The sequence below is a fragment of the Variovorax sp. CAN15 genome (genome assembly GCF_030462475.1).
Classification (GTDB): Bacteria; Pseudomonadota; Gammaproteobacteria; order Burkholderiales; family Burkholderiaceae_C; genus Variovorax.
In genome coordinates this window covers 1-56,650 of the sequence record NZ_JASMRZ010000017.1, presented here as the reverse complement: position 1 = coordinate 56,650, position 56,650 = coordinate 1, and the positions used below count along the sequence as shown (strand labels likewise).

Sequence of the window (56,650 nt, the reverse complement as noted above, 5' to 3'; positions counted from 1 at the left end):
TCGCGCTGGCCGCGAGCGGGCTCAACGGCCAGAACTTCGCCTTCGTCGGCTACCTGCCGCAGGACGCCGGCGAGCGCCAGGCCCGCATCCGCGAGCTCGAGGCGCTGGCGCTCAAGTCGGGCCAGACGCAGCTCTTCATCGAGACACCCTACCGCAACGCCGCGCTGCTGCAGGCGCTGATCCAGACGCTGCAGCACAACACCCGCCTCGCCGTCGCGCGCGGCCTGACGCTCGCCACCGCCAATGTGCGCAGCGAGACGGTCAAGTCCTGGCGCGCCGCGAAGCCCCAGCCCACGACAGACGAACGCCTGCCCGCCGTGTTCGCGATCGGCCGCTGACCATGGTGCTGGCCATTACCGCAGCCACGCGCTGGGCTTCGCGCGCGCAATTCTTCGCCGCCGGCTTCATCTTCGCGACCTGGGGCGTGCACGTGCCCACGGTCAAGGCGCACTACGGCATCGACGAGGCCCAGCTCGGCCTGGCCATGCTCGCGGCCGGGGCCGGCGCCATGTTCGGCCTGACCAGCGCGGGCCGCTGGATCGGCCGCCACGGTCCGCGCCGCGTGGCCGGCATCTGCGGCGTGGTCTACGCGCTGCTGCTGGCCGGCCTCATCGCCATGCCGGGCTACGCCGCGCTGCTGGTGCTGCTGGCCGCCTTCGGCCTCGTGACCAGTGTGTTCGACGTATCCATCAACACCGAAGCCGCACAACTCGAGCTGCATGGCGGCACGCCGCTGATGAGCGGCATGCACGGCATGTTCAGCCTGGGCGGCATGGCCGGCGCAGCGAGCGGCAGCGCCGCGCTGGCGGCCGGGCTCGGCGCCCAGGCGCACCTGCTGGTGGTCGCGGCCGCGATGACGGTGCTCGTCGCACTGGCCTCCACGCGCATGCTGCCCCGCCCCGCCACCAGCGGCGCGACCGAAGTCGACCACGGATTCCTGCTGCCCCGCGGCACGCTCGCCGTGCTGGGCGTGCTCGCCGCGCTGGGCCTGATCGCCGAAGGCGCGATCTACGACTGGAGCGTGCTCTACATGCAGCAGGAAATCGGCAGCCCGCAGCAACAGGCCGCACTGGCCTATGCGAGCTTCTCGGCCGCGATGGCGGCGGCGCGCTTCGGCGGCGATGCCCTGCGCGCCCGCTTCTCGCCGCGCGCATTGCTGCTCGGCAGCGGCCTGCTCGCCGCGGGCGCCATGGCGCTGGTGCTCATCACCGACCTGCCCTGGCTGGCGCTGGTCGGCTTCGCGGGGGTGGGCGTAGGTTTTGCGAACGTGGTGCCGATCCTGTTCTCGGCCTCCGCGAAGGTGCCGGGTATCGAGCCGGCGCGCGGCATCGCGTCGGTCTCGGCCGTGGCCTATCTGGGATTCATGGCAGGCCCCGCGGTGATCGGGCTGCTGGCGCGCGCGACCTCGCTGACGGCGGCGCTCTACGTGGTAGTGGTCTTCGCCGCGGCGCTGGCGGCATCGGCGCGCTACACGGCCAGCGGTAACCACGGCAGCCAAGAGAGACACTGAATCGTTCGTTCGCGAAACACCGCGAAACCGGCTTCGCCGGGCTGCAGGTGTTGCCCCCTCGCAAGGGGGTTGGCGCGCGCGACACGAAGTGCGCGAAGCCTGGGGGTCTACCTCAATACAGGCGTGGTCTGCATCAGGCGCACCGTGGTCTCGGCCATCGCCGCGCCGAACTTCTTGGCCAGCTTCTCGGCCACGTTGTCGCGCCGGGTGTAGTCGATCACCTCCTCGGCCTTGATCACTTCGCGCGCCACGTAGTCGACGTTGCCGAGCTGGTCGGCCAGGCCATACTCGACGGCTTGCTCGCCGCTCCAGAAGAGGCCGCTGAACAGGCCTGGAGTGTCGAGCTTGAGCCGGTCACCACGCCCGGCCTTCACTACATTGATGAATTGCGTGTGGATCTGGTCGAGCATGGTCTGCGCGTGCGCGCGCTGCGCATCGCTCATCGGGCTGAACGGATCGAGGAAGCCCTTGTTCTCGCCGGCCGTCAGCAGTCGGCGCTCGACGCCCACCTTCTCCATCACGCCGGTGAAGCCGAAGCCGTCCATCAGCACGCCGATGCTGCCGACGATGCTGGCCTTGTCGACGTAGATCTTGTCGGCCGCGGCGGCGATGTAATAAGCCGCCGAGGCGCAGGTTTCCTCGACCACGGCATAGACCGGCTTCTTGTACTTGGCCTTCAGGCGCTTGATCTCGTCGTTGATGATGCCGGCCTGCACCGGACTGCCGCCGGGCGAGTTGATCAGCAGGACCACGCCCTTGGCACCCTCGTCCTCGAAGGCGGTCTTCATCGCGGCAACCACGAACTCGGCGCTCGCGTCGCTGCCGTTGGCGATTTCGCCCTTGATCTCGACGACTGCCGTGTGGGCTGAGGTCTTGGCCGTGCTGGGCGTGCTTCGCGAGAACGCGGCCCAGGCCAGGAAGACGAAGAATGCCAGCCAGGCCAGGCGCGTGAAGGTCTTCCAGCGGCGCGTGGCCTTCTGCTCGTTCAGCGAGGCGAAGGCGAGCTTTTCGAGAGTGGCGCGCTCCCAACCGGGGCGCTGCGTGGGATCTTTGGCCATGTTCGTGGAAGGAGCCGGCTCAAATGGCTCGAACCCCGCGGGTTCGGTTCGGTTCGGGTCGGTCATGTCAGAAAGTCAGGGGGTGAAGGTTCCAGTCAGTATGCCAGTGCACCACGCCGTCATGCTCGCTCAGCGCGATCTTCACGAGGCCGCCGCGGCACGGGCCGCCCGCGCATTCGCCGGTGTCGGGCCTGTAGACCGCGCCATGCGTCGCGCACAGCAGCCACTGGCCGGTGTCGTCGAAGAAGCGGTCGGGCTGGAAGTCGAGTTCCATCGCGACGTGGCTGCAGCGGTTGAGAAACGCATGCGGCCGGCCCTCGAACCGTATCGCGAAGGCGCGGCAGGTCTCGCCGCCATAGATCACATCGAAGGGCACCGCCAGGCCGCCTTCGGCCAGGTCGGAGGCATTGCACAGCGGAATGCGTTCTTGATCGCTCATGGCGGCATCTTGATTGATTCGGTTCAGGCGTTTTCGAGAAGCCAGGCTTCGAGGTCGGCCACCGAGTGGGCGACGTGCAGCGGCTTGAATTCGTCGAAGCTCGCGGACTCGTGCGCGCCGTAGCTCACGCCCACGCTGGCGCAACCTGCGTTCTGCGCGAGCTGCAGGTCGTGCGTGGTGTCGCCGATCATCAGGATGCGCTCGGGCGGCACGTCGAGTTCTTCCATCAGCTCCAACAGCATGCGCGGATGCGGCTTGCCGAAGGTTTCGTCGGCGGTGCGCGAGGCGTCGAAGCGATCGCGCAGCGCAACCGACTTGAGCGCCTCGTTGAGGCCGCGGCGCGACTTGCCCGTGGCCACGGCCAGCTTGTGGCCGCGCTCACGCAGCGCGTCGAGCATCTGCAGCACGCCGTCGAAGAGCACGATGTCGTCCTGGTGCTGCAGGTAGTGGTAGCGGTAGCGCGCGCCGAGTTCGGGATATTTTTCCTTCGGCACGTCGGGCGCCGCGCGCGCGAGCGCCTCGGCCAGGCCGAGGCCGATCACCCAGGCGGCGTCGTTCTCGCTCGGCTTGGCGCCGCCGACGTCGATCACCGCGGCCTGGATGCAGCGCACGATCAGGCGGGTGGAGTCATAGAGCGTGCCGTCCCAGTCGAAGGTGATCAGGTCGAAGCGAAGAGGTCTGGTGGATTCAGTCATGAGCCGTGGGAGTGGGGTGTTGGGCCATCGCCTCGAGGGCGGCTGGCGGCATCAGCGAGAGCAGTTCGGGCGGCAGGCCGGCCTGCAGCGCCACGCGCTCACCGCTGGCCGGGTCATTGAACTGCAGCCGCCATGCATGGAGAAACATGCGCTGAAGGCCAAGCTTCTGCAGCGCGCGCTGGCGGTCTGATTCGCCGTACTTGTCGTCGCCCGCGATCGGATGGCCGGCCGAGGCCAGGTGAACGCGGATCTGGTGCGTGCGGCCGGTCTTGATCGTCACCGCCAACAGCGACATCGGCGCCGCGTCGCCCGGCAGCGAGAACTTTGCCAGCACGCGCACCAGCGTGACGGCGCGCATGGCGTCCGGATGGTCCTTGGCGACCACGCGCACGCGGCGCTCGCCCGCACCGGCCGAGCCGTCCGGCAGCAGGAATCTGGCGAGCGGTGCGTCGAGCACCTTCTTGTTGGCCGGCCAGGCGCCTTCGACCAGCGCCAGATAGGTCTTGCCGGTCTCGCGCTCGCGGAACTGGTCCTGCAATGCGACCAGCGCGCTGCGCTTCTTGGCGACCAGCAGGATGCCGGAGGTTTCACGATCGAGCCGGTGCACCAGCTCCAGGAACTTCGCCCCGGGCCGCGCGGTGCGCAGCTGCTCGATCACGCCGAAGCTCACGCCGCTGCCGCCATGGACGGCCGTGCCGGCCGGCTTGTCGACGGCCAGGACAGACTCGTCTTCCAGCAGGACCGGAAATTCGCGCGCCGGCGCGGGCGCGGTGGCGCCCTCTTCCGCGCGCTGCGAAATGCGGATCGGCGGCAGCCGCAGCACGTCGCCGGCCTCGATGCGGGTTTCGGCCTGCACCCGGCCCTTGTTGATGCGCACCTCGCCCGACCGGATGATCCGGTAGACGTGCGTCTTCGGAACGCCTTTCAGATGGCGGAAAAGGAAGTTGTCCAGCCGCTGCCCGGCGGATTCGGCATCGACCGTGAGGAACCTGATGGCCGAATGCGGCGCCCCGGCTTCGCCCGGGGTCTCGGGGCCTGCGGGATTTCGAGCAGCCGCGGGGCCTTGCTTCGCACCTATAATGTTTTTCACCAGCGCGGTCGTGTAAGTGCTTGATTAGACAGAAGTTTAGTCCACTGCCATCAAATACCCAGGGCGGCGCTGGGAGGTCGATGCCGCTTTGGCGCTCAGCTGCAAACCCCGCGCAACCGCGCAAAGTGGCAGAGCAGGCGCCCAAGTCAAGCCGACACCCACGAAACACCGATACGGAATACCCAGCCTGCAGCTATCAAGCTGCCGGCGGATCGAAGCGAGTCCCTTGTTGTGTTGATGCTGCTGATTCGAATGTGCCTGCACTGGCTTGCGCCGGTGGCTTCGGCCATTCAATCGTCCGCAGCGCGCGCCACCCTTGCGCAACCGGCTATCAAAAAGATAGCCACCCAACACCGAATCTGGCTCGCGCCCATCCACGCGCCCCCACCCCGGCTGTCTTCTTGAGCTAACGCTCGAGAAGCCTGCTCGCGCCCTGCGCGGCAGTGGCAGCATCCGGGGCCCAAGCGGCAATTCCCTGGTTTCGCGGGCGTCGTCCGTGCATCGTTGGCTCGTCAAGGGCCTGTAGAACGATACATATAAGGACAACGCATCATGAAGCGGATGCTGATCAATGCCACGCAGGCCGAAGAACGCCGCCTGGCCATCGTCGACGGGCAGAAACTGCTCGACTACGAAATCGAAATCGAAGGGCGCGAACAGCGCAAGGGCAACATCTACAAGGCGGTCGTGACCCGCGTCGAGCCCTCGCTCGAAGCCTGTTTCGTCGACTACGGCGAAGACCGCCACGGCTTCCTGCCGTTCAAGGAAATCTCCAAGCAGTATTTCGCCGAAGGCGTGTCGGCCAGCCAGGCCCGCATCCAGGACGCGATCCGCGAAGGCCAGGAACTCACGGTACAGGTCGAGAAGGAAGAGCGCGGCAACAAGGGCGCGGCCCTCACCACCTTCATCTCGCTGGCCGGCCGCTATGTCGTGCTGATGCCGAACAACCCCCGCGGCGGTGGTGTCTCGCGCCGCATCGAGGGCGACGACCGCGCCGAACTCAAGGAGGCGATGGACCAGCTCGAGTACCCGAAGGGCATGAGCATCATCGCGCGCACCGCCGGCATCGGCCGCTCGGCGCCCGAACTCCAGTGGGACCTGAACTACCTGCTCAAGCTCTGGAGCGCCATCGACGGCGCGACCAAGGGCGGCAAGGGCGCCTTCCTGATCTACCAGGAATCCTCACTCGTCATCCGCGCCATCCGTGACTACTTCAATCACGACATCGGCGACATCCTCATCGACACCGACGACATCTACGACCAGGCGCAGCAGTTCATGGCGCACGTCATGCCCGAGCATGCCTCGCGCGTGAAACGCTACCGCGACGACGCGGCGCTGTTCAGCCGCTTCCAGATCGAACACCAGATCGAATCGGCCTACGCCCGCACCGTGCAGCTGCCCTCGGGCGGCGCCATCGTGATCGACCACACCGAAGCACTGGTCTCGGTCGACGTGAACTCGGCCCGCGCCATCAAGGGTGGCGACATCGAAGAGACCGCCACCCGCACCAACCTCGAAGCCGCCGACGAAGTGGCCCGCCAGATGCGCCTGCGCGACCTGGGCGGCCTGATCGTCATCGACTTCATCGACATGGACGAGTCGAAGAACCGCCGCGAAGTCGAAAGCCGCCTGCGCGACGCGCTCCGGCAAGACCGTGCCCGCGTGCAGTTCGGCTCGATCAGCAAGTTCGGCCTGATGGAAATGAGCCGCCAGCGCCTGAAGCCGGCACTGAGCGAAGGCTCGTCGATCCCCTGCCCCCGCTGCGGCGGCTCGGGCCACATCCGCGACACCGAATCGAGCGCGCTGCAGATCCTGCGCATCATTCAGGAAGAGTCCATGAAGGACAACACCGCCGCCGTGCACGTGCAGGTACCGGTGGAAGTGGCCTCCTTCCTGCTGAACGAGAAGCGCACCGAGATCGCCAAGATCGAACTCAAGCAGCGCGTGAGCGTGCTGATGGTGCCCAACAAGACGCTCGAAACGCCCAACTACAAGCTCGAGCGCCTGAAGCACGACGACCCGCGCCTCGACCACATCGAAGCCAGCTACAAGATGGCCGACGAGATCGAGGACCCGACCTCGGTCACCCGCCGCTCGCAGGAGCCCACCAACAAGCAGACGCCGGTCATCAAGGGCGTGCTGCCCGACGCGCCCGCGCCCGTGGTGCAGCCCAAACCCGAAGCGGTGCGCGCACCTGCCGCTGCGGCACCGGTCGCTCCGCCCGTGGTGAGCGCACCCGTCCCGGCGCAAACCGGTTTCTTCGCCTGGATCAAGAACCTGTTCGGCGGCTCGCCGGCTCCGGCTGCGGCACCCGCGCCGGCCGCCATTCCGGTCGAGGCACCGAAGCCCCGCCGCGATGGCCGACCCGGTCGTGACGGCGAAGCACGCGGCGGCGCGCGTGACGGCGAACAGCGCCGTGGTGGTCGTGGCGGCGAAGGCCGTGGCGAAGGCCGCGGCGAGAACGGCGGACGCCAGGGCGGTCGCGACGGCGAACAACGCCGCGGCGGCCGTGGCGGCGAGCGCCGCGAAGGTCGCAATGAAGGCCGCAACGGCGAACAGCGCAACGAGCAACGCAGCGAAGGTGCCGGCAGCCAGCCGCGCGAACAACGCGAGCCCCGTGAGGCACGCGCACCGCGCGACGGCGAACAGCGCCGCAACGGACGTGGCGAGCGCCGTGAAGGCGAAGGCCGCGAAGGCCGCAGCAGCGTGCTGCCAGCCGACGCACTGGAAGGCACCAACCTCGAAACCCAGCAACCGGCAGGTGCGGTCGCGGGCGACGAAGGCAACGCAGCGGAGCGCGCACCGCGCGCCCGCGGCGAGCGTCGTGAACGCGGCGAACGCAATGAGCGCGGTGAACGTGGCGAACGCAATGGCGACCGCGAACGCAACGCAGTCGAAGCCGGCGAAGGCGAGCAGCGCCAGCCCCGCACCGGCCGCGACGAGCAGCGCGCCCCCCGTGGCGAGCGCAATGACCGCAACGACGGCCGTCGCGAACGCCGCAACGGCGATGCGACGCAAGCCGAAGCGGATGCACGCGGCGCCGAAGCCGCTGCAGCCAACGTCGAGCAAGGCAGCGAAGCCGCCATCAACGGCAGCGACGAGCAAGCACCGCGCCGCGACGGCGAAGAGCGCCGTGGCCGCTCGCGTGACCGCTATGGCCGCGACCGCCGCGAACGTGGTCCGCGCGAAGAAGCCGAAGCCGGCGCCGCAGTGGCTTCCGCTGACGACTTCTCGCAACAGGAGCCCCAGCAGCAACTGCCGCTGGCGTCCGAGCGCATCGAAGCCGTGGAAGCCGTTGCCGTGACGACGGAAGTCCGCGAGGCACCGCAGCAACAGCAGCCCCGCGCCGAGCGCCCCGCGCCGGTCGTCGCCGTTGCTGCCGCGGCAGCCGAGCAGATCGTGATCGAAAGCGCCTCCGCCAAGGCACCCGCAGGCGCCAACGGCCGTGCGCTGCCCAAGGTCCAGCCCTTCGAGCTGCCGCTGGCCGAACTCTCGCAGATCGCCGAAAGCTCGGGCCTGCAGTGGGTCAACTCGGACGCGGAGCGCATCGCGCAGGCACGCGCAGCGATCGAGGCCGAGCCGAAGCCGGTGCACGTGCCGCGCGAGCGCCCGCCACTGGTCGTGCTCGACGAAGGCCCGCTGGTGCTGGTGGAAACCCGCCGCGACCTCGGTTCGATGTCGCTGCCGTTCGAACAAGAGCAGCAACGCAGCCTCTGAGCCGGTAGACCACCGGCTCGAAAACAGGAACGGCGCCTCTGGCGCCGTTTTTTTATGCCTGCCTGCATCAGGATGGTTCGGGCATCTCCAGGACCAACTGACCGAACCGGCAAGCGCATTCGATTTTGCCCGCCTCGCTCCAGATCAGCGAGAAATCACGCTCGGCAAAGCCGGCAAGCCATGGCGCCCGTCGACGATCTTCATGCCCGGCTCAACGTCGGCTTCGGGCTGGTGATGCTCTACGGAGGCGTCGGCGTGTGGCTACTGGCCTGCCTCAGCTGGCTGGTCTTCGGCAGCGGCAGCGGCAAGAAGAGGCCGTCGGTGCTGCCCGCGTGCCCTCAAGCCGACTTCAGGAGTTCTCGACCTGTGCCGCGCGCTTCCAGGCCTCGGCGGCCTGCTCGGCGTCGTCGCGGTCTTCGGCCAGCTGGGCAAGTGCGAGCCAGGCGCGGCGATAGAGCTCGGTGTCCTGCAGGCCCATGCCGGCCTGCATCAGCAGCTGCTGTGCCTTGCCCCAGAGCTGGCGCTTCATGCAGGCCATGCCCGCGAGGTACTGCAGGTTCGCGTCGCGCGGGTTGTTGCGCTGCGCGCTCTCGATGCGCGCGAGCCATTCGGCGTCCACCGAATCGAGCCCCGCTTCGAGCGCACGCGCCAGCTTGACGCGCAGCGCGTCGCCCAGCGCGCGCGGATTGGCCACCATGCGCTCCCAGGCCGGCAGCAGCCAGCCGCGTGCCAGCGCCAGGTCGCCACGCAGCGCGACCATGCGCTGCGCCGCATGGATCGCCACCTCGGGCATCTCGCGCTCGTTGGCATCGAGTTCCGTCCATGCGCGCAGCAGCTGGGCCGGATCATGCGCGCCCGACAGCAGTTCGGTGGCGAGGCCGCGCACGATGCTCTGCGCGGCCGCTTCCGAGAAGGCCCGGTGCTTGGCCAGCAGGCGCGCGGTTTCGAGCGCTTCGAGCGTGCGGCGATCCTGGCGTGCCGCCTTGAGGCGCAGGCGCAGTGCGAGCGTGCGGCGTTGCGCACCCTGCGGGAGTTCTTCGAGCCTTGCAAGCGCGACGGCTGCGTCGCGGTCTTCGAGCGCCCAGCGCGCCGCGCGCAGCTGCACGCCTTCGCGCGTCTCCGGGCTGGCGAGCAGAGTGCGGTCGGAGCTTTCGTTGAGAGCCTGCTGCAGGTGCGCATCGCGCGCGGCCTTGTCCTGCAGCGCCTGTGCGCTCTCGGCCGCGAGCAGGTGCGAGAGCACGCGAACCTGCTGCGCCTGCGGCAGGCTGGCGCCGAGCGCGGCCAGCGTTTTTTCCTGCGTGAGTGCGGCCTGCGCGGCCTTGCGTGCGCGCGAGAAGCGGCCGGAGATGAGCTGCACCATCGCGTCGAGCAGGGCTGCGTGCAGGGTGCGCTCCTTCTGCTGCAGCCGCCACTGGCGCGCCTGCTTCGGCAGCGAGAACAGCGCTGCGAGAGCGCGCAGCGCGGCATGCAGCAGCACGAAGACCACCAGCAGGATCACGAGCACGAGGTTCAGCGAAAGATCGACGCGCCATGGCGGCCAGAACACGGTGATCGTGCCCTGGTTGTTGCCTGCGAAGAGAGCGACTGCCGCCGCGACGGCGAAGAGGGCAAGAAGCCAGATTGCTGCGCGCATGGATGTCCGATCAGCGCCCTGCTGCGGCAGTCGCCAGGGCCGCCAGCGTGTCGTCGATGCGGACCGGCTCGGTCGACTTCACCAGCGACTGCAGCTGCTGCAGCAGCGTGGCGGCGGCCTGGGTGCGGCGCGATGCGGGGTCGAAGTAGCGGTTGAGCGATGCGGTCACCTGCGACAGCTCGCTGCGCGTGGCTTCCATCTGCCGCGACAGCAGCGACAGGCGCGCGTTGAGCAGCTTGAGCTTGAGGTTCTCGCGCAGGAAGTATGACTGCTCGGGCGCCAGCAGGATCGCCTCCGGGCTCTGGATGCGGCCCACGCGCACCAGCGAGCGGGCCTCGCCACGCACAGTGAGCAGCACGCGGCGCCACCAGGGCGCGTCGGCGGGAATGGGCTCCTGCTGCCATGCATTGGTGCCGGTGCCGCGCACGGCCACCGCGTTGAGCGTGGGCAGGTCGTCGACGTTGCGCATCAGCTCGTCGAGCTTCTGCAGCGCCTCGGCGCCGTCGTTGCTGGCGCCGCTGCGCAGGCGGTCGGCGTCGCGCTGCATGGCGCGCTGAAGGGGCGTGAGCCGTGGCTGCGCGGCGCGGGCGATGCGCGTGTCGCCGGCCTTGAGCGCGGCCAGCAGCGGCTCGACGCTGCCAGTGACCTGCGCCTGCTGCAGGGCCAGCCGAACGGCCGACTCGATGTCGACGACGAGATTCTCGTCGCGCGAACGCGAGAGGCTCTGGATGAGTTCCTCGAGCTGCGAGCGCTGCAGCGCGACTTCGGCCACGCGGGTCTCGACCAGCGCCACGCGGGCCGAGGCATCGCGCACGGTGTCGCTGGCCTGGCGGGCCAGCGTGCGCGCCTCCATCGACTGCGCGATGGCGTCGGCGCTCTGGCGCGCCAGCTGCTCCTTCATGCCGCCGACCTTCTGCCACAGCGCGATGGACATCAGCAGCGCGACGAGCGCCACCAGGGCCACGAGGGCGAATCCGATGCGGGAAAGGAGCAGTGCTCCGGCGGCCTGCGCGGCCGGCGTCTGGTGGGGTGCCAGCGGGGCGGGCACCGGCGCCGTGGCAGCGGATGGGGAAGAAGGAAGATCGTCTGTGGGGGACGCGGCGCTCATGCCAAGGATTCTATCGACGCGACCAGCGCCTCCAGCAGCGGCGTGCATACACGCAACGCCCCGAAACCCGCGCCACGCGCGGCTTCGCCGATGCGGGCATGCGTGGCCACCGCGCTCGCGGCATGCCATTGCACGCCCGGCATCGCGCGCTGCAGATTGCCAATGGCCTCCGAGCTGCTGAAGAGCCAGATCGCGCGGCCTTCGGCACCGTCCATCGCGAGCCGGTGTTGTACGACGTCCAGCGATGGCGGCAGCCTGCGATAGGCCACCACGGTGTCGCGGTGGCCCCCTGCCGCATCGATCTCCCTGGCCAGCCAGTCGCGGCCGGCCGGTTGCCCGGCTTCGTCGCCGCCGCGCACGATCAGCACGCGCACGCCCTTCGAGACCTGTGCGTGGACGCGCTCCCACAGCGCCTCGGAATCGAAGCGCGTGGCCCCGGGAGGCGGCGCGTCGACGGATTCGGGCGGCACGCCTGCGCGCAGCAGGGCGCGCGCGGTGCCGGGGCCGGTCGCCCAGAAGCGGCACCCTGCCAGCGAACCGGCGGTGCCCCTGTGCTGGAAGAAATGCTCGACGGCCGTGGCGCTCACGAACATCAGCGCAGCGTAGTCCGCGAGTTGCCGCCACGCGGTGCGCAGCGGCTCGATGTCCGTCGCAGGCTCGATCACGATGAGCGGCAGCGCCACCGCGTCGATCCCCGCGGCGCGCAGATCGCTCACCCATTGCGCCGCTTCGCGCGCCGGCCGCGTGACGATGACGGGGCGGCCGGTCATGCGATGACCACCGGTATCAGTGGGCTCCGCCGGCGCGCAGCAGCGCCGCGGCATGCACGCCGAGCGCGTCGGCCTGGGCGAAGTCGCCGGCGGGTGCCAGCGCATGCACCTTCACCAGCGGCGCGTTGCCCTCGGGGTCGCCCCAGGCGGCATCGATGCGCAGCGCGCCGTCGGCCTGCCAGCGTGCGTGGGCCGCGAGAGGCATGGAGCAGCTGCCGCCCATCGCGCGGCTCACGGCGCGCTCGGCGGCGGTGGAGAGCCAGTCGCCCCTGTGGGTCAGTGAGCCAAGCACTTCGATGAGCTCCTTGCGGTCGGCGCGCACCTCGATGCCGAGTGCGCCCTGCCCCGCGGCGGGCAGCATGGTGTCGGCGTCGAAGGCCACGCGGATGCGGCTTTCCAGCCCGAGCCGCTTGAGCCCGGCCGCGGCCAGCACGATGGCGTCGTACTGCCCCTCGTCGAGCTTGCGCAGGCGGGTGTCGAGGTTGCCCCGCAGCGGTTCGATGCGCAGGTCGGGCCGCAGGGCGCGCAGCAGCGCCATGCGGCGCAGGCTGGAAGTGCCGACGACGGCGCCCCGCGGCAGTGCGTCCAGTGATTCGTAACGGGGGGAGACGAGCGCGTCGCGCGGGTCCTCGCGCTCCAGCACGCAGGCCAGCACGAAGCCTTCGGGCAGGTCCATCGGCACGTCCTTCAGCGAATGGACGGCGATGTCGGCACGACCTTCTTCGAGCGCGAGTTCGAGCTCCTTCACGAAGAGCCCCTTGCCGCCCACCTTGCTGAGCGTGCGGTCGAGGATCTGGTCGCCGGTGGTGGTCAGGCCCAGCAGGCTGACCGTGTGGCCTCTTTCTTGCAGAAGCGCCTGCACGTGTTCGGCTTGCCACAGTGCCAGGCGGCTTTCGCGCGTGGCGATGACGATATTGCTCAAGAGCGGCCTTAAAAGTACGTGTTCAAAACCGCGGGAATGCTAGCATGTTGCGCCGCAACAACGAAGACGGCACTCCATTCAAGAAGTCCAGGACAAACATCGAATGAAAGCCAGCAAGACACCTGCTCCGCCCAAGCGCCGCCAGGCCGAAGACCAGCCTCTGATCGACGACATCCGGCTGTTGGGCCGGATCCTCGGCGACGTGATCCGGGAGCAGGAGGGAGAAGAGACATATGCGTTGGTCGAGAAGATCCGCACCCTCTCCGTGGCTTTCCGCCGCGATGCGGACCATGCGGCCGACCGGGCGCTGAAGAACCTGCTCAAGGGGCTGAGCGCCGCCGAGACGGTGCGCGTGATCCGCGCCTTCACCTACTTCAGCCACCTGGCCAATCTTGCGGAAGACCGCCACCAGATCCGCCGCCGCACCGAGACCGAGCGCGCCGGCGAGAGCGTCGAGGGCGACCTGCAGACCGCCCTCGCGCGCATCCGCAAGGCGGGAGTGAAGCCCGACGACATCGTCGCCTCGCTGGCCCACAGCTACGTCTCGCCGGTGCTCACCGCGCACCCCACCGAAGTGCAGCGCAAGAGCATCCTCGATGCCGAGCGCGCCATCGCGCAACTGCTGACGGCACGCGACGAGATCAGGCTGCGCCAGGACGCCTACGCGGGTGGAAAGGACGCGCTCACGCCCATCGAGTTTGCCGAGAACGAAACGCAGATGCGCATCCGCGTCACGCAGATCTGGCAGACGCGCCTGCTGCGGTTTTCCAAGCTCACCGTGGCCGACGAGATCGAGAACGCGCTGAGCTACTACGAAGCCACCTTCCTGCGCGAGATACCGCGCGTGTACGCCGATCTGGAGAAAGCACTGGCACAAGGCGGCAAGGCGGCTTCCGTTGCGCCCTTCCTGCGCATGGGCCAGTGGATCGGCGGCGACCGCGACGGCAACCCCAACGTCACGGCCGAGACGCTCGAATACGCGCTGAGCCGCCAGAGCGAGCTGGCGCTGCGCCATTACCTCACCGAGGTGCACTACCTCGGCGGCGAGCTGTCGCTGTCGGCCACGCTGGTTGACGTGTCGGTGGAAATGCAGGCGCTGGCCGAGCGTTCGCCCGACACCAGCGAGCACCGCAAGGACGAGCCCTACCGCCGGGCGCTGACCGGCGTGTATGCGCGCCTGGCGGCTACGCTGCGCGAGCTGACCGGCGGCGAGGCCGCGCGCCATGCCGTCGCGCCACAGAACCCGTACGCGAGCGCCGAAGAGTTCCTGGCCGACCTGCGCACGATTGCCGAGTCGCTGGAAGAAAAGCACGGCAGCGTGCTCGCCGCGCCGCGCCTGCTGCCGCTGATCCGCGCGGTGGAGGTGTTCGGCTTCCACCTGGCCACGGTCGACCTGCGCCAGAGTTCCGACAAGCACGAGGCCGTGATCGCCGAGCTGCTGGCCACCGCGCGCATCGAGCCCTCGTATGCCTCGCTGGCCGAAGAAGCCAAGCAGACGCTGCTGCTCAAGCTGCTAGACGACGCCCGCCCGCTGCGCGTGCCCGACGCCGACTACTCGCCGCTCGCCAAAAGCGAGCTGGCCATCTTCTCGGCAGCGCGCACCGCGCGTGCGCGCTACGGCGCCGCCGCCATCCGCCACTACATCATCAGCCACACCGAGACGGTGAGCGACCTGCTCGAGGCCCTGCTGCTGCAGAAGGAAGCGGGCCTGCTGCGCGGCGCGATGGACGGCAAGGCCACCTGCGACCTGATCGTGGTGCCGCTGTTCGAAACCATCGAAGACCTGCGCAACGCCGCGCCCATCGTGCGCGCCTTCTATGCGCTGCCGAACATCCAGGCGCTCATCGAGCGCTCGGGCGCCGAGCAGGACGTGATGCTGGGCTACTCCGACAGCAACAAGGACGGCGGCATCTTCACCAGCAACTGGGAGCTGTACCGCGCAGGCATCGCGCTGGTGTCGCTGTTCGACGAGCTGAACAGGAAGAAGGCCAACCCTATCCGCCTGCGCATGTTCCATGGCCGAGGCGGCACGGTGGGACGCGGCGGCGGCCCAAGCTACCAGGCCATCCTCGCGCAGCCGCCAGGCACGGTGCGCGGCCAGATCCGGCTGACCGAGCAGGGCGAGGTCATCGGCTCGAAGTACGCCAACCGCGAGATCGGCCGGCGCAACCTCGAGACGCTGGTGGCCGCCACGCTGGAGGCCACGCTGCTGCCGCAGGGCAAGTCGGCACCCGCCAACTTCCTCTCGGCCGCGGGCGAGCTTTCGGCGGCGAGCATGGCGGCCTACCGCAAGCTGGTCTACGAGACGCCGGGCTTCGGCGACTACTTCTTCGGCTCCACGCCGATCCGCGAGATCGCCGAACTCAACATCGGCTCGCGCCCCGCGTCGCGCAACCCCAGCCACAAGATCGACGACCTGCGCGCGGTGCCGTGGAGCTTCAGCTGGGGACAGTGCCGCCTCACCATTCCGGGCTGGTTCGGCTTCGGCTCGGGCGTGGAGCAGTTCCTGGCCGCAGCGGGCAACGCGGCCGGCCGCAAGGAGCGCCAGGCGCTGCTGCAGCGCATGTACGCGCAGTGGCCGTTCTTCCGCACGCTGCTGTCGAACATGGACATGGTGCTCGCCAAGAGCGACCTCGCGCTGGCCTCGCGCTATGCCGAGCTGGTCACCGACCGCAAGCTGCGCCAGAAGGTGTTCTCGATGATCGAGGCCGAGTGGCACCGCACCTCCGACGCGCTCTCACTCATCACCGGCGCGAAGCAGCGGCTCGAAGGCAACGCCGAGATGCAGCGCTCGGTGCGCCACCGCTTCCCGTACATCGACCCGCTGCACCACCTGCAGGTCGAGCTGATGCGGCGATACCGCGCGGGCGACGGCGGCGAGCGGCTGCAGCGCGGCATCCACATCTCGATCAACGGGGTGGCAGCGGGCCTGCGCAACACGGGCTGATGCGCTTCGCCGCGCCATGAACGAAGACGGGCCCGGCGGGCCCGTCTTTCTTCTTGCGGCGGGGGCATAGACTCGCAGCCCCACTCACCCATCGCGACCAAAAGGAAAAGCCATGAAGGGCTCCTGCCTGTGCGGCACCGTCCGATACGAGGCCGCGCGCCTCGCCGGCCCCATCGTCCATTGCCACTGCGCGACGTGCCGCAAGGCGCACAGCGCCGCTTTCACCACCACCGCGCGCATCGACCGCGCCGATTTCCGCTGGACCGCCGGCGAAGAGGCCATCGGCTCCTTCGAATCGACGCCCGGCAAGCTGCGCCACTTCTGCACCCGCTGCGGCACGCACCTCGTGGCCGAGTGGGTGGAAAAGCCGCAGGTCATCCTGCGCCTGGGCTCGCTAGACGACGACCCGGGACAGCGCCCCGCATCGCACATCTGGACGTCGCACGAGGTGCCGTGGCTCGACCACGAGACGCAGATTCCGTCATTCCCCGAAGCGCCTCCGGCGAAGGCGTGAACGCATGAGCACGAAGATCGGCTTTCGCCGCAGGCTCATCGTCGCCATCCTGCTGTGCGTGGCGGTGGGCGGCGCGGTGGTGCGGCACTACGCGGCGCCGGGCTCGACCACGCGCGACATCGCGACGCTGCTGATGGTGCTGTGGGTGCCGATCATCGGCAACGTGATCGCATGGCTGATCGGCAAGTGGCCGCGCCGTGCGCCGCCTGCCGCGCCGCCGGGCTTCGATGCGCTGGGCGCCTTCACGCCTGGCGCGCTGGCGGAGATCACATTCCGCAAGCCCGCCCTGCCCTCGCAGGACACGCCCATCGCGCCGGGCGAATACCGCTGCGCACTGGTGCTCGACAAGGAAGGCTTCTCGGCGCGCTGGATGGTGCCGGCGGGTGATGCGCTGGAGCGCGGCAAGCCGGCCGCGCTCGAAGTCGAGTTCCTCTCGCCCGCCGTCGCGCTGCCTCGCTTTCAGCCCGGTACAACCTTTCGCGTACTGATCGGCGATTCCTTCGTCGCCGATGGCCGGATATTGCAATTGCGACCCGCGCCCAGCTAGGCCGCCGCGGAGGCCCCGTGGATGGCGATAGCCACCAAAAGGGCCCATTGTTCATTCCCGGGAAACTGTCTACTGCCGCGTGGCACCTTTGTCGCAAGCGCGACGGCTCGCACACTCCATGCCTCTTCAACGGCATCGGTGCGCGCGCCAATGCCGACGCTTCCAAGGACAGCTCCCCATCATGATGAATTCACCCAGCAGCAACCCGTGCATCGACGAGCTCGGGGCACCGGTGCAGGCCGCGGCAACGCCTGTTCCGGCCTCACGCTCCGCGTGGCTCGCCGTCGGCTCCATCGCCGTCGGCACCTTCGCGATGGTCTCGACCGAGTTCATGCCCATCGGCCTTCTCACCGACATCGCGCGCGGCCTCAACGTGTCCGACGGCACGGCCGGCCTGATGGTCACCATGCCCGGCGTGCTCGCCGCATTCGCGGGTCCAGCGCTGATCGTCGCCTCGGGCAAGCTCGATCGCCGCACGGTGCTGATCGCGCTCACCACCTTGCTGATCGCATCGAACCTGCTCGCGGCCTTCGCGCCCAACTTCGCCACCATGCTGGTGGCGCGCCTGCTGCTCGGCCTGTGCGTGGGTGGCTTCTGGACCTTCGCGCCCGCCGCCGCCACGCAGCTGGTGCCGCATGCCTCGCAGGCGCGCGCGATGTCGATCGTGCTGGCCGGCGTGTCGGCTGCCACGGTGCTCGGCGTGCCGGCCGGCTCCTTCCTCGGCACGCTGTTCGGCTGGCGCGCTTCGTTCGCCGTGACCGGCGCGCTCGCAGCCGCCGTGCTGCTGGTGCAGCTGTGGCTGCTGCCTTCGATCCCGCCTGTGCGCGCCATCGGCGCACGCGACCTGCTCACGCCGCTCACGCGCCGCATGGCGCAGGTCGGCCTGCTCGCGGTGCTGTTCTTCATCGCCGGCCACTTCGCCGCCTACACCTACCTGAAGCCGCTGCTGCAGCAGGTGTTCGGCCTCGCGCCCAACTCGGTGTCGACGCTGCTGCTCGTCTACGGCGCGGTGGGCTTCGTCGGCACCTTCCTCGGCGGCAGCCTGGTGGCGCGCAGCGTGCGCGGCACCACCCTGCTGGCGGCGCTGATGCTCGCCACCGCCCTGCTGCTGACGACGGTGATCGGTTCCGGCTTCGTGCCCGGCGCGGTGGTGGTCGTGATCTGGGGCGTGGCCTTCGGCCTGATCCCGGTGGCGCTCACCGGCTGGATGATGGAAGCGGTGCCCGACGCCCCCGAGGCCGGCCAGGCCCTGCTTGTGAGCGGCTTCCAGGTGGCGATCGCCTCCGGCGCGCTGATCGGCGGCGTGACGGTCGACAGCTTCGGCATCTCCAGCGCGATGGTGCTCAGCGGCGTGCTGGTGCTGATCGCTGCGCTGATCGTCGGCACGCTGGGCCGTGCGCGCGGCGGTGCCTCGCTGGCGGCCATGCCCGAGTAAGCACGAGCGGCAGCTCCGCAATCGATCCGACCAATCAGTGGCGGCCGGGCTTCCCGGCCGCCACGATCGCATCCAGCACCACGCGCAGGGCCTTGCTGACGGGCTTGTCGCGCCGGACCACGATGGCCAGCCCGCGATGCATTCGGGGGTTCAGCCGGCTGGTCTTCAGCTCCGGGTGCGCGCCGCGCCCCACCATCGCCATGCCGGGCACGATGGCGTAGCCCAGCCCCGCGGCCACCATCTCCTTCATCGCCTCCACGCTGCCCAGCTCCATCACCGGCTGCGGCTGCAGGCCCTCCGCGGCGAACCAGCGGTCGACCAGCTTGCGCGTGTTGGCCGCGGGCTCGAACAGCACCAGCGGCAAACTGGCCAGGTCGCCCGGCGAGACCCTGGCCTTCAGCGGCGCGATGTCCTGCCGGCCGATGGCCACGAATTCGTCGTCGAGCACCGGCATCACCGCCAGCGAGCGCCCGGCCACGGGCAGCGTGACCAGCGCGAGATCGAGGCTGTTTTCTTCCACCTTGCGCGCCTGGTCCTCGGTGTTGCCGGTGCTGACCACCACGCCGAGTTCGGGAAAGCGCTCACGCAGCCCGCGCAGCACGGCAGGCAGGAAATGCAGGCAGGCCGTCGCGCCCGTGCCCAGCCGCACGCGGCCCGCGATGCCGCTGGCGTGGTCGGCGAGCGCGTCGATGGCGTTTTCCACCGCGGCCTCGATGTTCTGCGCGTGGCGCAGCAGCTCCATGCCAGCCGGCGTGGCCTGCGCGCGCTTGCCGACGCGCTCCACGAGGCGCACCGCCAGCCGGCGTTCGAGCTGGCGTATCTGCAGGCTCACGGCCGGCTGGGAGAGGCCCAGCCTGTCGGCGGCGGCCGAGAAGCTGCCGGTTTCGATCACCAGCGCGAAGGAACGGAGCTGGTCGAGGTTGAGCGATTTATCCAAAGTTTTTCTCATGCCTTGCATAGGCTAGCGAAGCTTCACTTATCGAAGGTGCATCGTCAAGATCGGGGCCATGTCATCGCCATCCCCTGCTCCGCTCGCTTCCGCCACGGTCGAAATCCTCGACGCCATGCCGCATCACATGGCCGCCGTGCAGTCCATCTACAGCCACTACGTGCTGCACGACCTGTGCTCCTTCGAGGAAGAAGTGCCATCCGTCGACCAGATGCAGCAGCGCCGCGCCGACGTGCTCGCGCGCGGCATGCCCTACCTGGTGGCGATGCTCGACGGCAAGGTCGCCGGCTATGCCTACGCCACCGCCTACCGCGCCCGCTCCGCATACCGGCACTCGGTGGAAGACTCGGTCTACGTCGCTCAGGGCATGCACGGCCACGGCATCGGCAAGGCGCTGCTGCGCGAGGTGATCCGGCGCTGCACCGAAGCCGGCTTCACGCAAATGGTCGCCTGCGTGGGCAACAGCGCCAACACGGGCTCGCTGCGGCTGCATGAAAGCCTGGGCTTCGAACAGGTCGGCGTGCTGCGCGACATCGGATTCAAGTTCGGGCGCTGGGTGGACACGGTACTGATGCAGCGCGCGCTGCACTGAGCCTTCGCCGCTCGCTCGGCGGAGGAATTCGGGAAGGATGCGTCCGGCGCCGGCGTGCTCCGACTCGCGCGGGACCGAGGCAGGCCGTCATCCGCATCGGCCACACGCCTGCACGCACGGGTAAGGGCACGAAGCGTCGGGCGGCCAGGCAGGCGCTTCTCTCTGGGTTTTAAAATAAAACCGACTGCGGTCATTGCCGCCCCGGTCCGACGAACCCGAAGGAAAGCTCCCATGGCCCAACGAAAAAGCCTCAAGGCCGACGCATGCCCGATGGCACGCGCGCTCGACATCGTCGGCGACCAGTGGTCGCTGCTCGTGATCCGCGATGCCTTCGACGGCATGAAGCGCTTCGGCGAGTTCCAGCAGAGCCTGGGCGTCGCCAAGAACATCCTGTCCGACCGGCTGAAGAACCTGGTGATCGAAGGCGTGCTCGAGCTCGTGCCCGCCTCCGACGGATCGGCCTACCAGGAATACGTGCTGACGGCCAAGGGCAAGGGCCTGTTCCCCGTGGTGGTCGGCCTGCGGCACTGGGGCGAGGCGCACCTGTACGCCAGGGGCGAGCCGCATTCGGTGCTGGTCGAGCGCGACAGCGGCAAGCCGGTGCCGAAGATCGAGCTGCGCGCGCGCGACGGCAAGCCGCTCGATCCGGCCGCGACCTTCGTGAAGAAACTTCCCGCCACTGCCAGGGTGGCGCGCTGACCGGCAGCTTCCTCCCCGGTCAACCGCCTATCGGGTACTCCACCGCCACGCGGATCTGGCGCGTGGGAAGTTCGGCCTGCGCCTTGTTGTTGCGGTGCTCGCCATAGCGCAGCAGCAGGGCCAGCCCCTTGGCCCGGCCCTCGCGGACCGTGTAGCACAGCCAGAGGTCACGCTCCCAGTGCTCGCCGCCGCGGCCATAGCCCAGCCATGCATAGCCTCCGCGTGCGGGCACGCGGCTGCCGTCGATGCCGCTGCCGCGGATGTAGGCCGCGCCCAGGCTTAGGCCTGGCGCGCCCCATTGCGCGGCGTCGACCTCGTAGCGCAGTTGCCATGACTGCTCGTGCGGCGCGTTGAAGTCCGAAAGCTGTGCCGCGTTGCCGAGCCAGATGGCGCCGCGCGTCACGTAGTCGAACGGCGTGTCGCCAGCCACCTTCTGCCAGCCCAGGCCGATGCGATGAGGCCCGTGCGCGTAGGTGGCCATCAGGCTCGAAGTCGTGTTGTCGACCCGACCCGCCAGTGCACGGCCCGTATCCTTGCTGCGATAGACCTGCAGGTCGAAGGACAGCGTGCTCGCGCTCGCGCTCGCGCTGCCGCCATCCTGCAACGGCACCGTGTAGAAAGCCCCGAGGTAGCTCGTGCGCCAGGTGTCCTTCAGCCGCCCCACATAGCCGCTGATCGCGAGCGAGGGAATGCCTTTCCAGGTGGCGCCGGCAAAGTCGAAGGCGTCGCCGCGCGGCGATTTCGGATCGAGGTAGTTCACGATCAGCGGGTTGCCGGTACTCCGCGCATTCCGGTCGGTCGAGCCGGTGAACCGGCCGGCCTGCAGCGTGAGCTTGTCGAACTCGTTGCTGGTGACGAGCCAGCCGCGCATGGTCTCGGGCAGCAGGCGCGTGTCGGACGAACTGAAGATCGGCGTCTTCACCCGCTGCTCGCCCACTTTCAGCACCGTGGAAGAAACGCGCGCCTTCAGCGCGATGCCGCCGCGTGCGATGCCGTCCTGCGCGTAGCCGGCACTGTCCACCGGCAGCATGCGGATCTTGCCGACGCGGTAGTCGTCGCCGGAGAGATTGCGTGCGAGCGAGACATGCGCGTCGGCGCCGAAACCTATCCAGCCGGGCGTGAAACCGGATTCGACGGTGCCGATGAGCCCGTAGCCCCATTCCTGCGCGTAGTCGCTGCGCCGGGTCTTCGGCAGCACTGCATTGCGGCCGCCGTTGCTCGTCGCGCCGTCCAGATAGTTGCGGCGCTCGTAGACGGTGCGGTTCAGCAGGCTCCAGCGCGTGTCCTCGACGAAGCCCCCGGCGGCTTCGCGGGGCGTGCCTTCCGCTCCGGAGGCGGTACCGGCCAGTGCGATCAGCACGGCACCGCAGCATTTGCCGACCTGCGGGAGGCGCCTTCGACCGCCCTGGCCCGGCATCGACGGGACTGCAGGTTGCATCGGATGCATTCGGATCATGCGTGCCCCTCTTCACTCGGGCGCATGCGCGAGCCGGAAGGACAGCGTGGCCAGGTGCTCCACCTTGTCGGTGGCGACCTGGTCCTCCGCGGGCGCATCGAGCTTCGCGGCGATCACGTTGAGCCCCTGGTTGCGCACCGGGACCGTCACGGTGCCATCTGCCGCCGTAAGCAGCGCCTTGCCGTCCGGATCGTTGACGAAGTCGGCCAGTACCGGCACGTTCGCGACCGGCTTGCCGCGATGGAGCACGCGCACGCGAAGCGGCTGGCCCAGCGACGAGGGCAGCGCGGCGTCGACGGGCACGATCTGCAGCGTATGCCCAGGCAGGGCCGCGAGCGGCCGGTCCAGCGGCGTGCGCCTGAGATGCACMGCGTACTTGAAGTTATGGCCGCTGACCACGGCGCCCGGCACTTCGTTCTTGGGCTTCTTCAACCACTGGCCTTCGGCCGACTTGGTCCAGATGCCGTTGTCCAGCACGGCCGCGACGACGGCCGGCTGCTCCCGCAGGTCGACCAGCGCAAGCTTGCCGACCGGCTCGAGCGCAGTGGGCACCGCGCGGCCCGCCACGTCGTAGCCCGCCATCGACGTGATCAGCGGCAGGCGCTTGGCGGCATCGAGGTCGTCGCCGCCCTCGCCGTAGATCAGCGCCAGATCGCCCGAGCGCTGGGCGAACCAGATGCCGTGGGCATGTGCCGCGGCCGAAACGCCCCACAGCAGGGAGGCGACCGCCACGCAACGCAGTGAAAGCATCGACAGGGAATTGCAGGAAAGCATCGCCATGGCCCTTACAGGTACTTGAGCCAGGCGATGTCTCGGCGCCGCGCCTTAAGGGCCGCGAATGCACGCACCGCCGGATACAGCGCGAAGGCGAGCACGACCGAGGCCAGCCACACCATCCACATCGCGCTGAAGCCGAAGAACTTGCCCTGGTTGAGCCCCCAGACCGCCTCGCCGCCGAGGTAGAGGAACTTGAGCACGTACAGGTGCAGCACGTAGAAGAACATCGGCGCCGCGCCATACACCGCCAGCGGTACGAGCCATGCCGCGCCCTGCCTGCGCTCGAAGGCACGCAGCAGCAGCAGGCCCACGCCCATGGTCAGCGCGATGAACAGCAGCGACGGCGGGTACTTCGTGATGTTCAGGAAGGCCATCAGCGTGGTGACGGCGCTGCTGCCGGCCGCCCAAGGCTTGTCTCCGTAGACGTCGAGCGCACGCAGCAGCACGAAACCGGCCAGCAGCCCCAGGCCCCACACCAACAGCAGACGCTGCCGCCGCACCGCATCTGCACCGGCCATGAACCATGGGCCGGCCGCATAGCCCATCGCAATGAGGCCGATCCAGGGCAGCAGCGGGTATGAAGTGCGCAGCTTCAGCGCGTCGGACACCTCGATCCAGCCCCGGTCATGCAGCACGGCCCATGGCACGTGCAGCACGTGTCCCACCGGAAAGTGCACGCCATCGAGCAGGTTGTGACCCGCCACCAGCACCACACCCAGCATCACGAGCGCCTTGCGGGGCAGCCAGACCAGAGCGGCGAGCGAGAGCATCGAGAGTCCGATCACCCAGATCACCTGCAGGAACACCTTGGCGGGCGGTAACTGGAAGGTCCAGGCGAAGTTGATGAGCGTGACTTCGAGCACGACGAGGAAAAGGCCGCGCTTCCAGAGAAAGGAGGACGTGGCCGCACGGCCGTCCGCATGCTTCGCACCGTAGAGGAAAGCCGAGAGGCCCGTGAGGAAGACGAAGACCGGCGCGCAGAGATGGGCCAGCAGGCGGCTGAAGAAAAGCTCCGGCGGCGTCTGGTCCACCACCATCGGGTCGGGTACCTGGTGATGCAGGTAGAAGGTCTCGCGCACGTGGTCCAGCAGCATGAACAGGATCACGAGGCCGCGAAGCGCGTCGATGGAAAGCAGCCTGCCGCGTGCGTCGGCATGCGGCGGCAAAGGAATGCTCAGAGGTTCGGACATACGGTTATTGGGAATCGAATCCCAATATCGTATCGACCGAAAAGACACCCTTTGTTAATGTCCTTGCCGACCGAAGCCCATGCCCGGAACCGGGCGCGCGGGCTACTCGCCCAGCAGCTCCCCGATGGGCTGCAGGTCTTCCACGCGGTCGCAGATCGACTTGATCACCATCGTGATCGGAATGCCCAGCAGCAAGCCCCAGATGCCCCAGAGCCAGCCCCAGAAGATCACGCCCACGAACACCGCCACCGGGTTCATGCGGCTGGTACGGCTGGTGAGCCATGGCATCAGCAGGTTGCCCACGATGGTGTGGATGCCCAGCGACATGCCGGCCACCACCACGCCCATCTGCAGGCTGTTGAACTGCAGGAAGGCCACCAGCCCCGCGGCGGCCAGCACGATCACCGAGCCGATGTAGGGAATGAGGTTGGTGACGGCCGCGATGATTCCCCACACGGCCGCGTTCTCCATGCCGATGGCCCAGAACGCGAGGCCGGTGGTAACGCCGACGATGGCGCTCACCAGTATCTGCACCAGCAGGTAGCGCTCGATGTTGCGCGTGATGTCGTCGAGCACGTGCACCGTGACCTTCTTCTTCTGCAGGCTCGACCCGGTGATCTTGATGAGCTTGCGCCTGAAGGTGTCGCCCGAGCACAGCGCGAAGTAGGTGAGGAAGGCCACCAGCGTGAGCTGTCCCATCGCGCTGAGCAGCCCGACGGTGCCGCTGAGCAGGTAGTCGCGCACGTTGAAGCTGGGCCGCTCGATGATGACGCGCGCCACGCCCTTGCGCGACGCGACGCGGGCGGAGTTTTCTTCGGCCGCCTTCTCGAGCTGCGCCGCCGCCTGCTGCACGTTGTCCAGCGGCGTGGCGCTGGCGCCCTTGTCGCGGCGCATGGCCTGCCCCAGCTTCTGCGCGGCCACCGGCAGCGAATCGAGCAGCTGCGTGGTGCTGCCCGAGAGCGAATAGCCGGTATAGCCCAGTCCGCCGAAGAGCCCCATGAGGATCAGCCCCGCGCCGATCCAGCGCGGCAGCTTCCAGCGATGAAGCAGCTCGACCAGCGGCGACAGCGCATAGGTCAGCAGCAGGCTCAGCATCAGCGGAATGAAGACGGCCTGCCCCCACTGCAACGCGAACACGCTGGCCAGCACCGCGAGCACCACCAGCGAGGCGCTGCGCACGTCGACAGGCATGTGCAGCAGCAGGCGCTCGCGCGCCGGGGCAGGCGGCTCGGGTGCGGGTGCGGGCGGTTCCGGTTCCGGCTCGGGGGCCGGTTCGGCCGCCACCGGCTGCGGAGGTTCGGCAACCGGCTCGGCCGGCGGCGGAGCTTCCACCGCCTTGGGCGTGTCGTCGCTCATCGCGTTTCCTTCAGCACCTCGCGCACCGCCGCGAGCTGCCGGCGCGACACGGCCACGGGTTCGGGAATGGCGTCCAGCCGCAGGGCCCAGCCCTCGGCATCCTCGCCGTCGTCGTATTTCTCCAGCGCGCGGATCGCCGAGCGCGCCACCAGCGCGTTGCGGTGCACGCGCAGGAAGCGCTGCGGATAGCGCTCCTCGAACTCGTTGAGCGAGCCGTCGAGGATGTGGCTGCGCGTGGCGGTGCGCACCGTGAGGTACTTGTATTCGGACTTGAGGTAGAGCACCTCCGACAGCGGCACCCGCTCGGCGCGGCCCCGGTCCTGGATCAGCACCGTCTCGGGCGCGGCCTCGGCCTGCTGCAGCGCGCGGCGCTCCTTCAGGAATCGCTCGACCTTCTGCAGCGCCTGCTGCAGCCGCTCGGCGCGCACGGGCTTGGTGAGGTAGTCGATCGCCTCGAGGTCGAAGGCCGTCACCGCATGGGCGGCGTGCGCGGTCACGAACACCACTGCCGGCGCGTCGCAGCGGCTGCGCAGCGCGCGCGCCACCTCGATGCCGTCCACGCCGGGCATGTGCACGTCGAGCAGCACCAGGTCGAGCGCCAGCGTGCCCAGCTGCTGCAGCGCCTCGGCGCCTTGCGAGGCTTCGGCCACCACTTCGGCGCCGGGCGATATGCAGTCGCGCAGCAGCGTGCGCATGCGCGAGCGCGCCAGGGCTTCGTCGTCGACGATCAGGGTCTTCAGGGTCATGATTCGGCGGGAATGGCTATCCGTACTCTGTAGCTTTTCTGGTCCATGCCGGCGCTGAACTGCATCTGCATGTCGTGCAGCAGCCGCAGCCGGTCTCGCACGTTGGCCAGCGCGATGCCGTGGCCGCGCGGCAGCGGCTCGTCGGCCCAGCGCAGCGGCGGGAGGCTGTTGACCACCTCGATCACCACCATGTTGCCGCGCCGCTCGGTGCGGATGCGCAGCTTGGCGCCCTCGGGGCTGGGCTCCACGCCGTGCTTGATGGCGTTCTCGACCAGCGGCTGCAGCAGCAGCGGCGGCAGGCGCGCGTTGCTGGCGGCGGCGTCCAGGTCCCAGCGGATGCGCAGGCGGTCGCCGAAGCGCACCTGCTCGATGGCAAGGTAGCGCTCGGCCAGCGCGATCTCGTCGGCCAGCGTGCCCGATTCGCCGGGGTCGGCCAGCGCCTGGCGGAACAGCTCGGCCAGGTCTTCCAGCATGGTCTCGGCCTTGGCCGGCTCCTCGCGCACCAGCGCGATGGCGCTGTTGAGCGTATTGAACAGAAAGTGCGGGCGGATGCGCGACTGCAGCTCCTCCAGTCGCGCGGTGGTGGCTGCCGGCGTCTGCCCCCGGGCGCGCAGCACCATCGCCGCCATCACCAGCCCCGCGAACAAGGCACCCGCAAGCGCGCTGGCCAGCCACGGCGCGCTGGAGAGCACGCCCGTCAGCCGCAGCAGCCCGCAGCCGTACAGCGCCGACAGCGCCCCGAGCAGCGCGCCGGCCGTGTACTGCCAGTGCTTCGGCAGCCGCCGCAGCGGCTTCTTGAGCCCGCAGGCGCTCACCAGCCACAGCAGCGTGGCGGGCAGCGCCCCGCCGGTGATGGTGGCGGTCTGCACCAGCCATTCGCCGGGCGTGGAAACCACGAAAAGCGCGGCGATGGCGACCACCGCCTCGACGAAGATCACCGTGCGCAGCACCACCCCGATCTGGCAGGCGTCGAAGATCGACGGGCCGCCGCGCACGGGCGCGCGGGCTCGCTCCGAAGACGGCGGGGGCGTGGGTGAAGAGCTGGCCGATAAAATCGCCGGGTTGCGCATCGCAGACATCTGATCCATCGGGTGACCAACCCATTATTGCCTTCCTGGACGGCTCCCATGACCCAAAACCAACTCGACAAGAAATCCGAAGCCTGGTCGGCCCTGTTCTCCGAACCGATGAGCGACCTGGTGAAGCGCTACACCTCCAGCGTCTTCTTCGACAAGCGCCTGTGGCAGGCCGACATCCAGGGCTCGCTGGCGCATGCCGGCATGCTGGCCGCGCAGGGCATCATCAGCGTGCAGGACCACGCCGCCATCGAACGCGGGATGACGCAGATCCGTGGCGAGATCGAATCCGGCGCCTTCGAATGGAAGCTCGACCTCGAGGACGTGCACCTGAACATCGAGGCCCGCCTGACCCAACTGGTCGGCGACGCCGGCAAGCGCCTGCACACCGGCCGCAGCCGCAACGACCAGGTCGCCACCGACGTACGCCTGTGGCTGCGCGGCGAGATCGACCTCGTGGGCGACCTGCTGGTCGAGCTCCAGAAGGCGCTGGTGGACATCGCCGAGAAGAACGTCGATGTGATCCTGCCCGGCTTCACCCACCTGCAGGTGGCGCAGCCGGTGAGCTTCGGCCACCACATGCTCGCGTATGTCGAGATGTTCAGCCGCGATGCGGAACGCATGGCAGAGGTGCGCCGGCGCGTCAACCGCCTGCCGCTGGGCGCCGCCGCGCTGGCCGGCACCAGCTACCCGCTGGACCGCGAACTGGTCGCCAGGACCCTGGGCATGGACGGCGTCTGCCAGAACAGCCTGGACGCGGTGAGCGACCGCGACTTCGCCATCGAATTCACCTCGGCCGCCAGCCTGTGCATGGTGCACGTGAGCCGCATGAGCGAAGAACTCATTCTGTGGATGAGCCAGAACTTCGGCTTCATCCAGATCGCCGACCGCTTCACCACCGGCTCGTCGATCATGCCGCAGAAGAAGAACCCCGACGTGCCCGAGCTGGCGCGCGGCAAGACCGGCCGCGTGGTCGGCCACCTGATGGCGCTCATCACGCTCATGAAGGGCCAGCCGCTGGCCTACAACAAGGACAACCAGGAAGACAAGGAGCCGCTGTTCGACACCGTCGACACGCTCAAGGACACCCTGCGCATCTTCGCCGAGATGATCGGCGGCATCACCGTGAAGCCCGAGGCCATGGAAGCCGCCGCGCTGCGCGGCTATGCCACCGCCACCGACCTGGCCGACTACCTCGTGAAGAAGGGCCTGCCCTTCCGCGACGCGCACGAGACCGTGGCGCACGCCGTGAAGGCCGCCACCTCGCACAAGGTCGACCTGGCCGAGCTGCCGCTGGCCGTGCTGCAGCAGTTCAACCCCAGCATCGAGAAGGACGTGTACGACGTGCTGAGCCTGCGCGGCTCGCTGAACGCGCGCAACATCCTGGGCGGCACCGCCCCGGCGCAGGTGAAGGCGCAAGTCGCCCGTCACCGCGCCCGCCTCGGCTAGAAATGTCGGCCCCCCGGCTTTTCACTCGCTGCGCTCGTGTAACTCCACCCCCCAAGGGGGAGGCGCGGCCCGCCTTGGGGCGGCCCGGCGGCGGCCGCCTGTAAACGGCAAACCCGACAGCTGGAAAACACACCGTGTTCTACGCCATCCCGCTCGAGAACAGGCCGAGCTGGCGCAATCCGCCGTGGATGACGGTGCTGCTGATCCTCCTGAACATGATCGTGTTCTGGGGGCCGCAGCGCAGCGAGGAGAAAGGGCGGGAGCGCGCGGCCAGCTACTACGTGAAGAGCGCGCTGCCCGCGCTGGAGCTGCCAGCCTTCGTGGAGTGGCTCGAAAAGACCGACCCGAAGCGCGGCAAGCTCGCGCGCCGCATGCTGCCGCACGAGGAGGCCTATCCCCAGCTGCTGGAAGGCCTGCAGAACGACAGGAAGTTCCTGCAGAAGCTGCGCTCCGACCAGGTCATCACGCCGTCGAACCCGCAGTACGGCGAATGGAAGCAGGCTCGCCAGCAGTACGAGGCCCTGCTGCCCGCGCCCTTCACCGAACGCTGGGCGCAGAGCTACGCGACGGATGCCGAATTCAGGCCCTGGACCTGGATCACCAACGCCTTCCTGCACGGCAGCACCGGCCACCTGCTGGGCAACATGCTGTTCCTGTTCCTCTTCGGCTTCTCGGTCGAACTGGCGCTGGGGCGCGGCACCTACCTGGCGTTCTACCTGCTGGGCGCGGTCGGCGCCTCGGTGCTGGCCGGCTGGGCCTATGCCGGCGGCACCTACGGGCTGGGCGCCTCGGGCGCGATCTCGGCGCTGATGGGCATGTACGCGGTGATGTACCGCCTGCGGCGCATCCGCTTCTTCTACCAGTTGTTCTTCTATTTCAACTACGTCACCGCGCCGGCCCTGCTGCTGCTGCCGGCCTGGATCGCCAATGAGCTGGTGCAGCACTGGCTGGGCGGCCAGGGCATCGCCTACATGGCCCACCTCGGCGGCCTGCTGACGGGCGCCGCGCTGATGTACGGTGCCATGCTGCTGGGCCGGGTGAAGACGCCCGAGACCGTCAAATCGGAAATGGTGAACGACGACGACCGCTTCGACGAGCACGTGGCCGCCGCCCGCAAGTACGGTGCCGCGATGAAGTTCGACCGCGCCTGCGCCGAATGGCGCGCCGCCGCAGCCCTGCGCCCTGGCGACGCCGAGACGCTGCGCGCCTGGTTCAACACCGCGCGCCTGCAGCCCGCGAGCGACGATTTCCACCAGGCCGCGCGCCGCATCTTCCGCCTGCCCGCCACCGACGAGGACACGCTGGCGCTGCAGCACACGAGCTTTCAGACCTACCTCGACCAGGCCCGTCCCGGCGTGCGGCTCAAGCCCGAGGACATGGCGCGGCTCGCGCGCCGCTTCTCCCGCATCCGCCAGTTCGAGGACGCCGAGCGGCTGTGCCGCAGCCTGCTGAAGACCGCGCCCGACCACCCCGAGCTGGCCGACACGCTCTCGACCTGCGCCAACGGCCTGCTGCACGCGGGCCTGCGCGACAAGGCGGTCGGCCTGCTGCCGCACCTGCTGCGCCTCGCACCGAACGACATGGTGACGCGCGCGCTGCAGCGCGCCTGAGGGCCCCCCCGGAACCGCTGCGGCTAGGGCGCCGTCGACCGCAGCAGCCAGCGCACTTCCTGCGTCTGCTCGCTGTCGGGGTAGCGCGCTTCCATCGTCGTCAGGATCGGCTGCGCCATGTCGGAGCGGCCCAGGCCCTGCACCAGCGCCCGCGCGGCGAGTTCGTAGGCCTGCGGAATCGCCTCGTTGCCGCGGAAGCGCTTGTCGAAGCCCGACAGCAGCGCCAGCGTGGCGTGGGCGTCGCCGTTGCGCCATTCGGCGCGGGCCATGGCGATCACCATGGCCGGGTCGTCGAGCGCGAAGGCCTTGTCGCGCTCCTTGCAGGCCTTGAAGACCTTCAGCGCCTCCGAGGCCAGGTCGCGCCGCATCAGCAACGGGATGAAGCGCCGCGCATGGTCGAGCAGGGTGTCCTTCTTCTCGGGCATCAGCGCCAGCACGCGGTGGTAGCGGCGCTGCGCCGCGAGGTCGTTGGAGTCGGCGGTGCGCTGTGCCTCGTAGGCCGTGCCCAGCGCGGCGGCGAGGTCGCCGTCGGTGATGAGCTGCGCCACCTCCGCGTCAGTGCGCTGCGCGGCGATCTGCGCGGGCGTGCGGCGGTCGACGGGCGCGCCGTCGGGCAATTCGCTGCCCGGCACGGCGTCGAAGCCGAAGGCGTCGTGGTGCTGGAACATCACGTAGCCCAGCAGGCTCGCCATGACCCAGCCGAAGTAGATGAAGGCGAAATTGACGATCGGCAGCACGATGCGCCCGTCGAACATCGGCAGCACCATCGCCAGCGCCACCTGCGCTCCCGTGCTGAGCAGGAACAGGAAGAAGCACAGCAGCGCGTACGGCCAGCCGATGATGCGCATCGCGTCCATCACGTGGCCGGGATTCATCGCCTGGAAGAAGCTGCCCGACTGCACCAGCACGATCACCGCCGCCGGAAAGGTGAAGGACATCACGAAGAGCCCCACCGTGCCCAGAATGGGCGCGTACCAGGCGAGCCAGCCGATCAGGAAGGCCTGCACCAGCGAGATGGCGAAGAGCTTCCAGGGCAGGTAGGTCCATTCGTCGCTCGACTCGCGGCCGAAGTCGGCGGAGTCGCGGATGCCGCGCGCGCCCAGCGCGATGACCTTGAAACCGTAGCGGCTGGCCGCCAGCATGATGCCGACCTCGATGACGAAGAGGGCCAGAGCCTGGGGCAGGAAGAAGATGGCGTCGAAAAGCAGGCTGCAGAACGCCAGCAGCAGGCCGTAGGCCAGCGGCCGCATCTGGAACGGAAATGCGAAGAAGCTGTTGAGCCGGTGCCAGAACGGCGGTGGCGGCGGCAGCGCATCCTTGACGGCGATCATGGCAACTCCCCTGTTCTTTGTTTTCTTGCTTACTTGCGGAAGAAGTCGCTCTGGCTCATGGCCCCGCGGCCGCCCAGGCGGACCACGGTGATTTCATCGGCATGCACCAGGCGCATCTGGCCAAGCTCGCGCTCCAGGCGCTGAGTGAAGCTGGTCTTGACCTGGAGGACCGACTCGCCCATCAGCAGCACGTTGGTGCCCTTGACGACGGCGCTTTTGCGGTCGGGAGCCACTTCGACCGAATCGATGTGGTAGTCATAGTCGAGGGTGAGGATGCCGCCCATCTGGTCGCCGACGCGACGCAAGGCCTCGACCGTCTTGTGCTGCGCGGCGCACGCTTCGTCCCGGTTGTACGTGAACTCTTCCGTACGGCCCATCATGGTCATCTTGCTCTCGATGACGGCCTTGCGCCTGAGCAGCCTGCACAGCTTGTCGACATCGCGGTCGAAAATGGCACGCGCCTCGTTGCGGTAATGATCGTGCACCATCGGCTCGTCGAGCTTGCGCCCGCCGACAAGGAAGTACCACGCGCCCACGCAGAGCGCGATCACGATCGCAATTTGCTTCATTCTTCTCCGTCCGCGCGTACGCGGTCCCTCGGTTTTTGCGGCGCAGTATACGGTGACAAATGTTTCCAAAAGACTTCATTCGGGCGACGCGCTGAATCCGCCCGCCGGGTTGCCCCGTACTCCGGTCATGCGCATCGATGCCCCACAATCCCCGGATGCCCGCACCCAGCCCCGACGCCGAACTGATGGCGCTGATCGACCGGATCGGCCATCGCGACGAAGCCGCCCTGCGGCAGCTCTACGACCGAACCTCACCCCGGCTGATGGGCCTGGCGATGCGCGTGGTGCGCCAGCGCGAATGGGCGGAAGACGTGCTTCAGGAGAGCTTCCTGACCGTCTGGCGGGTTGCCGGCGACTACCGCGCCTCGCTCAGCCCGCCGCTGGCCTGGCTGGGGCTCATCGTGCGCAGCCGCTCGCTCGACCTGCTGCGCCGCCGTACCGCCGACCGCGCCCAGCTCACGCAGGAATTCGACGAACAGATGGCCGACCAGCTCGAATCGGACGCGCCCGACCCGTCCGCCAGCGCCGATGCCAGCGAGCAGGCCTGGGCGCTGCACCAGTGCCTGAGCCAGCTCGAGGGCCGCCAGCGCGAGGTGGTGAGCCTGGCCTACCTGCGCGACATGAGCCATGGCGAGCTGGCCGAGCAGCTCCGGCTGCCGCTCGGCACGGTCAAGACATGGATACGGCGCGGGCTGGAGAAGCTGCGCGTCTGCATGGGACGCTTTGCGTGAAGGCGATGGCGACGAAGAAAAAGGCGGTCTACCCATGAACCTCATCGCACACCCCGAACTGCTCGAACTGCTGGCCGCGAGCCACGCACTCGGCACCCTGCGCGGCGGCGCCCGCCGCCGTTTCGAGGCCCTGGCGCGCGAACAGGCGCCGGTGCGCGCCGCCGCGCTGGTCTGGCAGGGCCGGCTCGCGAGCATGACCGAGCTGCAATCGCCGGTCGCGCCCGATGCAGCCGTGTGGACGCGCATCCGCAACATCATCGACGCCGAGCAGTCCGCGCTCGCGGTGGAACGCCAGCGCGAGGCGGCCAGGGCTGCCGGCGAGCCCCGCCAGGGCGGCTGGCTGCGCAGCCTCGCGCTGTGGCGCGGTGCCGCCGCGGCCGGTGCACTGGCCACCGTGGTGGCCGTGACGGTCGGGCTGAACCTGCGCGACCAGCTGCAGAACGCCCCGGCGGTGCAGTACGTGGCCGTGCTCAACGACGACCAGTCGGCCGCCTCGATGCTCGTGACCTTCGATCCGAAGAAGAAGCAGCTCGTGCTGCAGCGCGTGGGCAGCTTCAAGGAAGGCGACGACAAGTCGCTGCAGCTCTGGGCCCTGCCCCCGGGCGGCGCGCCGCGTTCGCTGGGCGTGCTCGGCAACGCGCCGGCCCTGAAGCTGACGGCGTCGGAGTCCGACGTGCAGGCGGTGCCGGCGCTGGCCATTTCGCTCGAGGCCAAGGGTGGCGTGCCGGCGGGCAGCGGTCCCAAGGGGCCGATTCTGTTCAAGGGCGCGCTCATCGAGAAAACCATTTAGCCGGGGCCAGCCTCTGTCAACGATCGCCTGCCTTGGGGCGTCGTGGTAGAAAACCCGCCTGCCCCGCCTTCCGCCCTTCTTCCGTCCTTTCAATGTCTTCGATGAAAACCGCGCTGGCCGCGGTCGCCCTGCTGACCGCCGCGCTGGCCGCGCAGGCCCAATCCAGCTTCTTCCCCCAGGAGTCCGAGACGGCTGCCGCCGAGACCGCCGCCGCCCGCGATTACCTGGCCGCCAAGGACCGCTGGCACAACGAGCTCGCGGCTTTCGCGCGGGCCGACCAGGAGCGCTTTCCGGCGCCCGGCGGCGTCGTGTTCGTGGGCAGCTCCACGGTGCGCATGTGGACGCGCCTCTCGCAGGACTTCTCGCACGTGCCCGGCGGCGTGATCAACCGGGGCTTCGGCGGCTCCACGCTGGCCGACTGCGCCCTCTTCGCGCGCGACCTGGTGGTGCGCTACAAGCCGCGCCAGGTGATGGTCTACGCGGGCGACAACGACCTGACCGAGGGCCGCACGCCGCTGCAGGTGCTCGACAGCTTCGCGCGCCTCGCCAACGCGGTGCGCGCCGAGCTGCCGGATGCGCGCATCAGCTTCATCTCGGTCAAGCCCAGCCCCTCGCGCGAGCAGTTGCTGCCGCAGATCCGCGAAACCAACCACATGGTCTCGGCCTACCTGAACCTGCTGCCCAACAGCGAGTTCATCGACATCTACACGCCGATGCTGGGTGCGGACGGGCGCCCGCGCCCCGAGCTGTTCAGAAGCGACAAGCTGCACCTGACCGACGAGGGCTACCACCTCTGGCAATCGGTGATCGCGCCGCACCTGCAGGCTCCCCCGGCGACGCCAACGGCCGGCCTGCCCTGAACTGGGCGGGAGCCCGCGCTCAAGCCCGCGCGGGCTCCGGCGGCACGTCGTCGGCCGGCGGCGGAACGTCGGCCCCGCGCGTGAAGCGCGCCACGAAGTACATCCCCGAGAACACCGCCGCCAGCAGCAGCCCGTCGCCCCACCAGGGCCGCGCCGTCTGGCTGTCGCCGTAGAAGGCCAGCACCAGCAGCACCGCGATGAGGTGCGCGCAGAACACCGGCAGCGACGCCGAGCCCATCGCCTCCAGCCAGCGCAGCCGCGGGATGCGGCGCATCAGCCACGGCCCGAAGCGCACCACCAGGATGCCCAGCGCCACCAGGTTCACCAGCCGCAGCGGGCCGAGCTGCCATTTGTCGAACAGCAGGTTCAGCTCCACATCGCCGCCGAACGGCGCCTGCCCGTTGATGCCGGTGTGGCGCCAGTACAGCCCATAGAGCGCGATGCCCGCCGCCAGCGCCAGCAGCCACGCCGGAAAGCGCAGCGGCTGCGCATCCGGATCGTTGCGGGTCGCGCCGATGCACAGCCCCGCGAACCACAGGAACTGCCACGCATAGGTGTTGAACGCGCCCATCTCGTGGAAGGGCACCGGCACGCCCAGGTAGCGCACCGCCAGCCCGTAGACCCATTCGCTGAGGCCGAACTGCGCCGCCGCCCACACGGTGGCGCTCGCCACCATCACCCAGGTCCAGCCGTGGCGCATGGCGAAGGCCAGCACCCAGGGGCTCATGAGCATGAAAAAGATGTACATCGGCAGGATGTCCAGCAGCGCCGGCTCGTAGATGAGCAGCAGCCCGTAGATGAAGCCCTCGCGCGGCTCCGCCAGGTAGTACGACACCAGGTTCTTCACCGCCGGCTGGTCGATGTGCAGGCCCACGGCCGTGATCACGGTGAACAGGAACAGCAGGGTCGCCGCCTGCGCCAGGTAGACCTTCAGCACGCGCCGCCAGAAGGCCTGGCGCATCGAGTCGACCCCGCGCAGGTGGCCGATGCGGCTGTACACCAGGCCGGCCACGAAGGCCGACAGCAGCACGAAGCCCTCGGCGGCCGAGACGAAACCGAAGGGTTGGCCCAGCGGGTCGGTCAACCGGGTGGGCAGGTGGGTGACGGTCATCAGCACGAGCATCAGCCCGCGCAAGGCGTCTATTTCCCAGTAGCGTTTCATCGGTCGGCGGCGAGGTCTTGGTGGCGGTCCGCGCGGCGCACGCACGACGGCCCCGATTGTAAGAAGACCGACGTAAAGCCCGCGCAAGGCCCGCCGCGCCCGGCGATCAAGCCAACGGCCTATGACTGTTGGCACTCCCGAACCGTCGCGCAAATCGGCTACGCTGCGCGCTGCCTCTCAGGTGGAGATACAAAAAAGTGAACCGTTTCCTTCCAACATTGCTCCTGGCCGGCGGCGTTCTTGCGTCCGACCCGGGCTTTGCCCTCCAGATCGTCAGCCTCTCGCCGCAGGGCGAAGTGGCGCGCGTGCGCCAGGTGGTCGCCAAGTTCGACCAGCCGGCCGTCAATTTCGGCGACCCCAAGGCCCCCGCCCCGCTCACCGTGAGCTGCAACGACGCCCAGGCCGCCAGGGGCACCGGCCGCTGGACCGACGCCAAGGCCTGGGTCTACGACTTCGAGAACGACCTGCCGCCCGGCGTGCGCTGCACGGTCACCCGCATTCCCACCTTCAAGCCCGCCTCGGGCGAGCTCACCGGCCCCGAGCGCTACCAGTTCAACACCGGCGGCCCCTTCGTGCGCAACTACATGCCGGGCAGCTACAGCCGCATCGACGAGCAGCAGATGTTCATGCTGGAGCTCAACGGCGCGGCCACGCTGGAGAGCGTGCGCCAGAACGTCTGGTGCACGGCCGACGGCGTGGGCGAGCGCATTCCCGTCAAGCTGCTCGACGGCGAGCAGCGCGCCGGCCTGCTCAAGGCCTTCGGCCGCGAGAAGTCGGCCGAGAAAGACCCGCTGCGCTTCATCACGATGCAGTGCAACCGCACGCTGACGCCGGGCGCCAAGGTGCAGGTCGTCTACGGCAAGGGCGTGGCCACGCCCTCGGGCGTGGCCAACAACGTGGAACGCCGCCTCGAATTCCAGGTGCGCGAACCCTTCGCGGCTTCGTTCACCTGCGAGCGCGAGAACGCGCAGGCCGCCTGCCTGCCGCTGCGCCCGATGCAACTGCAGTTCAACGCGCCCGTCACGCGCAAGCTGGCCTCGCAGATCCAGCTCAAGGGCGACAAGACCATCAAGGCCAAGCTGGACAACGAAGGCGGTTCGCAGAGCGACGACGACGTGGTCAACAGCGTGAGCTTCGAGCCGCCGCTGGCCGAGAGCGCGCAGTACAGCATCGAGCTGCCCTCGAAGTTCGAGGACGCCTCGGGCCGCCCGCTGGCCACGCCCGGCAACTTCCCGATGAAGGTGGCGACCGGCGCGATGCCGCCGCTGGCCAAGTTCGCCGCCTCGCCCTTCGGCGTGGTCGAGCGCCTGGCCGAACCGGACACGCCGGCCATGATGCCGGTCACCGTGCGCCGCGTGGAGCCGAAGCTGATGGTGAATGCGCTCACGCCCGGCAAGGTGAGCGACATGAACCCGAAGACCGACGCGGAAATCATCGCGTGGTTCCGCAAGGTGCGCCGCTACGACAACTTCACCGTCTCGCGCGAACAGGCGCGCAAGGACGTGAAGGGCCCGCTGCCCCCGGTCATCGACAAGGACGACCGCACCACGCTGCAGACCCGCATGCTGTCGCTGCTGGCCGGCCAACCCGGCGTGAAGGCGCTCGACATGCCCAAGGCCGACTCGGGCGACCCGCGCCCCTTCGAAGTCATCGGCATCCCGCTGACGCCGGGCTTCCACGTGCTTGAAATCGCCTCGCAGAAGCTGGGCGAGGCGCTGCTCGACGAGCGCTACAACGCCGGGCGCACGATGTACGTGCGCACCACCGCGCTGGCCACCAACCTGGCGGTGCATTTCAAGCTGGGCCGCGAGAACTCGATGGCCTGGGTCACCACGCTGGACAAGGGCAAGGTCGTGGCCGGTGCCGAGGTGCGCGTGTCCAGCTGCGACGGCAAGGCCGTGGCCAGCGGCACCACCGACGCCAACGGCGTGGTCATGCTCGGCGGCGTGTCGCCGCAGGCGCCCTCGTGCAACGGACCGAACGAATACGACAGCGGCGCCTGGTTCGTCAGCGCCCGCGCCAGGGACGAGAAGGGCGTCGAAGACCTCGCCTTCACCTGGAGCGACTGGCAGCGCGGCATCGAGCCCTGGCGCTTCAACGTGCCCACCAGCCTGCAGCCCGAGGCCGACCGCGTCGCCCACACCATCTTCGACCGCACGCTGCTGCGCGCCGGCGAGACGGTGTCGATGAAGAGCCTGATCCGCACGCAGACCAGCAAGGGCTTCGGGCTGCCCGAGAACCGCCCCGACACGCTGGTCATCACCCACGTGGGCAGCGGCCAGCGCTTCACGCAGCCGCTGAACTGGCGCAAGACCGCCACCGGCGGCCTGAGCGCCGAGAACAGCTTCGCCATTCCGCCGGCCGCCAAGCTCGGCGTGTACGAGGTGATGCTGCGCAGCGGCAAGGGCAAGGACGCCAACGGCGAGGGTGAGGGTGAAAGTGAAGGCGATGGCGACGACGGCTACGGCCGCAGCTTCTCCACCGGCAGCTTCCGCGTCGAGGAATTCCGCCTGCCCGTGCTCGAGGGCCGCATCGCGCCCACCGACAAGAAGCCGCTGGTGGCGGCCACCAGCGTGCCCGCCGACGTGCAGATCAACTACGTCTCGGGCGGCGGCGCGGCCAACCTGCCCGTGCGCGTGTCGGCCATGGTGCGCGGCAAGAGCCTGAGCTTCTCCGATTACGACGCCTTCAGCTTCAACCCGCCGCGCGCCTCGCAGGGCGACGGCAGCGAGGCCGCCACGGCGGTCTCCGCCGCGGCCGAGGCCGGCTCGGGCGAGGAGGACCTCAACAGCGTGAACGACACCCGTGTGATCGCAGACAAGCTGCCGCTCACGCTGAACAAGGACGGCGCCGGCAAGGTCACCATCGACAAGGTGCCGAAGGTCAAGGCCGCGCGCGAGCTGCTGCTGGAGGCCACCTACGCCGACCCGAACGGCGAGGTGCAGACCATCCGCAGCACGCAGACGCTGTGGCCGGCTTCCGTCATCGCCGGCATCAAGACCGAGGGCTGGGTCTCCACTGCCCAGAAGCTGAAGTTCCAGGCGCTGGCACTCGACCTCTCGGGCAAGCCCCAGGCCAACGTCACGCTCAACGTGCGCGCCGTGGCGCGCATCACCACCACCAGCCGCAAGCGCATGGTGGGCGGCTTCTACACCTACGACAACAAGACCGAGACCAAGGACATCGGCACCGTCTGCAGCGGCAAGAGCGACGCGCGCGGCCTGCTGCTGTGCGAATCGGAGCTGAAGGAAGCGGGCGAGGTCGAACTCATCGCCAGCGCCACCGACAGCGAAGGCCGCGATGCCAAGGCCGTGAGCTCGGTCTACGTGACCAGGCAGGGCGAGCTGTGGTTCGGCGGCGAGGACAACGACCGCATCGACGTGCTGCCCGAGAAGAAGAGCTACCAGCCCGGCGAGATCGCCAAGTTCCAGGTGCGCAGCCCCTTCCGCTTCGCGACCGCGCTGGTCGCGGTGGAACGCGAGGGCATCATCGAGACGCACGTGGTCAAGCTCGACGGCAAGGACCCGACCGTCACCCTGGAGGTGAAGCCCGAGTGGGGCCCGAACGCCTACGTGAGCGTGCTCGCGCTGCGCGGCCGCCTGCGCGAGGTGCCGTGGTACAGCTTCTTCACCTGGGGCTTCAAGTCGCCGCGCGAGTGGTGGACGGCCTTCTGGTACGAAGGCAAGGAATACGTGGCGCCGACCGCCATGGTCGACCTGAGCAAGCCCGCCTACCGCCTCGGCATGGCCGAGATCCGCGTGGGCACGCAGGCCCACCAGCTCGACGTGAAAGTCACCAGCGACAAGCCCAGCTACCCGATCCGCAGCAAGGCGCAGGTGACCATCAGCGCCAAGCTGCCCGACGGCAAGCCGGCCGCCGGCGCCGAAGTGGCGCTGGCCGCGGTCGACCAGGCCCTGCTGGAACTGATGCCCAACGACAGCTGGAACCTGCTCAACGCCATGCTGCAGCGGCGCAGCTGGGGCGTGAGCACCTCCACCGCGCAGATGGAAATCGTCGGCCGGCGCCACTACGGGCGCAAGGCCGTGCCAGCGGGCGGCGGCGGCGGCAAGGGCCAGACGCGCGAACTGCTCGACACACTGCTCGTGTGGAACCCGAAGGTGGTGCTCGACGCCAACGGCCAGGCCGTGGTGACGGTGCCGCTGAACGACGCGCTCACCACCTTCAAGATCGTGGCCGTGGCCGATTCGGGCATGGGCCTTTTCGGCACCGGCCAGGCCAGCATCCAGGCCACGCAGGACCTGCAGATCATCAGCGGCCTGCCGCCGCTGGTGCGCGAGGACGACCAGTTCCGCGCCCAGGTCACGCTGCGCAACACCACGCAGAAGCCGATGAAGGTCGAGGCCACGCCGCGCGCCACCCTGCTCACGCTGGAGCCGCAGACGGTCGACATCCCGGCCGGCGAGGCGCGCGAAGTGGCATGGACCGTGACCGCGCCCGCGCAGCTCGCGCAGACGCGCGCCGAAGCCATCATCTGGGAGATCGAGGCGAAGGACACCATCGGCGGCGCGCGCGATGCGCTGAAGGTGCGCCAGCGCATCGTGCCCTCGGTGCCTCTCACGGTGCAGCAAGGCACACTGGTGCAGGTCGACGGTCCGTTCACGCTCGACGTGGCACCGCCCGCCGACGCCCTGCCCGGCCGTGGCGGCCTCAAGCTTGCCCTGCAGCCCAAGCTGGCCGAAGGCCTGCCGGGCGTGCGCGACTGGTTCGCGAACTACCCCTTCATCTGCCTCGAACAGAAGACCAGCAAATCGGTCGGCCTGCGCGACGCGAAGATGTGGCAGGGCGTGCTGGCCCAGCTGCCGACCTATCTCGACAGCGACGGCCTGGCCAACTACTTCCCGCCGCGCGACGGCGAGGCCAACCGTGGCAGCGACATCCTCACCTCGTACCTGCTCGCGGCGACGAACGAAGCCGCCCAGCTCAACCCCGCCTTCGCGCTCGCCGACGACGTGCGCGCGCCGATGGAGTCGGGCCTGATCGCCTTCGTCGAAGGCCGCATCACGCGCGACTTCTGGAGCCMGCGCAAGGACCTCGACGTGCGCAAGCTGGCCGCGCTCGAAGCGCTCTCGCGCTACGGCAAGGCCAAAGGCAGCATGGTCGGCAGCATCACCATCGCGCCGAACCAGTGGCCCACAAGCGCGGTGATCGACTGGCTCAACATCCTCAAGCGCGTGAACGACGTGCCGCAGCGCCAGCAGCGCCTGGACGAGGCCAACAACGTGCTGAAGGCGCGCCTGTCGTACCAGGGCACCAAGCTGATCTTCAGCACCGAACAGGACGACTACTGGTGGTGGCTGATGACCAACGGCGACGTCAACACCGCCCGCCTGCTGCTCAGCGTGATGGACGACCCGGCCTGGAAGGACGACATCGGCAAGCTGGCCAACGGCTTCATCGGCCGCCAGCAGAACGGCGCGTGGCACACCACCACCGCCAACCTGTGGGGCGGACTGGCGCTGGAGAAGTTCAGCAAGGTGTTCGAGAGCACGCCGGTGTCGGGCGTCACCGCCGCCACGCTCGGCGCGGTGAAGGCGCAGGTCGACTGGAGCAAGGTCGAGCGCGTGAAGACCAGCGACGCCACCGGCGCGCCGAACCAGACCACCTTCTTCGGCGCACCCGCCTCGCCGGGCAACCTGAAGAACAACACGATGTTCCTGCCGTGGGCTGCGTCGCCTTCCGGCGCTCCGGTGCGCGACACCCTGCTGGTCACTCAACAGGGCACCGGCAAGCCGTGGCTCACGCTGCAGTCGATCGCCGCAGTGCAGCTGAAGGCGCCTTTCGCGGCCGGCTACGCCATCAAGAAGACCATCACTCCGGTCGAGCAGGCCAATACCTCGCTGCCTTCCGGCAAGTACACCCGCGGCGACGTGCTGCGCGTGACGCTGGAGGTGAACGCCAGCGCCGACATGACCTGGGTGGTCATCAGCGACCCGATCCCGGGCGGCGCCACCATCCTCGGCGGCGGCCTGGGCCGCGACTCGCAGATCGCCACGCAGGGCGAGAAGAAGAGCGGCGCCGGCTGGCCGGCCTTCGAGGAACGCAGCTTCGAGGCCTTCCGCAGCTACTACGAATACCTGCCCAAGGGCGTGGTGAAGATGGAATACACCGTGCGCCTGAACAACGTCGGCGACTTCGCCCTGCCGCCCAGCCGCGTCGAGGCGATGTACGCGCCCGAGATGTTCGGCGAGGCGCCGAACGCGCGGGTGAAGGTGGAGGCGGCGAAGTAGGCGAACGGCCCCGCCGGAAACGGTGAAGGAGCATCTATCGGTCATCGCTCCTTCACCGGCCGCCCTCACCATCGCGGCGAACCAACAACCTGGAGGAAAACACCATGGGCCTGGCTGTCTGCGTCGGCATGCTCGCCGAACTGCTCGAGGACGATCCTGAAAGCGCCGAGGGCTTCGAGGAAGAACTGGCCGAAGTCAACCGCGTCCTGGCCGCCGCGGGACTGCCCCCGCACATCGAGCCGCACGGACCGCTCGAACTCGACTCCCGCGCGTCGATCGACGGCTTTCCGTACTCCTTCATCCACTACCTGCGCCGCGCCTACGCGCACCGAGTGCTGGCGCCCGACTGGGTGGCCACGCCGCTGGCGGACGATGTCGATCCCACGGCCGACCCCAAGATCCAGGCGCTGCTGGACGGCTCCGAGAGCCACCTGCTGTGCCACTCCGACGCCGAGGGCTTCTACGTTCCCATCGACTTCAAGGAAGTGCTGTTCGACGGGGATAGCGAGGAGGACGACGACGAGGACGAAGAAGATGAAGAGGCCGACCACGACGCCGAAGGCGACGCGGACATCGAAGAGCCGAGCGGCCTGCCCGGCGGCATGCTCGGCTCCTCCCAGCGCCTGCTCGAGGAACTCGTGTTCGTGGCCCCCGCCCTGGGCATACGCCTCGAGAACGGCGAGCTCTCCGACGAGGAAGCCGAGCGCATCGATGCGCTCATCGACGACGACAACGGCCTGTACCGCGAATACGTGTCCTGGCTGCTGCTGTACGAATCGGCGCGGCTGAGCATCGAGCACAAGACGGCGATCGTTTTCTGCTGAATCGGCTGAAAATGCGCGGCTTGGAGGCTCTCCGACATTCCGCATGAGTTTCGCCACCGCCCTGCGCAGCTATTTCTCCCTGGCCTTCCGCTGGCAGCGCGGCCGCCAGGGCACGGGCTACGACAAGATGCTTCTGCTCACGGCGCGCTGGCCGCTGCCGTTCGACAGCTACCTCATCCGCTACCCCGAGGGCTCGGAGATCCCGCCGCATACCGACCCGGTGCAGGCCGGGCGGCACTACCGGTTGAACATCGTGCTGAAGTCCCCGCGCTCGGGCGGCGAGTTCGTGTGCGCCGACCCGATCTTCGCGACGCGGCGCGTCAAGCTGTTCCGTCCCGATGCCTGCGAGCACAGCGTGACGCGGGTGGTGGGCGGCAGCCGCTATGTCTTCTCGCTGGGCTGGGTGCTCGCCGGCAAGCCCCGCTGACACACACGCCCGAAACCGTCGACCCCAAGGAGGCTCGCCCGCCATGACCCGGCTGATCGAAATCCGCACCTACAGGCTCAAGCCCGGCACGCTCGCCGCATTCCACGAAGCCATGCATACACGCGCCGTGCCGATGCTGCGCGGCAAGGGCATGGACGTCGTCACCTACGGCCGCTCGGACCACGAGGAAGAGAGCTATCACCTCGTGCGTGCGTATGCCGACCGGCAGGCGCTGGAGGCGCAGCAATCCGCCTTCTACGGCTCGGCCGAGTGGCGCGAAGGCCCGCGCGGCGCGTTGGTCGAGCGCATCGAGACCTACCTCAACACGCTGCTGTGGGTTTCGGACGAAACCGTCGCCAGCATGCGCTCGCTGAATCCGCCCGGTGAACCAGGAGCCTCTTGAGATGCACCGCTCTACGGCCGGAACCTGCCCAGCCTGACGGCGATGCGGGCAGACTGCCCTCCCTCCCCTTCACCCTTTCATCAGGAGACAACCCATGAACACGCTGGCAATCGCAAACAAGCTCGTCGCGCTGTGCAAAGAAGGAAAGTTCGATGAGGCCGAGTCGCTCTACACGCCCGACGCCGTGAGCGTCGAGGCCAGTGCCCCGCCCGGGCAGGCGCGCGAGGCGGTGGGCCTCGCGGCCATCAGGGCCAAGGGCGAGTGGTGGGTCGCCAACCACGAAGTGCATTCGATGCAGGTTGCCGGCCCTTGGCCGCACGACGACCGCTTCATCGTCGGCTTCCGCTTCGACGTGACGATGAAGGCCACCGGCCACCGCTTCACGATGGAAGAAATGGCGCTCTACACCACGAAGGACGGAAAGATCGTGAAGGAAGAGTTCTTCTACGACACCGGCGAATAAGCCCCACACCCGCGGCCGGTGTCGCGTGACGGCCGTTACGGCCGTGACGTAGCGCCTGGCCGCCGCGCTTGCCGCCATGGCGGGCGACCCCGGATCATCCGCGGCCTTTGCACTTCACCAAGCAAGGAGCCGACCGGATGATTCTTCGCCTCTCATACACAACATTTCATCGACTGCCCAGCCGCCTGCTCGCGGGCTGCTGCATTGCAGTTCTTTCCGCCATCACCCACGCCGAACCCATCGGCTTCGCCACCGCGCCAGCCGCCATCGTGGCGCGGGTGATGAACGGCGCGCCGGGCAGCATCGTGGTCGGCATCTCGCGCGAGGGCCGCACGCAGTTCGCGATGCAGCGCAACGCCGTCGGGCAGCCGGGGCAGATCGTCGAGACCACGCAGACGAATGCGCAGCCGCTCTTCGAGATCGGCTCCATCAGCAAGGTATTCACCGGCGTGCTGCTGGCGCAGGCGGTGGAGCGCGGCGATCTCTCGCTCGACGACACGCTGGGCAAGCTGCTGGCCGGCCAGACCACGATGCCGCCGCAGGTGGCGGCCATCACGCTGCGCCAGCTCGTCACCCACACCGCCTGCCTGCCGGGAATGCTGCCGGATGCGCCGGGCCTGACCAGCGGCCAGCCTTTCGCACGGCCCGACCGGCCGCAGCTGCTCGCCGGGCTTTCGACGCTCCGGCTGGAACACGCCCCGCCCTGCAAGGGCCCCTACAGCAGCCTGGGCCTGGGCCTGCTCGGCCAGCTGCTGGCCGACCGCTACGGCAAGCCATGGGAGCTGCTGGTGCAGGAGAACATCGCCGTGCCGCTGGGCATGAAGGACACGCTGCAGCACCTCGGCGACGAAGCCAGCCGGCTCGCACCCGGCTACGAGCGGGACACGCCGCGCACGCCCTGGGACTTCGACGCGCTCGCAGGCGCCGGCGCGCTGCGCTCGACGGCTGCCGACCTGCTGGTGTTCGCGCGCGCGCTCATGGCCGGGCGCAACGGTCCGCTGGGCGCGGCAGCCGAACGCGCGCTCGCGCCGCTCGGCAACGACGGCACCTACGAGGTGGGCTACGCCATCCGCATGCGCGGCGACGCCGGCCACCGGACCTGGTTCCACACCGGCCAGACCGGCGGCTACCGCGCGCTGCTGGTGTTCGACCCCGCGAAGCAGCAGGCGGCCGTGATGCTCGCGAGCAATTCGTCGGCGGCGGCCGCGCGGATGGTGGACGACATCACGCGCCCACCTCCACCGCCCGCGCGCCATCAGCCTTGCGCCCCCACGCACAAGTAGGAAGCAAGTTCTCTCCCGGGCGCGATGCGGGCAGAATGCCCCGCAGGTGCCCTCATGAACACAAGATTTGTAGAAGCCTTCCTCTGGGCCGCGCGGCTGGGCAGCTTCCGGGCGGCGAGCGACCGGCTCCACATCACGCAGGCGGCGGTGTCCAACCGCGTCGCCTCCCTCGAAGAAGACATCGGCGCGCGCCTGTTCGAACGCGACGCGCGCGAGCTGCGGCTCACGCCTGTGGGCGTGCGGCTGATGGACTACGGCGAACGCCTGCTCGAGCTGCGCCGCGAGATCGTCTCGCTCGGCCGGCCGCGCGAAGACATCCTCGGGCTGGTGCGCATCGGCGCCATCGAGACCGTGGTCCACACCTGGCTGCTGGGCTTTCTCACCAACCTGCGCTCCACCTATCCGGGCATCGAGGTGCAGCTCACCTCCGAGACCACGCTGGCGCTGCACCGGGGCCTGCGCGAGGGCGCACTCGACATCGCGCTGCAGACCGACCACATCGCCGGCGCTGGCATCGTGAGCACGCCCTGCCTGCCGATGCCCATGGGCTGGGTCGGCGCGCCCGGCGCGGAGCCGGTGCAGACGGTCGAGCAGCTGCTGCGCCAGCCCGTGCTGACGATGAGCCCGGGTTCGCAGCCGCACGAGGCGCTGAAGAATCTGTTCCGCGCGGCGGGCATTCCGCTGGGCAAGGTGCACTGCGTGAGCTCGATCTCGGCGCTGGCGCGGCTGGTGAAGGCGGGATTCGGCAACGCGCTGGTGCCGCTGCCGCCCTGCTACGAGTACGTGGCCATCGGCGACGTGAAGATCATCGAGTGCGACGCGCTCATCTCACCGCAGCGCATCGTGGTGAGTCACCTGGAAGCCGCCGACTCCGACGCCATCCGGCTCGTGGCCGAACTGGCCTGCCGGGCCTCCGACCAGTTCACCACCTCGGCCGTCGCACCAACCTGGAGCACGACCACAGAGGGTTAACCCTCGGATTGGCGCATCCGGGCCCCGAAAAGGGGCCAGTAATTCTTGTGGCTGTCGCCCAGAAAAACTCGTTTGTGACAGTTCGACCCTGCGACGGAAGATCGCGCCTTCATTTTTCGAAGGCCCGCCTCCTTTTCCGCCGCCATGAACACACCTGACTCCTCTTCTTCCGCAGCAGCAGTGAACGGCCTGCTGTTCGTCGCCTCCGACGTCGACCCCGCCCACGAAGCCGACTTCAACCGCTGGTACGACCAGGAGCACGTGGAAGAGCGCGTGCGCATTCCCGGCTTTCTCTCGGGCGCGCGCTATTTCTCGCTCGAAGGCGGCCGCAAGTACCTGGGGCTGTACCGCACCGAATCGCTGGCGGTGTTCGGCTCGCCCGGCTACCGCGCCGCGTTCGAGAAGCAGACGCCATGGTCCGTCGCCAACCTCGACCGCATGCGCCAGCCGATGCGCCGCGTGTGCGCGGTTCGCGCCGTCACCGGCTTCGGCAGCGGCAGCCACGTGCTCGTGCTGCCCCTGACAGCAGCCGCCGATGCCGAGGCCCAGGTGGCAGCCGCCGCCAACGTCGGCGCGCAACTGCGCAAGGAACAGGCAGGCTTCGTGCAGTCGTACCTGCTCGTGCCCGACGTTGCGCTCAGCTCGCCGCTGCCGCGCGAATCCACCGAAGGCCGCGTGCTGCAGCCGCTGCTGGTCATCGAGACCAGCAGCGAAGCCGCCGCCCGCGCGGCGCGCGCCACGGCCGCAGCCGCATTCGACGCCGATCCCGCCGGCGGCTGGCTGCTCGCACTCGGCTGGAAGCTGAACGCGGCCGAGCTGGCCTGACACGGCAACCGCCCGTCCCCCTCTTCTCTTCTCCTCTCACCTCCCCACCGAACAAAGGCATTCCAATGACCGAACATGTTCTTCCCGCCGCGGGCTCCGCGGCATCCGGGCAGGCTGCGCCGGCCTCCGCCAAGATGGGCCGGCTGGCCATGGCCAGCTCCATCGGCACCACGCTGGAGTGGTACGACTTCACCGTCTACAACATCATGGCGGCACTGGTCTTCAACGCGGTGTTCTTCCCCTCGTTCGATCCGCTGACCGGCACCATCCTCGCGTTCTCGACCTACGCGGTCGGCTACATCTCGCGCCCGCTGGGCGGCGTGGTGTTCGGCCACCTCGGCGACCGGCTGGGCCGGCGCTTCGTGCTGGTGGCCACGCTGGTCATCATGGGCGTCTCCACCGGCCTGATGGGCCTGCTGCCCACCTACGCGAGCTGGGGCATCTGGGCGCCCGCCGCGCTGGTGGCGCTGCGCTTCGTGCAGGGCGTGGCGCTCGGCGGCGAATGGGCCGGCGCGGTGCTGCTGTCGATGGAGCACGGCAAGCCCGACGAGCGCGGCCGCAACGCCTCGTTCACGCAGGTGGGCCCCTCGTGCGGCACGCTGATCGGCACCGGCTTCATTGCCGCGGTGTCGGCATGGCTGAGCCCTGAAGACTTCCAGAGCTGGGGCTGGCGCATTCCCTTCATCTCCAGCGTGGCGCTGGTGCTGTTCGGCCTGTGGCTGCGCCGGGGCGTGGACGAAACGCCCGTCTTCCGCGAAATGGAAGAGAAGAAGGCCACCGCCAAGACGCCCATCAAGGAAGTGCTCACGCAGCACTGGCGCCGCCTGCTGGTGGCCGGCGGCTCGCGCATCGGCTCCGACGTGCTGTATGCGCTGGTGGTGGTGTTCACGCTGACCTACGTGACCACCGTGCTGCACCTGTCGCGCCCGCTGGCGCTCACCGCCACGATGATCGGCGCCGCATGCAATGCGATCGCGGTGCCATGGTTCGGCAGCCTCTCCGACCGCATCGGCCGCCGGCCGGTCTACATCGCCGGCGCGCTTCTGGGCATGGTCTGGGCCTTCGTTTTCTTCGTGCTGATGGACAGCGCGCACCCGGTCGCCATCTGCGCGGCGGTGGTGGTGGGCCTCCTGATCCACGCGATGATGTACGGCCCGCAGGCCGCCTTCGTCACCGAGCAGTTCCCCGGCCGCGTGCGCTACGCGGGCGCCTCGCTGGCCTACACGCTGGCCGGCATCGTGGGCGGCGGCTTCGCGCCGCTGATCATCGCGAGCCTGTTCAAGTCGTGGGGCAGCACGATGGCCGTGTCGTTCTACGTGATGGCCGCGCTGGGCGTGACGCTGATCGCCCTGTTGGTGGCGCGCGAAACCGCCAAGCGCCCGCTGGAGAGCTGATCGATGACGACGAGCAACACGAGTTCGCGGCTGCGTTTCGCCTGCGAAAGCATCGCCGACGACGGTACGCGTTCCACCGCCGTGCACCTGGTCGCGCCGCGCGCGCTGGTGGTGGCGGGCTGGACCGGACGCGACATCGCCGCCATCGAACACCACATCGAGGAACTGGCCGAGCTCGGCGTGCCGCGCCCTTCGAGCGTGCCGCTGTACTACCGCGTGGCGGCCCAGCTGCTGACGCAATCGAGCGCCATCGAGGCGCTGGGCGACCAGAGCTCCGGCGAGGCCGAGCCGGTGCTGTTCTTCTCGCAAGGCGAGTGGTGGCTGAGCGTGGCCTCGGACCACACCGACCGGCAAGTCGAGAGCTACTCGGTCGCGGTGTCGAAGCAGATGTGCGCCAAGCCCGTGGCCGAGGCCGCATGGCGCTGGCGCGACGTGCAGGCGCACCAGGACACGCTGGAACTGCGCTCGCGCATCCTGGAGGACGGCCGCTGGGTCGACTACCAGCGCGGCACGCTCGCATCGATCCGACCGCTGGCCGGCCTGCGCGACGGCATGCCCGGCGCGAGCGCCGCGCCCGAAGGACTCTTCATGACCTGTGGCACGCTGGGCGCGCTGCCCAACGCCAAGGGCGAAGGCATCCGGCCCGCGACGCAGATGGAAATCGAACTGCACGACCCGAAGCTGCGGCGCCGCATCGTGCATCGCTATGCGGTGGAAGCACTGCCGGTGGTGGCATGACGATGACGATGACGATGAAGAACGGCAACACCATCGCGGCGCTGCGCGGGCGCATCGCGCGCGGCGAGCTCTCGCACGAAGCGCTGATCGACGAAGTGCTCACGGCGGCCGGACAGCCTGCCGCGCGGCACGTCTTCACGCGCACCTACGCCGACGCGGCCCGCGCCGCCGCGCGCCATGCCGATGCGGCGCGCAAGGCCGGCATCGAGACGGCACCGCTCGCCGGCCTGCCGGTGTCGGTGAAGGACCTCTACGACGTGGCCGGCGAAACCACCATGGCGGGCTCCGCCGTCTGCGCGGGCGAAGCGCCTGCCGAGCACGACGCGACCGCCGTGGCGCGGCTGCGCGCGCAAGGCGCGGCCATCGTCGGCAAGACCAACATGACCGAGTTCGCGTTCTCCGGCGTGGGCATCAACCCGCACTACGGCACGCCGCACAACCCGGCCGATGCGCAGACTGCGCGCATTCCGGGCGGCTCGTCGTCCGGCGCGGCGGTGTCGGTGGCGCTCGGGCTCGCGGTGGCGGGGCTGGGCTCGGACACGGGCGGCTCCATCCGCATTCCCGCCGCACTGTGCGGGCTGGTTGGCTTCAAGAGCACGCAGTCGCGCGTGCCGCGCACGGGCGCCTTCGAGCTGGCGCGCTCGCTCGACACGGTGTGCGCCATGGCGCGCAGCGTGGAAGACTGCCTGATCGCCGATGCCGCCATTGCCGACGCGCCGCTCGCGGTGCGCCGCCGTCCGCTGCAGGGCATGCGTCTGGCCGTGCCGCGCACGCTGATGTTCGACGACATCGAGCCCGCCGTGGCGCGCGCCTTCGACCGCGCGCTGCAGGCGCTTTCGGCGGCGGGCGCGCAAGTCGTGGACATCACCCTGGCCGAGCTCGCCGAGATCGCGACCGTCAACGCACCCGGCGGCTTCTCGCCCGTCGAGGCCGCCGCCGTGCACCGCGAGCGCTTCGCCGCGAAGCGCGACGGATTCGACTCGCGCGTGGCCGCCCGCATCGCGCTGGGCACCGAAGTGCGCGCCGCCGACTACATCGCCATGCAGGACCGCCGCCGCGACTGGWTCGGCCGAGTCGGCCGCGCCATCGAAGGCTTCGACGCGCTGGTGTGCCCGACCGTGCCCATCGTCGCGCCGCCCATCGACGCACTGGCGGAAGACGCGGCCTTCTTCAGGGCCAACGGCCTGTTGCTGCGCAACACCTTTGCGATCAACCTGCTCGACGGCTGCGCCTTCAGCCTGCCCTGCCATGAGGCGGGCGAACTGCCGGTGGGGCTGATGCTGGCGTCGGTGCGCGGCGACGATGCGCGGCTGGCCTCTGTGGCGCTGGCGGCGGAGGCCGCCCTGCAGGCGCCAGGCCTAGGGCTTGCGGGCCTGAACGGTTGAAGAACGCCGCCGGGCGGGCGTTCGCCGCTTCGCGCTCATGCCGTCCTGCCGGCCGGATCGACCGGAGGCCGATCGGCCTTTCCCGAGCGCCATTGCCGGTAGCGCTGCGTGAGCCGCCATGTCCTGGCGAGGATCAGGACCGTGCTGACGAGCGGCGAATAGGTCCGCGGCCTCGTTTGCCCCGAGCCGAGCGCCCAGAGCCGGCGCTTGACCATTGACATCGTCGCGAGCGCGGCCATGGTCTTGTCCTTCCAGCGCACGGGGGCGGTGCTGCTCGGCGGGTGCCTGCCTGCCAGCCACTGTGCCGGCAGGTCGGGCACGAGCGCGAGCGCGGTGGCCATGCCGGCAATGGCCACGCCGCCCGCGATGACCTTTTCTGCCACGGCCATGCTGCGGATGCCGCCCGTCGTCATCAGCGGCATCTTCGCCACGGCCGCGAGCTTCGACGCGAACTCGAGAAAGTAGGCCTCGCGCTCCAGCGTGCGGCCATCGGCGGTGGAGCCCTGCATCGCGGGGCTCTCGTAGCTGCCACCCGACAGCTCGACCAGGTCGACGGACAGGCCATTCAGCCAGCCGATGACTTGCCGCGCATCGTCTTCCGAGAATCCGCCACGTTGAAAGTCCGCCGAGTTGAGCTTCACGGCGACGCAGAACCCCGGCGAGACGCGCGCGCGGACCGACTTCACGACCTCGAGCAGCAAGCGCGCACGGTTGGCGAGCTCCCCGCCCCAGCGGTCTTCGCGCCGGTTGGTCAGCGGCGACAGGAACTGCGAGATCAGGTAGCCATGCGCCGCGTGGATCTCAACGCCGGTGAAGCCCGCGCGCTCCGCCGCCACCGCGGTGTCGGCGAAGCGGGCAATGGTCTCGACGACCTCGGCCTCGCTCATGGCCTTGGGACTGGCAAACAGCTTGCTGTGCTTGCCGAGATCGAGCGCGACCGCGGACGGTGCCCACGCCTCCTCGCCCATGTTGGCGCGCACCTGCCGGCCCGGATGGTTGATCTGCATCCATGCCTGCGCCCCGCGGCTGCGCGCGACCCTGGCCCATTCGATGAACGGCTCGATGGGGGTTGCGGCGTCGAGCACGACCCCGCCCGGACCCGTCAACGCCCTGCCGTCGATCATCACGTTGCCGGTGATGAGCAAGCCGGCACCGCCGTTCGCCCACGCCCGGTAGAGCCCGAAGATGGCGGGGCCGGGCACCTGCCCGGCCGCCGCCATGTTCTCTTCCATGGCCGCCTTGGCGATGCGATTGGGAACGACGCTGCCATTGGGCAGGGTCAAGCTGGAGAAGAGTGGACTTTTCACCTTGTGCTGGCCTTCTGTAATCACGAGGGGAAGAATGCTAAGTTTGAAGTCAACTTCAAGGTCAAGCGTCATGAAAATCGGTGAACTCGCCGCCGCGACGGGCGTGGCCACGTCCGCCATACGGTTCTACGAAAAGAGCGGACTGCTGCCGGCCGCGCAGCGCGGCAGCAACGGCTACCGAAGCTACTCGAACGATGCGATCGACCGGCTCCGGCTGATCCAGGTCTCGCAGTCGCTCGGCTTCTCCCTCGACGCCCTCGGGACCGTCTTCGCAAGCGCCGAAGGATTCAGGAAGGACGAGCTGATGCGCAACCTCGACGTCCGGCTCGCCGAGATCGACAAGCTCATGTCCACGCTGCGGCTGCAGCGCCGCGAACTTCGCGATCTCCGGGAGACGCTGCGCCGCAGCTGGGCCGCGGGCGACTGCGTCGAGGCGAAGGCGCTGGCAAGGAATATCTCGACGAAGCCCGCGCCCCCAACCATGCCCGCGCGGGCGGTGCAGGGGCGTGCGTCGGGTGCGCGGCGGGCCGCCTCATGAACCAACCGATCCCGCCCATACCATCCGCGCAACCATCGCTCACCGGCCCCCGTCTTCTGCTTCGCCCGCTGCTCGCCTGCGACGCGGCGGCACTCGTGGAGGCGGCCTCCGACGGCGAACTCTGGAACCTGCCGTTCACCGTCGTGCCTTCCGCGGAAACGGTCGGCGCCTACATCGGCAATGCGCTGGCGGGCCGCGAAGCCGGCACGGTGATGCCCTTCGCCACGGTGCTGCGCGAGACGGGCAAGGTCATCGGCTCCACGCGCTTCTGGAAGATCGACCGCATCAACCGCAAGCTGGAGATCGGCAGCACCTGGATCTCGGCCTCGTGGCAGAAGACCTTCGTCAACACCGAGGCCAAGCTGCTGATGCTGCGCTATGCGTTCGAGGAACTGCAGTGCGTGCGCGTGCAGCTCACCACCGACGAGATCAATGCCAAGTCGCGCGCCGCCATATTGCGGCTGGGCGCGAAGCAGGAAGGCATCGTGCGCAACGAACGCATCATGCCGGACGGCCGCAAGCGCAATTCGGTGCGCTTCAGCATCATCGATGACGAGTGGACGGAGGTGAGGCGGAACCTCGAAACACGGCTTGGCGCAACCATGGAGGAACCCAGGGGATGAGCTGCACTGTCGAGCCCACGGCCGAGCCCCATTTCGAAAGCTTGCACCGGGCGCTCGACGTGGTTGCGCGCGAGCAGAAGTACCTCGCGCTGACGCAGGCGCCGCCGCTGGCGCAGTCGATCGAGTTCTACAGCGGCCTGATCGCCGGCGGCTTTCCGCACTTCGTTGCGCTCGACGGCGAGCGGGTGATCGGATGGTGCGACGTATCGCCGGTGTTCGGCCACTCGCGCGCCCACGTCGGCGTCCTCGGCATCGCGCTGCTGCCCGAAGCACGCGGCCGGGGCCTGGGCAGGCAGCTGCTGCAGGCCGCGATCGACAAGTCGTGGGCACGCGGGCTGACGCGCATCGAGCTTTCGGTGCGCACCGACAACGCCAATGCCAGGGCGCTCTACGAACGGCTCGACTTCGAGCACGAGGGTCTGCTGCGCCACACCACGCGCATCGATGGCGTCTACCACGACTCTCACGCGATGGCCCTCCTTCGCTAGACTGGACGGCGTCGTCGACTGGAGAGCGCCCATGTGCCGCAGCATCAAGACCCTCTACAACTTCGAGCCGCCCGCCACCGAGCAGGAGATCCGCGCCGCCGCGCTGCAGTTCGTGCGCAAGCTCAGCGGCTTCAACGTGCCCTCGAAGGCCAACGAGGCAGCATTCAATCGCGCGGTCGATGAAGTGGCGGCCACGGCGGCGCGGCTGATCGACTCGCTGGTGACGACGGCGGAGCCGCGCGATCGCGCCATCGAAGCCGAGCGCGCCAGGGCCCGCTCGGCGCTGCGCTTCGGCAACGGCTCCGCCGCCTGACCGCGCCTTGCCCCCCTGGGGCCGATGGCTGCGTGCTCGCATGCCATCATCTTCGGATGAGCAACACACCCCACAGCGCCTTCAGCACCTCCGACGCAGTCGCCAAATACGCCGAAGGCCCGAAGCGCGACGTGCCCGGATACAGCGGGCTCCTGCCGATGACTCGCATCCTTCTCGAGGAACACGTGCCCAGCGATGGCCGTGTGCTGGTGGTCGGCGCCGGCGGCGGCCTGGAAGTGGAAGACCTCGCGCGGGCCAACCCCGGATGGACCCTCGACGGGATCGACCCGAGTGGCCCGATGCTGGAGCTCGCGTCGCAGAGGCTGGGCCCGCTGATGTCGCGCGTGACGCTGCACGAAGGCTACGTGCAGGACGCGCCGGCCGGTCCCTTCGATGGCGCGACCTGCCTGCTGACCTTCCACTTCGTGCCGACGGACCAGCGGCTGCCGACGGCCCGCGAGATCCATCGTCGGCTGAAGCCGGGTGCCCCATTCGTCGCGGCGCATCTCAGCGTGGAAGACGGCGAAGGCGAGCGCGATCTCTGGATGTCGCGCTACGCGGCCTTCCTTGTCTCCTCGGGCGCCGATCCGCACAAGGCGGCTGCGGCACGGGAGAAGGTCCAGAAGGAGCTGTCGATCCTCTCGCCTGCGCAGGACGAGGCCGTGCTGCGCGAAGCGGGGTTCAAGGACATCCGCCTCTTCTTCACGGGCTTCACGTTCCGGGGCTGGGTCGCCCGCGCCTGAACCGGCAGCGAATGGCGGGCCATGACCACAGCGCAGCGCCGCCGACCGGCCTTTGATATGGTGCTCGCCAGCACCACCATGCGAAGTCCGAGCACATGAAAAAGACCTACACAGGCGGCTGCCACTGCGGCGCCGTGAGATTCGAGGCCGACATCGACCTCAGCCTCGGCACGCTGCGCTGCAACTGCTCGATCTGCACCCAGACCCGCTTCTGGCCCGCCATCGTCGCGACCGATGCCTTCCGGCTGATCGAAGGCGAGTCCGAACTCAGCGAGCAGATGCTCGACACCCGCAACAGCCACTACATCGTCTGCAGGCATTGCAGCGTGCGCGCCTTCGGCGTGGGCCATTCGCCCCAGACCGGCGAAAGCGCCTATGGCGTGAACGTGACCTGCCTGGACGACGTGGATCTCGACGACCTTGCCAGCTCGCCGATCAGCTATGTCGACGGACACCGCGGCAACTGGCACGTCGCGCGCACGGCCATCGGCAACTGACGAAGCAAATCGCTTCCCGCAAGCCCCCTCTTCACCTTCTTCTGGAGACAAGTACATGTCCATCGAACTCTGGCTCGCCTTCGTCGCGGCCTCCGCCCTCATGCTGGTCATTCCCGGGCCGACCATCCTCACGGTGATCAGCTATTCGATGTCGCACGGCAGGCGCGCCAACCTGCCGCTGGTGGCGGCCGTGGCGCTGGGCGACTCCACCGCGCTGGTGGTGTCGCTGCTGGGGCTGGGCGCGCTGCTCGCCACCTCGGCCTTCTGGTTCACGGTGGTGAAGTGGGTGGGCGGGCTGTACCTGCTGTATCTGGGCATCAAGCTGCTGCGCGCGGGCATCACATCGGCCGCGATCGCCACGCCGGCCGCGCCCGCCTCGCGCCTGCGCCTGTTCGCCAACACCTACCTGGTGACCGCGCTGAACCCCAAGGGCATCGTGTTCTTCGTGGCCTTCCTGCCGCAGTTCATCAATCCGGCGGCGCACCGATGCTGGCGTTTTCGGCGAAGCCTTCCTGGAAAGACCAGGCATCGGAGCCCGCTCGATCGACCGAGACGGCCAGGTCCGTGTAGAGACCCACGCCCATTCCGAGCGCGCGGCAGCGTGCTGCGACGCGTGAGAACTGCCGGTCGGCCACCCACTGCAGGTACTGGTGAAAGCGCACCCGCCCCGCGTGCACCCGCTCGAACGCGGCGACCTCGGCGGAATCCGGGTCGCGCCATGCGGCCGGCCATGAATGCCAGTCTCCCGAGCCCTCGTCCGTGGAAAGGAAATGCGCCCGCAGCGCCTCGAACACCGCGTGCCGCCTCAACGCCTCGCCACGCTCCGCGATGAAGCCGAGGAACGCCTTGCCTACTTCGTCCGGCTCGCGTTCCCGCGGCAGGTGGTGTTCGCAGAAGTGGGCGAACAGCAGTTCGAGCACTTCGAGCTTCGCCGCGGCCACGCCGGCGTAGTCGACGAGCGGCGCGGCGCGCAGCATGGCCAGGCGCTGCTGGAATTCCGGCGAACCGACTCTTTCTCGCGCGGCCGCACAGTCCGAAGAACCTTCGACAGCCTCGACATCGATGTAGAGCACGTTGAGCTGCTGCCGCGACGAAGGGCTGTAGGGGCTGGCATGCGTCGGCGTGCCTGTGAACAGCGCATGCAGCGGGTTGAGCCCGATCAGGTCGGCGCCCTGCCCGGCCAGCCCCACCGCCAGGTCCTCCAGATCGCCGAAGTCGCCTATGCCCCAGTTGCGCGGCGAGCGCAGGCCGTACAGCTGAACCGCCACGCCCCACACGCGGCCTGCGTCCCGCACGGCGGGCGGGCGGTAGCAATGCCCCGGCGTGGCCAGCACCAGCGTCTCTCCGGGCAGGCCATCGACGCACAGCCTGTAGTAGCCGGCTTCGAGCGCGACGGGAATATGCAGGGTGCGCTCGCGCGCCGCATCTCGGTGCGCCGCATCTCGGTG

51 protein-coding genes and 1 pseudogene (1 of these 52 cut by a window edge) are annotated in these 56,650 nt (G+C 68.9%); 32 read left to right on the top strand and 20 right to left on the bottom strand.

Annotation, left to right across the window (positions count from 1 at the left end; all coding sequences use genetic code 11):
• Together QMO14_RS14140 and QMO14_RS14135 are read left to right on the top strand one after the other, a co-directional pair.
• Positions 1–338: the 3' end of an SAM-dependent methyltransferase gene (locus tag QMO14_RS14140; RefSeq protein WP_301507835.1), read on the top strand. The gene continues 436 nt to the left of window position 1, outside the view; 338 of the gene's 774 nt are visible here — the last part of the coding sequence; its start codon lies off the left edge, out of view; its stop codon occupies positions 336–338.
• A gap of 5 nt (positions 339–343) precedes the next feature.
• Positions 344–1,510 (top strand): MFS transporter, encoded by a 1,167-nt coding sequence (locus QMO14_RS14135; protein ID WP_301507872.1) that lies wholly within the window; start codon positions 344–346, stop codon positions 1,508–1,510.
• A gap of 107 nt (positions 1,511–1,617) precedes the next feature.
• Here QMO14_RS14135 and QMO14_RS14130 read toward each other — a convergent pair whose 3' ends face one another.
• From QMO14_RS14130 to QMO14_RS14115, 4 genes are read right to left on the bottom strand one after another with little or no spacing between them, the layout of a single operon-like run.
• Positions 1,618–2,634, bottom strand: coding sequence for a S49 family peptidase (locus QMO14_RS14130; RefSeq protein WP_301507834.1), 1,017 nt, complete (start codon positions 2,632–2,634; stop codon positions 1,618–1,620).
• A 1-nt stretch (position 2,635) separates the two neighbouring features.
• The gene (locus tag QMO14_RS14125) at positions 2,636–3,007 is read right to left on the bottom strand and encodes a Rieske 2Fe-2S domain-containing protein (RefSeq protein ID WP_301507833.1); all 372 of its coding nucleotides are present in this window, start codon (positions 3,005–3,007) and stop codon (positions 2,636–2,638) included.
• A 23-nt stretch (positions 3,008–3,030) separates the two neighbouring features.
• Positions 3,031–3,702, bottom strand: a complete 672-nt coding sequence (locus QMO14_RS14120; protein WP_301507832.1) for an HAD family hydrolase — start codon at positions 3,700–3,702, stop codon at positions 3,031–3,033.
• Complete coding sequence (locus tag QMO14_RS14115) at positions 3,695–4,792, bottom strand: RluA family pseudouridine synthase (RefSeq protein ID WP_301507831.1); 1,098 nt, start codon at positions 4,790–4,792, stop codon at positions 3,695–3,697. The genes QMO14_RS14120 and QMO14_RS14115 overlap by 8 nt, the downstream gene beginning before the upstream one ends.
• A 552-nt stretch (positions 4,793–5,344) precedes the next feature.
• On the opposite strand from QMO14_RS14115, the gene QMO14_RS14110 reads away from it, so the two are divergent.
• Positions 5,345–8,512, top strand: a complete 3,168-nt coding sequence (locus QMO14_RS14110; protein ID WP_301507830.1) for an Rne/Rng family ribonuclease — start codon at positions 5,345–5,347, stop codon at positions 8,510–8,512.
• A gap of 349 nt (positions 8,513–8,861) precedes the next feature.
• Here QMO14_RS14110 and QMO14_RS14105 read toward each other — a convergent pair whose 3' ends face one another.
• From QMO14_RS14105 to hemC, 4 genes are read right to left on the bottom strand one after another with little or no spacing between them, the layout of a single operon-like run.
• Entirely contained in the window at positions 8,862–10,145 is a 1,284-nt protein-coding gene (locus tag QMO14_RS14105; RefSeq protein WP_301507829.1) for a heme biosynthesis protein HemY, read from the bottom strand.
• A gap of 10 nt (positions 10,146–10,155) precedes the next feature.
• Entirely contained in the window at positions 10,156–11,253 is a 1,098-nt protein-coding gene (locus QMO14_RS14100; protein ID WP_301507828.1) for a uroporphyrinogen-III C-methyltransferase, read from the bottom strand.
• Positions 11,250–12,023, bottom strand: coding sequence for a uroporphyrinogen-III synthase (locus tag QMO14_RS14095; RefSeq protein ID WP_301507827.1), 774 nt, complete (start codon positions 12,021–12,023; stop codon positions 11,250–11,252). Before QMO14_RS14095 ends, QMO14_RS14100 begins: the two co-directional genes overlap by 4 nt.
• A gap of 16 nt (positions 12,024–12,039) precedes the next feature.
• On the bottom strand, positions 12,040–12,945 hold the full coding sequence (gene hemC / locus QMO14_RS14090; protein ID WP_301507826.1) for a hydroxymethylbilane synthase: 906 nt from the start codon (positions 12,943–12,945) through the stop codon (positions 12,040–12,042).
• Between the two features lie 103 nt (positions 12,946–13,048).
• Between hemC and ppc the strand changes: the two genes are divergently transcribed.
• The 4 genes from ppc (at position 13,049) to QMO14_RS14070 (ending at position 18,388) form a co-directional block, all read left to right on the top strand.
• On the top strand, positions 13,049–15,892 hold the full coding sequence (gene ppc / locus QMO14_RS14085; RefSeq protein ID WP_301507825.1) for a phosphoenolpyruvate carboxylase: 2,844 nt from the start codon (positions 13,049–13,051) through the stop codon (positions 15,890–15,892).
• A gap of 112 nt (positions 15,893–16,004) precedes the next feature.
• Positions 16,005–16,406, top strand: a complete 402-nt coding sequence (locus QMO14_RS14080; RefSeq protein ID WP_301507824.1) for a GFA family protein — start codon at positions 16,005–16,007, stop codon at positions 16,404–16,406.
• Positions 16,407–16,410: 4 nt separating this feature from the next.
• The gene (locus QMO14_RS14075; protein ID WP_301507823.1) at positions 16,411–16,953 is read left to right on the top strand and encodes a hypothetical protein; all 543 of its coding nucleotides are present in this window, start codon (positions 16,411–16,413) and stop codon (positions 16,951–16,953) included.
• A 181-nt stretch (positions 16,954–17,134) separates the two neighbouring features.
• Positions 17,135–18,388: an MFS transporter gene (locus QMO14_RS14070; RefSeq protein WP_301507822.1), complete on the top strand. Its 1,254-nt coding sequence runs from the start codon at positions 17,135–17,137 to the stop codon at positions 18,386–18,388.
• A gap of 34 nt (positions 18,389–18,422) precedes the next feature.
• Here QMO14_RS14070 and QMO14_RS14065 read toward each other — a convergent pair whose 3' ends face one another.
• The gene (locus QMO14_RS14065) at positions 18,423–19,346 is read right to left on the bottom strand and encodes a LysR family transcriptional regulator (protein ID WP_301507821.1); all 924 of its coding nucleotides are present in this window, start codon (positions 19,344–19,346) and stop codon (positions 18,423–18,425) included.
• 49 nt (positions 19,347–19,395) lie between these two features.
• On the opposite strand from QMO14_RS14065, the gene QMO14_RS14060 reads away from it, so the two are divergent.
• The gene (locus tag QMO14_RS14060) at positions 19,396–19,929 is read left to right on the top strand and encodes a GNAT family N-acetyltransferase (protein ID WP_301507820.1); all 534 of its coding nucleotides are present in this window, start codon (positions 19,396–19,398) and stop codon (positions 19,927–19,929) included.
• A gap of 231 nt (positions 19,930–20,160) precedes the next feature.
• Positions 20,161–20,628 carry a helix-turn-helix domain-containing protein gene (locus tag QMO14_RS14055; RefSeq protein WP_301507819.1) on the top strand — a complete coding sequence of 156 codons (468 nt, stop codon included), beginning with the start codon at positions 20,161–20,163 and terminating at the stop codon, positions 20,626–20,628.
• Positions 20,629–20,647: 19 nt separating this feature from the next.
• On the opposite strand, the gene QMO14_RS14050 is transcribed toward QMO14_RS14055, so the two are convergent.
• The 6 genes from QMO14_RS14050 to QMO14_RS14025 all read right to left on the bottom strand — a co-directional run bounded on the left by QMO14_RS14050 (position 20,648) and on the right by QMO14_RS14025 (position 27,223).
• Complete coding sequence (locus QMO14_RS14050) at positions 20,648–22,066, bottom strand: OprD family outer membrane porin (protein WP_301507818.1); 1,419 nt, start codon at positions 22,064–22,066, stop codon at positions 20,648–20,650.
• A 30-nt stretch (positions 22,067–22,096) separates the two neighbouring features.
• Complete coding sequence (locus QMO14_RS14045) at positions 22,097–22,834, bottom strand: DUF4198 domain-containing protein (protein ID WP_301507817.1); 738 nt, start codon at positions 22,832–22,834, stop codon at positions 22,097–22,099.
• Positions 22,835–22,869: 35 nt separating this feature from the next.
• Entirely contained in the window at positions 22,870–24,051 is a 1,182-nt protein-coding gene (locus QMO14_RS14040) for a DUF1624 domain-containing protein (protein WP_301507816.1), read from the bottom strand.
• A gap of 102 nt (positions 24,052–24,153) precedes the next feature.
• Positions 24,154–25,407, bottom strand: a complete 1,254-nt coding sequence (locus QMO14_RS14035; protein ID WP_301507815.1) for an AI-2E family transporter — start codon at positions 25,405–25,407, stop codon at positions 24,154–24,156.
• Positions 25,404–26,153 carry a LytTR family DNA-binding domain-containing protein gene (locus QMO14_RS14030; protein ID WP_301507814.1) on the bottom strand — a complete coding sequence of 250 codons (750 nt, stop codon included), beginning with the start codon at positions 26,151–26,153 and terminating at the stop codon, positions 25,404–25,406. Before QMO14_RS14030 ends, QMO14_RS14035 begins: the two co-directional genes overlap by 4 nt.
• On the bottom strand, positions 26,150–27,223 hold the full coding sequence (locus QMO14_RS14025) for a sensor histidine kinase (RefSeq protein ID WP_301507871.1): 1,074 nt from the start codon (positions 27,221–27,223) through the stop codon (positions 26,150–26,152). The genes QMO14_RS14030 and QMO14_RS14025 overlap by 4 nt, the downstream gene beginning before the upstream one ends.
• Positions 27,224–27,280: 57 nt before the next feature.
• Between QMO14_RS14025 and argH the strand changes: the two genes are divergently transcribed.
• Together argH and QMO14_RS14015 are read left to right on the top strand one after the other, a co-directional pair.
• A complete protein-coding gene (gene argH / locus QMO14_RS14020; RefSeq protein WP_301507813.1) occupies positions 27,281–28,678 on the top strand; it encodes an argininosuccinate lyase in 1,398 nt (465 codons plus the stop codon).
• Positions 28,679–28,812: 134 nt separating this feature from the next.
• Complete coding sequence (locus tag QMO14_RS14015) at positions 28,813–30,288, top strand: rhomboid family intramembrane serine protease (RefSeq protein ID WP_301507812.1); 1,476 nt, start codon at positions 28,813–28,815, stop codon at positions 30,286–30,288.
• A gap of 23 nt (positions 30,289–30,311) precedes the next feature.
• Here the strand turns inward: QMO14_RS14015 and QMO14_RS14010 are convergent, their stop codons facing one another.
• Together QMO14_RS14010 and QMO14_RS14005 are read right to left on the bottom strand one after the other, a co-directional pair.
• Entirely contained in the window at positions 30,312–31,619 is a 1,308-nt protein-coding gene (locus tag QMO14_RS14010) for a hypothetical protein (RefSeq protein ID WP_301507811.1), read from the bottom strand.
• A 29-nt stretch (positions 31,620–31,648) separates the two neighbouring features.
• On the bottom strand, positions 31,649–32,188 hold the full coding sequence (locus tag QMO14_RS14005; protein WP_301507810.1) for a hypothetical protein: 540 nt from the start codon (positions 32,186–32,188) through the stop codon (positions 31,649–31,651).
• A gap of 137 nt (positions 32,189–32,325) precedes the next feature.
• On the opposite strand from QMO14_RS14005, the gene QMO14_RS14000 reads away from it, so the two are divergent.
• The 3 genes from QMO14_RS14000 to QMO14_RS13990 all read left to right on the top strand — a co-directional run bounded on the left by QMO14_RS14000 (position 32,326) and on the right by QMO14_RS13990 (position 34,569).
• On the top strand, positions 32,326–32,919 hold the full coding sequence (locus tag QMO14_RS14000) for an RNA polymerase sigma factor (RefSeq protein WP_301507809.1): 594 nt from the start codon (positions 32,326–32,328) through the stop codon (positions 32,917–32,919).
• 34 nt (positions 32,920–32,953) lie between these two features.
• A complete protein-coding gene (locus QMO14_RS13995; RefSeq protein WP_301507808.1) occupies positions 32,954–33,709 on the top strand; it encodes an anti-sigma factor in 756 nt (251 codons plus the stop codon).
• A gap of 101 nt (positions 33,710–33,810) precedes the next feature.
• Positions 33,811–34,569 carry an SGNH/GDSL hydrolase family protein gene (locus QMO14_RS13990; protein WP_301507870.1) on the top strand — a complete coding sequence of 253 codons (759 nt, stop codon included), beginning with the start codon at positions 33,811–33,813 and terminating at the stop codon, positions 34,567–34,569.
• A 19-nt stretch (positions 34,570–34,588) separates the two neighbouring features.
• On the opposite strand, the gene opgC is transcribed toward QMO14_RS13990, so the two are convergent.
• Positions 34,589–35,731, bottom strand: a complete 1,143-nt coding sequence (opgC, locus tag QMO14_RS13985; protein WP_301507807.1) for an OpgC domain-containing protein — start codon at positions 35,729–35,731, stop codon at positions 34,589–34,591.
• A 197-nt stretch (positions 35,732–35,928) separates the two neighbouring features.
• On the opposite strand from opgC, the gene QMO14_RS13980 reads away from it, so the two are divergent.
• The 11 genes from QMO14_RS13980 to QMO14_RS13930 all read left to right on the top strand — a co-directional run bounded on the left by QMO14_RS13980 (position 35,929) and on the right by QMO14_RS13930 (position 50,693).
• Positions 35,929–41,979, top strand: coding sequence for an alpha-2-macroglobulin (locus QMO14_RS13980; RefSeq protein WP_301507806.1), 6,051 nt, complete (start codon positions 35,929–35,931; stop codon positions 41,977–41,979).
• A gap of 104 nt (positions 41,980–42,083) precedes the next feature.
• Entirely contained in the window at positions 42,084–42,803 is a 720-nt protein-coding gene (locus QMO14_RS13975; protein ID WP_301507805.1) for a hypothetical protein, read from the top strand.
• A 43-nt stretch (positions 42,804–42,846) separates the two neighbouring features.
• Positions 42,847–43,230, top strand: a complete 384-nt coding sequence (locus QMO14_RS13970) for a 2OG-Fe(II) oxygenase (protein WP_301507804.1) — start codon at positions 42,847–42,849, stop codon at positions 43,228–43,230.
• Between the two features lie 43 nt (positions 43,231–43,273).
• Entirely contained in the window at positions 43,274–43,633 is a 360-nt protein-coding gene (locus tag QMO14_RS13965; protein WP_301507803.1) for an NIPSNAP family protein, read from the top strand.
• A 94-nt stretch (positions 43,634–43,727) separates the two neighbouring features.
• Positions 43,728–44,096, top strand: a complete 369-nt coding sequence (locus QMO14_RS13960; protein WP_301507802.1) for a nuclear transport factor 2 family protein — start codon at positions 43,728–43,730, stop codon at positions 44,094–44,096.
• Positions 44,097–44,233: 137 nt separating this feature from the next.
• The gene (locus QMO14_RS13955; protein WP_301507801.1) at positions 44,234–45,379 is read left to right on the top strand and encodes a serine hydrolase; all 1,146 of its coding nucleotides are present in this window, start codon (positions 44,234–44,236) and stop codon (positions 45,377–45,379) included.
• Between the two features lie 54 nt (positions 45,380–45,433).
• Complete coding sequence (locus tag QMO14_RS13950; protein WP_301507800.1) at positions 45,434–46,351, top strand: LysR family transcriptional regulator; 918 nt, start codon at positions 45,434–45,436, stop codon at positions 46,349–46,351.
• Between the two features lie 144 nt (positions 46,352–46,495).
• A complete protein-coding gene (locus tag QMO14_RS13945) occupies positions 46,496–47,176 on the top strand; it encodes a DUF4286 family protein (protein ID WP_301507799.1) in 681 nt (226 codons plus the stop codon).
• A gap of 65 nt (positions 47,177–47,241) precedes the next feature.
• On the top strand, positions 47,242–48,570 hold the full coding sequence (locus QMO14_RS13940) for an MFS transporter (RefSeq protein WP_301507798.1): 1,329 nt from the start codon (positions 47,242–47,244) through the stop codon (positions 48,568–48,570).
• A 3-nt stretch (positions 48,571–48,573) separates the two neighbouring features.
• Positions 48,574–49,308 carry a DUF2848 domain-containing protein gene (locus QMO14_RS13935; RefSeq protein ID WP_301507797.1) on the top strand — a complete coding sequence of 245 codons (735 nt, stop codon included), beginning with the start codon at positions 48,574–48,576 and terminating at the stop codon, positions 49,306–49,308.
• A gap of 8 nt (positions 49,309–49,316) precedes the next feature.
• Positions 49,317–50,693, top strand: a complete 1,377-nt coding sequence (locus QMO14_RS13930) for an amidase (RefSeq protein WP_301507869.1) — start codon at positions 49,317–49,319, stop codon at positions 50,691–50,693.
• A gap of 35 nt (positions 50,694–50,728) precedes the next feature.
• On the opposite strand, the gene QMO14_RS13925 is transcribed toward QMO14_RS13930, so the two are convergent.
• Complete coding sequence (locus tag QMO14_RS13925) at positions 50,729–52,000, bottom strand: NADH:flavin oxidoreductase/NADH oxidase family protein (RefSeq protein WP_301507868.1); 1,272 nt, start codon at positions 51,998–52,000, stop codon at positions 50,729–50,731.
• Between the two features lie 70 nt (positions 52,001–52,070).
• On the opposite strand from QMO14_RS13925, the gene QMO14_RS13920 reads away from it, so the two are divergent.
• The 7 genes and pseudogenes from QMO14_RS13920 to QMO14_RS13890 form a co-directional block, all read left to right on the top strand.
• Positions 52,071–52,538, top strand: a complete 468-nt coding sequence (locus tag QMO14_RS13920) for a MerR family transcriptional regulator (protein WP_301507796.1) — start codon at positions 52,071–52,073, stop codon at positions 52,536–52,538.
• Complete coding sequence (locus QMO14_RS13915) at positions 52,535–53,161, top strand: GNAT family N-acetyltransferase (protein WP_301507795.1); 627 nt, start codon at positions 52,535–52,537, stop codon at positions 53,159–53,161. The genes QMO14_RS13920 and QMO14_RS13915 overlap by 4 nt, the downstream gene beginning before the upstream one ends.
• Positions 53,158–53,649 (top strand): GNAT family N-acetyltransferase, encoded by a 492-nt coding sequence (locus QMO14_RS13910; RefSeq protein WP_301507794.1) that lies wholly within the window; start codon positions 53,158–53,160, stop codon positions 53,647–53,649. The genes QMO14_RS13915 and QMO14_RS13910 overlap by 4 nt, the downstream gene beginning before the upstream one ends.
• A 31-nt stretch (positions 53,650–53,680) precedes the next feature.
• A complete protein-coding gene (locus QMO14_RS13905; RefSeq protein ID WP_301507793.1) occupies positions 53,681–53,962 on the top strand; it encodes a DUF2277 domain-containing protein in 282 nt (93 codons plus the stop codon).
• Between the two features lie 56 nt (positions 53,963–54,018).
• Positions 54,019–54,705: a class I SAM-dependent methyltransferase gene (locus QMO14_RS13900; protein WP_301507792.1), complete on the top strand. Its 687-nt coding sequence runs from the start codon at positions 54,019–54,021 to the stop codon at positions 54,703–54,705.
• Between the two features lie 95 nt (positions 54,706–54,800).
• Entirely contained in the window at positions 54,801–55,202 is a 402-nt protein-coding gene (locus tag QMO14_RS13895) for a GFA family protein (RefSeq protein ID WP_301507791.1), read from the top strand.
• A gap of 55 nt (positions 55,203–55,257) precedes the next feature.
• Positions 55,258–55,683: pseudogene (locus QMO14_RS13890) on the top strand (LysE family translocator); the annotation flags it as partial.
• Here QMO14_RS13890 and malQ read toward each other — a convergent pair.
• Positions 55,670–56,536, bottom strand: a complete 867-nt coding sequence (malQ, locus tag QMO14_RS13885) for a 4-alpha-glucanotransferase (RefSeq protein ID WP_301507867.1) — start codon at positions 56,534–56,536, stop codon at positions 55,670–55,672. The pseudogene QMO14_RS13890 and the gene malQ overlap by 14 nt on opposite strands.
• Positions 56,537–56,650 lie beyond the last annotated feature (114 nt).

Coding starts and splice junctions, on each gene's coding strand:
- QMO14_RS14130 (WP_301507834.1), bottom strand. CDS start 2,634: ATGACCGACCCGAACCGAACCGAACCCGCGGGGTTCGAGCCATTTGAG.
- QMO14_RS14125 (WP_301507833.1), bottom strand. CDS start 3,007: ATGAGCGATCAAGAACGCATTCCGCTGTGCAATGCCTCCGACCTGGCC.
- QMO14_RS14120 (WP_301507832.1), bottom strand. CDS start 3,702: ATGACTGAATCCACCAGACCTCTTCGCTTCGACCTGATCACCTTCGAC.
- QMO14_RS14110 (WP_301507830.1), top strand. CDS start 5,345: ATGAAGCGGATGCTGATCAATGCCACGCAGGCCGAAGAACGCCGCCTG.
- QMO14_RS14105 (WP_301507829.1), bottom strand. CDS start 10,145: ATGCGCGCAGCAATCTGGCTTCTTGCCCTCTTCGCCGTCGCGGCGGCA.
- QMO14_RS14100 (WP_301507828.1), bottom strand. CDS start 11,253: ATGAGCGCCGCGTCCCCCACAGACGATCTTCCTTCTTCCCCATCCGCT.
- QMO14_RS14095 (WP_301507827.1), bottom strand. CDS start 12,023: ATGACCGGCCGCCCCGTCATCGTCACGCGGCCGGCGCGCGAAGCGGCG.
- ppc (WP_301507825.1), top strand. CDS start 13,049: ATGAAAGCCAGCAAGACACCTGCTCCGCCCAAGCGCCGCCAGGCCGAA.
- QMO14_RS14080 (WP_301507824.1), top strand. CDS start 16,005: ATGAAGGGCTCCTGCCTGTGCGGCACCGTCCGATACGAGGCCGCGCGC.
- QMO14_RS14075 (WP_301507823.1), top strand. CDS start 16,411: ATGAGCACGAAGATCGGCTTTCGCCGCAGGCTCATCGTCGCCATCCTG.
- QMO14_RS14070 (WP_301507822.1), top strand. CDS start 17,135: ATGATGAATTCACCCAGCAGCAACCCGTGCATCGACGAGCTCGGGGCA.
- QMO14_RS14065 (WP_301507821.1), bottom strand. CDS start 19,346: ATGCAAGGCATGAGAAAAACTTTGGATAAATCGCTCAACCTCGACCAG.
- QMO14_RS14060 (WP_301507820.1), top strand. CDS start 19,396: ATGTCATCGCCATCCCCTGCTCCGCTCGCTTCCGCCACGGTCGAAATC.
- QMO14_RS14055 (WP_301507819.1), top strand. CDS start 20,161: ATGGCCCAACGAAAAAGCCTCAAGGCCGACGCATGCCCGATGGCACGC.
- QMO14_RS14050 (WP_301507818.1), bottom strand. CDS start 22,066: ATGCAACCTGCAGTCCCGTCGATGCCGGGCCAGGGCGGTCGAAGGCGC.
- QMO14_RS14040 (WP_301507816.1), bottom strand. CDS start 24,051: ATGTCCGAACCTCTGAGCATTCCTTTGCCGCCGCATGCCGACGCACGC.
- QMO14_RS14035 (WP_301507815.1), bottom strand. CDS start 25,407: ATGAGCGACGACACGCCCAAGGCGGTGGAAGCTCCGCCGCCGGCCGAG.
- QMO14_RS14030 (WP_301507814.1), bottom strand. CDS start 26,153: ATGACCCTGAAGACCCTGATCGTCGACGACGAAGCCCTGGCGCGCTCG.
- QMO14_RS14025 (WP_301507871.1), bottom strand. CDS start 27,223: ATGCGCAACCCGGCGATTTTATCGGCCAGCTCTTCACCCACGCCCCCG.
- argH (WP_301507813.1), top strand. CDS start 27,281: ATGACCCAAAACCAACTCGACAAGAAATCCGAAGCCTGGTCGGCCCTG.
- QMO14_RS14010 (WP_301507811.1), bottom strand. CDS start 31,619: ATGATCGCCGTCAAGGATGCGCTGCCGCCGCCACCGCCGTTCTGGCAC.
- QMO14_RS14005 (WP_301507810.1), bottom strand. CDS start 32,188: ATGAAGCAAATTGCGATCGTGATCGCGCTCTGCGTGGGCGCGTGGTAC.
- QMO14_RS14000 (WP_301507809.1), top strand. CDS start 32,326: ATGCCCCACAATCCCCGGATGCCCGCACCCAGCCCCGACGCCGAACTG.
- QMO14_RS13995 (WP_301507808.1), top strand. CDS start 32,954: ATGAACCTCATCGCACACCCCGAACTGCTCGAACTGCTGGCCGCGAGC.
- QMO14_RS13990 (WP_301507870.1), top strand. CDS start 33,811: ATGAAAACCGCGCTGGCCGCGGTCGCCCTGCTGACCGCCGCGCTGGCC.
- opgC (WP_301507807.1), bottom strand. CDS start 35,731: ATGAAACGCTACTGGGAAATAGACGCCTTGCGCGGGCTGATGCTCGTG.
- QMO14_RS13975 (WP_301507805.1), top strand. CDS start 42,084: ATGGGCCTGGCTGTCTGCGTCGGCATGCTCGCCGAACTGCTCGAGGAC.
- QMO14_RS13970 (WP_301507804.1), top strand. CDS start 42,847: ATGAGTTTCGCCACCGCCCTGCGCAGCTATTTCTCCCTGGCCTTCCGC.
- QMO14_RS13965 (WP_301507803.1), top strand. CDS start 43,274: ATGACCCGGCTGATCGAAATCCGCACCTACAGGCTCAAGCCCGGCACG.
- QMO14_RS13960 (WP_301507802.1), top strand. CDS start 43,728: ATGAACACGCTGGCAATCGCAAACAAGCTCGTCGCGCTGTGCAAAGAA.
- QMO14_RS13955 (WP_301507801.1), top strand. CDS start 44,234: ATGATTCTTCGCCTCTCATACACAACATTTCATCGACTGCCCAGCCGC.
- QMO14_RS13950 (WP_301507800.1), top strand. CDS start 45,434: ATGAACACAAGATTTGTAGAAGCCTTCCTCTGGGCCGCGCGGCTGGGC.
- QMO14_RS13945 (WP_301507799.1), top strand. CDS start 46,496: ATGAACACACCTGACTCCTCTTCTTCCGCAGCAGCAGTGAACGGCCTG.
- QMO14_RS13940 (WP_301507798.1), top strand. CDS start 47,242: ATGACCGAACATGTTCTTCCCGCCGCGGGCTCCGCGGCATCCGGGCAG.
- QMO14_RS13935 (WP_301507797.1), top strand. CDS start 48,574: ATGACGACGAGCAACACGAGTTCGCGGCTGCGTTTCGCCTGCGAAAGC.
- QMO14_RS13920 (WP_301507796.1), top strand. CDS start 52,071: ATGAAAATCGGTGAACTCGCCGCCGCGACGGGCGTGGCCACGTCCGCC.
- QMO14_RS13915 (WP_301507795.1), top strand. CDS start 52,535: ATGAACCAACCGATCCCGCCCATACCATCCGCGCAACCATCGCTCACC.
- QMO14_RS13910 (WP_301507794.1), top strand. CDS start 53,158: ATGAGCTGCACTGTCGAGCCCACGGCCGAGCCCCATTTCGAAAGCTTG.
- QMO14_RS13905 (WP_301507793.1), top strand. CDS start 53,681: ATGTGCCGCAGCATCAAGACCCTCTACAACTTCGAGCCGCCCGCCACC.
- QMO14_RS13900 (WP_301507792.1), top strand. CDS start 54,019: ATGAGCAACACACCCCACAGCGCCTTCAGCACCTCCGACGCAGTCGCC.
- QMO14_RS13895 (WP_301507791.1), top strand. CDS start 54,801: ATGAAAAAGACCTACACAGGCGGCTGCCACTGCGGCGCCGTGAGATTC.